The sequence below is a fragment of the Buttiauxella gaviniae genome (assembly GCF_040786275.1).
Classification (GTDB): domain Bacteria; phylum Pseudomonadota; class Gammaproteobacteria; order Enterobacterales; family Enterobacteriaceae; genus Buttiauxella; species Buttiauxella gaviniae_A.
Genome location: NZ_JBFMVT010000002.1, coordinates 3,800,176 through 3,857,846 on the forward strand (window position 1 = coordinate 3,800,176; position 57,671 = coordinate 3,857,846).

49 protein-coding genes and 1 pseudogene (2 of these 50 only partly in view) are annotated in these 57,671 nt (G+C 50.0%); 38 read left to right on the plus strand and 12 right to left on the minus strand.

Annotated features, from left to right (window positions below):
• Positions 1 to 387: the start of an MFS transporter gene (locus AB1E22_RS18140; RefSeq protein ID WP_367596624.1), read on the minus strand. The gene continues 1,032 nt to the left of window position 1, outside the view; the window shows 387 of its 1,419 coding nt (coding positions 1-387); its start codon is at positions 385 to 387; the stop codon falls past the left edge of the window.
• Between the two features lie 215 nt (positions 388 to 602).
• Here AB1E22_RS18140 and azuC point away from each other — a divergent pair, with 215 nt between their 5' ends.
• The 6 genes from azuC to AB1E22_RS18170 all read left to right on the plus strand — a co-directional run bounded on the left by azuC (position 603) and on the right by AB1E22_RS18170 (position 6,310).
• Positions 603 to 686: a stress response protein AzuC gene (azuC, locus tag AB1E22_RS18145; protein ID WP_004136622.1), complete on the plus strand. Its 84-nt coding sequence runs from the start codon at positions 603 to 605 to the stop codon at positions 684 to 686.
• 190 nt (positions 687 to 876) lie between these two features.
• Positions 877 to 2,469, plus strand: coding sequence for an ABC transporter substrate-binding protein (locus AB1E22_RS18150; RefSeq protein WP_367596625.1), 1,593 nt, complete (start codon positions 877 to 879; stop codon positions 2,467 to 2,469).
• A 97-nt stretch (positions 2,470 to 2,566) separates the two neighbouring features.
• On the plus strand, positions 2,567 to 3,520 hold the full coding sequence (locus AB1E22_RS18155; protein ID WP_367596626.1) for an ABC transporter permease: 954 nt from the start codon (positions 2,567 to 2,569) through the stop codon (positions 3,518 to 3,520).
• 4 nt (positions 3,521 to 3,524) lie between these two features.
• Positions 3,525 to 4,370, plus strand: coding sequence for an ABC transporter permease (locus tag AB1E22_RS18160; RefSeq protein ID WP_367596627.1), 846 nt, complete (start codon positions 3,525 to 3,527; stop codon positions 4,368 to 4,370).
• Complete coding sequence (locus tag AB1E22_RS18165; RefSeq protein WP_367596628.1) at positions 4,363 to 5,346, plus strand: ABC transporter ATP-binding protein; 984 nt, start codon at positions 4,363 to 4,365, stop codon at positions 5,344 to 5,346. Before AB1E22_RS18160 ends, AB1E22_RS18165 begins: the two co-directional genes overlap by 8 nt.
• Positions 5,333 to 6,310 (plus strand): ABC transporter ATP-binding protein, encoded by a 978-nt coding sequence (locus tag AB1E22_RS18170; protein ID WP_367596629.1) that lies wholly within the window; start codon positions 5,333 to 5,335, stop codon positions 6,308 to 6,310. Before AB1E22_RS18165 ends, AB1E22_RS18170 begins: the two co-directional genes overlap by 14 nt.
• 43 nt (positions 6,311 to 6,353) lie before the next feature.
• Here the strand turns inward: AB1E22_RS18170 and nadS are convergent, their stop codons facing one another.
• Both nadS and AB1E22_RS18180 read right to left on the minus strand, forming a co-directional pair.
• Positions 6,354 to 6,647, minus strand: coding sequence for a NadS family protein (gene nadS / locus AB1E22_RS18175; RefSeq protein ID WP_367596630.1), 294 nt, complete (start codon positions 6,645 to 6,647; stop codon positions 6,354 to 6,356).
• 2 nt (positions 6,648 to 6,649) lie between these two features.
• Positions 6,650 to 6,829, minus strand: a pseudogene (locus AB1E22_RS18180) (type II toxin-antitoxin system RelE/ParE family toxin); the annotation flags it as partial.
• A gap of 208 nt (positions 6,830 to 7,037) precedes the next feature.
• Between AB1E22_RS18180 and AB1E22_RS18185 the strand changes: the two are divergent.
• Positions 7,038 to 7,289: a DUF2766 family protein gene (locus tag AB1E22_RS18185; protein ID WP_367596631.1), complete on the plus strand. Its 252-nt coding sequence runs from the start codon at positions 7,038 to 7,040 to the stop codon at positions 7,287 to 7,289.
• 90 nt (positions 7,290 to 7,379) lie between these two features.
• Here AB1E22_RS18185 and AB1E22_RS18190 read toward each other — a convergent pair whose 3' ends face one another.
• Entirely contained in the window at positions 7,380 to 8,723 is a 1,344-nt protein-coding gene (locus AB1E22_RS18190) for an anaerobic C4-dicarboxylate transporter (protein ID WP_367596632.1), read from the minus strand.
• A 279-nt stretch (positions 8,724 to 9,002) separates the two neighbouring features.
• Positions 9,003 to 9,869 carry an AraC family transcriptional regulator gene (locus tag AB1E22_RS18195; RefSeq protein ID WP_367596633.1) on the minus strand — a complete coding sequence of 289 codons (867 nt, stop codon included), beginning with the start codon at positions 9,867 to 9,869 and terminating at the stop codon, positions 9,003 to 9,005.
• Between the two features lie 228 nt (positions 9,870 to 10,097).
• Here AB1E22_RS18195 and AB1E22_RS18200 point away from each other — a divergent pair, with 228 nt between their 5' ends.
• The 6 genes from AB1E22_RS18200 (at position 10,098) to AB1E22_RS18225 (ending at position 16,567) form a co-directional block, all read left to right on the plus strand.
• Positions 10,098 to 11,930 (plus strand): DUF2264 domain-containing protein, encoded by a 1,833-nt coding sequence (locus AB1E22_RS18200; RefSeq protein WP_367596634.1) that lies wholly within the window; start codon positions 10,098 to 10,100, stop codon positions 11,928 to 11,930.
• A complete protein-coding gene (locus AB1E22_RS18205; RefSeq protein WP_367596635.1) occupies positions 11,927 to 13,207 on the plus strand; it encodes an oligosaccharide MFS transporter in 1,281 nt (426 codons plus the stop codon). Before AB1E22_RS18200 ends, AB1E22_RS18205 begins: the two co-directional genes overlap by 4 nt.
• A gap of 14 nt (positions 13,208 to 13,221) precedes the next feature.
• On the plus strand, positions 13,222 to 14,427 hold the full coding sequence (locus AB1E22_RS18210; protein WP_367596636.1) for a glycoside hydrolase family 88 protein: 1,206 nt from the start codon (positions 13,222 to 13,224) through the stop codon (positions 14,425 to 14,427).
• Positions 14,428 to 14,472: 45 nt separating this feature from the next.
• Positions 14,473 to 15,030: a DJ-1/PfpI family protein gene (locus AB1E22_RS18215; protein WP_367596637.1), complete on the plus strand. Its 558-nt coding sequence runs from the start codon at positions 14,473 to 14,475 to the stop codon at positions 15,028 to 15,030.
• A gap of 221 nt (positions 15,031 to 15,251) precedes the next feature.
• Complete coding sequence (locus AB1E22_RS18220; protein WP_367596638.1) at positions 15,252 to 15,731, plus strand: Hcp family type VI secretion system effector; 480 nt, start codon at positions 15,252 to 15,254, stop codon at positions 15,729 to 15,731.
• On the plus strand, positions 15,731 to 16,567 hold the full coding sequence (locus tag AB1E22_RS18225) for a DUF4225 domain-containing protein (RefSeq protein WP_367596639.1): 837 nt from the start codon (positions 15,731 to 15,733) through the stop codon (positions 16,565 to 16,567). The genes AB1E22_RS18220 and AB1E22_RS18225 overlap by 1 nt, the downstream gene beginning before the upstream one ends.
• Before the next feature lie 36 nt (positions 16,568 to 16,603).
• Here the strand turns inward: AB1E22_RS18225 and AB1E22_RS18230 are convergent, their stop codons facing one another.
• A complete protein-coding gene (locus AB1E22_RS18230; RefSeq protein WP_367596640.1) occupies positions 16,604 to 17,014 on the minus strand; it encodes a hypothetical protein in 411 nt (136 codons plus the stop codon).
• A 42-nt stretch (positions 17,015 to 17,056) separates the two neighbouring features.
• Positions 17,057 to 17,446, minus strand: coding sequence for a hypothetical protein (locus AB1E22_RS18235; protein ID WP_367596641.1), 390 nt, complete (start codon positions 17,444 to 17,446; stop codon positions 17,057 to 17,059).
• A gap of 524 nt (positions 17,447 to 17,970) precedes the next feature.
• Here AB1E22_RS18235 and araF point away from each other — a divergent pair.
• The 5 genes from araF to otsA all read left to right on the plus strand — a co-directional run bounded on the left by araF (position 17,971) and on the right by otsA (position 24,082).
• A complete protein-coding gene (gene araF, locus AB1E22_RS18240; protein WP_367596642.1) occupies positions 17,971 to 18,960 on the plus strand; it encodes an arabinose ABC transporter substrate-binding protein AraF in 990 nt (329 codons plus the stop codon).
• 158 nt (positions 18,961 to 19,118) lie between these two features.
• Positions 19,119 to 20,633 carry an L-arabinose ABC transporter ATP-binding protein AraG gene (gene araG, locus AB1E22_RS18245; protein ID WP_367596643.1) on the plus strand — a complete coding sequence of 505 codons (1,515 nt, stop codon included), beginning with the start codon at positions 19,119 to 19,121 and terminating at the stop codon, positions 20,631 to 20,633.
• 14 nt (positions 20,634 to 20,647) lie between these two features.
• Positions 20,648 to 21,652 carry an L-arabinose ABC transporter permease AraH gene (gene araH / locus AB1E22_RS18250; protein WP_367596644.1) on the plus strand — a complete coding sequence of 335 codons (1,005 nt, stop codon included), beginning with the start codon at positions 20,648 to 20,650 and terminating at the stop codon, positions 21,650 to 21,652.
• A 227-nt stretch (positions 21,653 to 21,879) separates the two neighbouring features.
• Entirely contained in the window at positions 21,880 to 22,683 is an 804-nt protein-coding gene (otsB, locus tag AB1E22_RS18255) for a trehalose-phosphatase (RefSeq protein WP_367596645.1), read from the plus strand.
• On the plus strand, positions 22,658 to 24,082 hold the full coding sequence (gene otsA, locus AB1E22_RS18260) for an alpha,alpha-trehalose-phosphate synthase (protein ID WP_367596646.1): 1,425 nt from the start codon (positions 22,658 to 22,660) through the stop codon (positions 24,080 to 24,082). The genes otsB and otsA overlap by 26 nt, the downstream gene beginning before the upstream one ends.
• Positions 24,083 to 24,168: 86 nt before the next feature.
• Here the strand turns inward: otsA and uspC are convergent, their stop codons facing one another.
• Positions 24,169 to 24,591: a universal stress protein UspC gene (gene uspC, locus AB1E22_RS18265; protein WP_367596647.1), complete on the minus strand. Its 423-nt coding sequence runs from the start codon at positions 24,589 to 24,591 to the stop codon at positions 24,169 to 24,171.
• Positions 24,592 to 25,416: 825 nt separating this feature from the next.
• Here uspC and flhD point away from each other — a divergent pair.
• The 6 genes from flhD to cheW all read left to right on the plus strand — a co-directional run bounded on the left by flhD (position 25,417) and on the right by cheW (position 30,837).
• Positions 25,417 to 25,767 carry a flagellar transcriptional regulator FlhD gene (gene flhD, locus AB1E22_RS18270; RefSeq protein WP_367596648.1) on the plus strand — a complete coding sequence of 117 codons (351 nt, stop codon included), beginning with the start codon at positions 25,417 to 25,419 and terminating at the stop codon, positions 25,765 to 25,767.
• A gap of 4 nt (positions 25,768 to 25,771) precedes the next feature.
• Positions 25,772 to 26,350, plus strand: coding sequence for a flagellar transcriptional regulator FlhC (gene flhC, locus AB1E22_RS18275; RefSeq protein WP_367596649.1), 579 nt, complete (start codon positions 25,772 to 25,774; stop codon positions 26,348 to 26,350).
• A 126-nt stretch (positions 26,351 to 26,476) separates the two neighbouring features.
• Positions 26,477 to 27,370: a flagellar motor stator protein MotA gene (gene motA, locus AB1E22_RS18280; protein WP_367596650.1), complete on the plus strand. Its 894-nt coding sequence runs from the start codon at positions 26,477 to 26,479 to the stop codon at positions 27,368 to 27,370.
• Positions 27,367 to 28,296 (plus strand): flagellar motor protein MotB, encoded by a 930-nt coding sequence (gene motB, locus AB1E22_RS18285; RefSeq protein ID WP_367596651.1) that lies wholly within the window; start codon positions 27,367 to 27,369, stop codon positions 28,294 to 28,296. The genes motA and motB overlap by 4 nt, the downstream gene beginning before the upstream one ends.
• 10 nt (positions 28,297 to 28,306) lie before the next feature.
• A complete protein-coding gene (gene cheA, locus AB1E22_RS18290; protein WP_367597403.1) occupies positions 28,307 to 30,307 on the plus strand; it encodes a chemotaxis protein CheA in 2,001 nt (666 codons plus the stop codon).
• 29 nt (positions 30,308 to 30,336) lie between these two features.
• Positions 30,337 to 30,837: a chemotaxis protein CheW gene (cheW, locus tag AB1E22_RS18295; protein WP_367596652.1), complete on the plus strand. Its 501-nt coding sequence runs from the start codon at positions 30,337 to 30,339 to the stop codon at positions 30,835 to 30,837.
• A 118-nt stretch (positions 30,838 to 30,955) separates the two neighbouring features.
• Here the strand turns inward: cheW and AB1E22_RS18300 are convergent, their stop codons facing one another.
• Positions 30,956 to 32,218, minus strand: a complete 1,263-nt coding sequence (locus AB1E22_RS18300) for a dicarboxylate/amino acid:cation symporter (RefSeq protein ID WP_367596653.1) — start codon at positions 32,216 to 32,218, stop codon at positions 30,956 to 30,958.
• A gap of 406 nt (positions 32,219 to 32,624) precedes the next feature.
• Here AB1E22_RS18300 and AB1E22_RS18305 point away from each other — a divergent pair, with 406 nt between their 5' ends.
• The 11 genes from AB1E22_RS18305 (at position 32,625) to cheZ (ending at position 44,759) form a co-directional block, all read left to right on the plus strand.
• On the plus strand, positions 32,625 to 33,194 hold the full coding sequence (locus AB1E22_RS18305; protein ID WP_367596654.1) for a Csu type fimbrial protein: 570 nt from the start codon (positions 32,625 to 32,627) through the stop codon (positions 33,192 to 33,194).
• 68 nt (positions 33,195 to 33,262) lie between these two features.
• Positions 33,263 to 33,766, plus strand: a complete 504-nt coding sequence (locus AB1E22_RS18310; protein WP_367596655.1) for a Csu type fimbrial protein — start codon at positions 33,263 to 33,265, stop codon at positions 33,764 to 33,766.
• A gap of 15 nt (positions 33,767 to 33,781) precedes the next feature.
• The gene (locus AB1E22_RS18315; RefSeq protein WP_367596656.1) at positions 33,782 to 34,534 is read left to right on the plus strand and encodes a fimbrial biogenesis chaperone; all 753 of its coding nucleotides are present in this window, start codon (positions 33,782 to 33,784) and stop codon (positions 34,532 to 34,534) included.
• On the plus strand, positions 34,510 to 36,906 hold the full coding sequence (locus tag AB1E22_RS18320; RefSeq protein ID WP_437178393.1) for a fimbria/pilus outer membrane usher protein: 2,397 nt from the start codon (positions 34,510 to 34,512) through the stop codon (positions 36,904 to 36,906). Before AB1E22_RS18315 ends, AB1E22_RS18320 begins: the two co-directional genes overlap by 25 nt.
• A complete protein-coding gene (locus AB1E22_RS18325) occupies positions 36,903 to 37,862 on the plus strand; it encodes a Csu type fimbrial protein (RefSeq protein ID WP_367596658.1) in 960 nt (319 codons plus the stop codon). The genes AB1E22_RS18320 and AB1E22_RS18325 overlap by 4 nt, the downstream gene beginning before the upstream one ends.
• Positions 37,863 to 38,439: 577 nt before the next feature.
• On the plus strand, positions 38,440 to 40,101 hold the full coding sequence (gene tar, locus AB1E22_RS18330) for a methyl-accepting chemotaxis protein II (RefSeq protein ID WP_367596659.1): 1,662 nt from the start codon (positions 38,440 to 38,442) through the stop codon (positions 40,099 to 40,101).
• A gap of 47 nt (positions 40,102 to 40,148) precedes the next feature.
• Positions 40,149 to 41,753: a methyl-accepting chemotaxis protein gene (locus AB1E22_RS18335; RefSeq protein WP_367596660.1), complete on the plus strand. Its 1,605-nt coding sequence runs from the start codon at positions 40,149 to 40,151 to the stop codon at positions 41,751 to 41,753.
• Between the two features lie 31 nt (positions 41,754 to 41,784).
• Positions 41,785 to 42,651 (plus strand): protein-glutamate O-methyltransferase CheR, encoded by an 867-nt coding sequence (gene cheR / locus AB1E22_RS18340; RefSeq protein ID WP_367596661.1) that lies wholly within the window; start codon positions 41,785 to 41,787, stop codon positions 42,649 to 42,651.
• Positions 42,648 to 43,697, plus strand: a complete 1,050-nt coding sequence (locus AB1E22_RS18345; RefSeq protein ID WP_367596662.1) for a protein-glutamate methylesterase/protein-glutamine glutaminase — start codon at positions 42,648 to 42,650, stop codon at positions 43,695 to 43,697. Before cheR ends, AB1E22_RS18345 begins: the two co-directional genes overlap by 4 nt.
• A gap of 17 nt (positions 43,698 to 43,714) precedes the next feature.
• Positions 43,715 to 44,104, plus strand: coding sequence for a chemotaxis response regulator CheY (gene cheY / locus AB1E22_RS18350; protein WP_367596663.1), 390 nt, complete (start codon positions 43,715 to 43,717; stop codon positions 44,102 to 44,104).
• Positions 44,105 to 44,114: 10 nt separating this feature from the next.
• Positions 44,115 to 44,759 (plus strand): protein phosphatase CheZ, encoded by a 645-nt coding sequence (gene cheZ, locus AB1E22_RS18355; RefSeq protein WP_367596664.1) that lies wholly within the window; start codon positions 44,115 to 44,117, stop codon positions 44,757 to 44,759.
• 44 nt (positions 44,760 to 44,803) lie between these two features.
• On the opposite strand, the gene AB1E22_RS18360 is transcribed toward cheZ, so the two are convergent.
• On the minus strand, positions 44,804 to 45,709 hold the full coding sequence (locus AB1E22_RS18360) for a LysR family transcriptional regulator (protein WP_367596665.1): 906 nt from the start codon (positions 45,707 to 45,709) through the stop codon (positions 44,804 to 44,806).
• A gap of 616 nt (positions 45,710 to 46,325) precedes the next feature.
• Here AB1E22_RS18360 and AB1E22_RS18365 point away from each other — a divergent pair.
• The 3 genes from AB1E22_RS18365 (at position 46,326) to AB1E22_RS18375 (ending at position 54,647) form a co-directional block, all read left to right on the plus strand.
• A complete protein-coding gene (locus AB1E22_RS18365) occupies positions 46,326 to 46,715 on the plus strand; it encodes a hypothetical protein (RefSeq protein ID WP_367596666.1) in 390 nt (129 codons plus the stop codon).
• A 217-nt stretch (positions 46,716 to 46,932) separates the two neighbouring features.
• A complete protein-coding gene (locus tag AB1E22_RS18370) occupies positions 46,933 to 54,027 on the plus strand; it encodes an autotransporter outer membrane beta-barrel domain-containing protein (RefSeq protein ID WP_367596667.1) in 7,095 nt (2,364 codons plus the stop codon).
• Between the two features lie 50 nt (positions 54,028 to 54,077).
• On the plus strand, positions 54,078 to 54,647 hold the full coding sequence (locus AB1E22_RS18375) for a helix-turn-helix transcriptional regulator (protein WP_367596668.1): 570 nt from the start codon (positions 54,078 to 54,080) through the stop codon (positions 54,645 to 54,647).
• A 173-nt stretch (positions 54,648 to 54,820) separates the two neighbouring features.
• On the opposite strand, the gene AB1E22_RS18380 is transcribed toward AB1E22_RS18375, so the two are convergent.
• Both AB1E22_RS18380 and AB1E22_RS18385 read right to left on the minus strand, forming a co-directional pair.
• Positions 54,821 to 55,996, minus strand: coding sequence for a fimbrial protein (locus tag AB1E22_RS18380; RefSeq protein ID WP_367596669.1), 1,176 nt, complete (start codon positions 55,994 to 55,996; stop codon positions 54,821 to 54,823).
• Positions 55,986 to 57,671, minus strand: the 3' portion of a protein-coding gene (locus AB1E22_RS18385) for a fimbria/pilus outer membrane usher protein (protein WP_367596670.1). 870 nt of this gene lie beyond the right edge of the window; the window shows 1,686 of its 2,556 coding nt (coding positions 871-2,556); its start codon lies off the right edge, out of view — the gene reads right to left on this strand; its stop codon occupies positions 55,986 to 55,988. The genes AB1E22_RS18380 and AB1E22_RS18385 overlap by 11 nt, the downstream gene beginning before the upstream one ends.

Below are 57,671 nucleotides of genomic sequence, written 5' to 3' on the forward strand. Positions count from 1 at the left end.
TAACACCGCAAGGCGACCAACGGGCACCATCAGTGCGCCGCCAATCCCTTGTAAAACGCGCATCGCAACAAACTGTTCCAGCGTGTTAGCCATGCCGCACAATACCGAAGCGAAAGTGAATATCCCGAGTGCCAGGGTAAAAACTTTGCGAGCGCCAAATCGGTCAGCAATCCAACCGCTTGCGGGAATTAACACGGCAAGTGTGAGCAAATAGGCGCTCATGCCGATGTTCAAATCAACGGCTTCAATACCGAAGGTGCGTGCCATTTCAGGCAGGGCGGTAGCGATAACCGTACCGTCGAGAAACTCCATGAAAAATGCGCCAGCAACCAGTAATGCCATTCCGGAGATGCCACGTTTTGCTGCCGGAGAAGGGGTGTCATTCATGAGCGAAACTCAAAATTAAAATTATGTTTTAAAAAAAAGTTGAGTCAATTAACCAGTTAAGTCGTGGATATGCAAGCCATTTTGTGTGACGAACATGTAAAATCCACACTCAAAATGTGTGATGCACATCACAAAACTATTGATTTGTGTGACGGATGTCATATTATTAGCCACATAACGAGCAACACCTGAAAAAATAAAAACTGGAGCACACAATGAAACTGCGCAAAATCCTGAAAAGCATGTTTGAAAACTACTGCAAAACCTTTAAAGATGTACCTCCTGGCGGCATGTTCTAATCTGCCAGCCGATAAAAAACCTGCTGCGGCAGGTTTTTTTATGCCCCAAATTTGCCGTCTAACCCCCAATATACCTCTATTTTTTTCATTAGCACTTTTTCGCATAAGGTTATGCACTTTACACTCATTTACAATGTGGGTATGGCTGGTGCACTATGCGGGCTCTAATTGAGACGGAGTCCGTGAATAAATGCGTAAACCCCTGTTATTTTCTGCGCTGTTTGCCTCTTTGGCCCTGGCACTTTCTGGCTGTGATAATGCGAAAAGTGATACTGCAGCAACGCCTGCCCCGGCAAAACAAGCCTCTCAGGATGGCGGTAATTTGATTATCGGTGTCACCACCGGCGATCCGTTGGCGATGAACCCATTGTATGCCAGCGACCGTACCACGCTCACCATCATGCAAGCGCTTTACGCCCCGCTTTACAGCTTCAACGGCGACAAAATCGAATGGGGCCTGGCAGAAAGCCTGACGCCTTCAGAAGATAACCTCTCATACATTTTAAAACTCAAACCGAATCTGAAATGGCAAGATGGGCAGGCTATTACCGCAGACGACGTGGTGTTTACCTTCAACAAATTGCTCGATGAAAAGCAGCACAGCTTCTTCCGCAGCATGTTCGTTTATGGCGGCAAACCGATTCAGGTCAGCAAAGTCGATGAGCAAACCGTGAAATTCACCCTTCCACAGGTGAGCGCAGCCTTCGTCGGTTCGCTGGTGCAGATTTACCCGATTCCGCAGCACGTGTTTGCCAGCGAAAGCGGCGATATGGAAAAGAGCACCAAAAACGATGCGCCAGTGGGTTCAGGGCCGTTTAAATTCAAAGAGTATCGCGCCGGTCAGTATTATGCGCTGACCCGTTTTGATGATTACTGGAACGGTAAACCTAAGCTCGATGCGGTGACTTACCGTTTCGCTAAAGACAGCAACTCAGCAAACCTTGCGCTGCAAAACGGCGAGATCAACATGAAGATGATTGATCCGCAGGATGTCACCCGCCTGAAATCCAGCGGTAAATTCGACTTCGTGATTTACCCGGAAGGGCGTCTGGCATACATGACGTTTAACCAGAACATCGACAGCATGAAGAACAAGGCGCTTCGTCAGGCCATCGCTTATGCCATCAATAAAGACGAACTGGTTCAGGCTGCGTTCTCCTCCCTGGATTATGCTCAGCCAGCCGCCTCTATTCTGACGCCAGATACGCTTTACCAGACTAGCGACGTTGAACCTTATAAATACGACGTTGAAAAAGCAAAAGCGCTGCTGAAAGAATCGGCTGCACCGGCGAATTTGAAACTGCGTCTTGCTTATATTAACACCAATAAAACCCAGGAAAGCATGGGGCTGTATATCCAGCAGCAGTTGAAAAACATCGGTATTACGGTCGAACTGATGCCAATGGATGCCAACGCGATGTCTCAGCGCAGCCTGGATATGAAAAATACTGATTATGAATTAAGCCTGGGCGGCTACATCATGGGCATGGAACCTGATGGCTATAAGTCTTTGTACATGAGTAACGAAGCTTATAACTATGCCCATTATAAGAACCCGGCGTTTGATGCGCTGTGGGAACAGGGTGCCACTGAGACAGACAAAACCAAACGCGCTGAGATTTACAAGCAAATCCAGCAAACGGTAGCCAACGATATGGCGTGGTATCCGATTGCCTACACCAATGCGGTTGTTGCCGTGGATAAGCGCTTTGCTGGAACCAAAGAGGCAGAACCTAAGCCTGTTTATATGTTCCAGGACTTGTCGAAAATCTATCAAAAATAATTAACTTTATCTTTAAGGGTCTCGTTTAAGAGGCCCTTATTGTAGGTCGGATAAGCGTAGCGTCATCCGACATTGATTGAGTCAATTTTGAGGCAGTATGAACAATCTGTTAGTACGACGCCTGGCACAGTTAGTGCCGATGTTGTTCTTTATCTCGCTGGTGTCGTTTTTGCTGGTCAAACTGGCGCCGGGCGACCCGGTGCAGGCGTACATTACGCCACGTATGAACCCTGAAGATATTGAACGTATCCGTCACAGTCTCGGGCTTGATAAACCGATGTTTATGCAATACCTGTTGTGGCTAAAAAACGTGCTGCAAGGGGATTTGGGCTATTCGCTCATTTACCACCGCCCGGTGTTAACCATGATTGCCGAGCGTATTCCGGCCACCCTGGGTTTGATGGGCGCCTCACTGATTCTGGCGATGGTGCTGGCTATTCCATTGGGGCTGCTGGCGGGCGCGTATAAACACCGCTGGCTCGATCACTTCCTGAATATGTTTGCCTACATCGGCATTTCCATCCCTATTTTCTGGTTTGGTATCTTACTGATTACTGTGTTTTCGGTGCAGCTAAACTGGCTGCCGAGCATGGGCATGCGCACCATCGGCGTAGAAGATTCGTGGCTGGATGTGGTTCGCCACGGCATTTTGCCGTGCATTGCGCTGAGCTTTTATAACTTGTCCAACTACGTGCGCTACATCCGCTCCAACACCATCACACAGCTTTCGGCGGATTACGTGCAAACGCAGCTCGCGTATGGCGCGACGCGCCGTTCAATCTTATTCCGTCATGTTCTCAAAAACGTGCTGCTGCCGGTGATCACCCTGTTTGGGATCTCTTTTGGCGAGCTGGTGGTCGGGGCGTATGTCACTGAAAGCGTGTTCTCCTGGCCGGGAATGGGGCTGCTCGGGATTCAGTCGATAACCTCTCTGGATTACCCGCTGATCATGGCGATGATCATGCTTTCTTCATTGATGCTTATCGTCGGCAATTTACTGGCAGATTTGTTATATCGCGTGGCTGACCCGCGCATTAAGGCGTTGAGGTAAGACGATGAGTAGACGTTGGCAACAAGTTAAACATGGCCTGAAACGTAATCGTCCCGCTCAATTCGCGTTACTGGTATTGGTTATTTTCAGCATTGCGGCGTTACTGGCGGCACTCAGCCCCTGGGATCCGAATCAGATGTCGCTGACGGCCCGATTGCAACCACCCGATGCCACGCACTGGTTTGGCACGGATGACTATGGGCGCGACTATTTCACTCGTGCCTTGTACGGCGGCCAAATTTCCCTGATGGTCGGTTTCCTGGCGATGCTCTTTTCAACGCTAATTGGCACGCTGGTGGGTACCGTTAGCGGCTATTTTGGTGGGCGAATTGATAACATCATGATGCGCATCGTCGATATTTTGATGTCAATTCCGGCGTTCTTTTTGCTGCTGGTTTTGAACGCGTATCTGAAACCCGGTATCGCCAATATTATCCTGATAATCAGCGCCCTGACCTGGATGAGTATGTCACGACTGATACGCGCGGAAACTTTATCGGTGAAAGAGCGTGAATATGTGATTTACGCTCGGGCCTGCGGTGAGCACCCGTTAATTATTATTGCGCGCCATATTATTCCTAATATTTTGCCGACCATTATGGTGGCGGCGACGCTGAATATTGCCTCTGCGATACTGATGGAATCGACGCTCAGTTTCTTAGGCCTGGGCGTGCAACAGCCCAATGCGTCATGGGGAAGTATGCTGAATAATGCGCAATCCTTTATTGGCGAAGCCACGTGGCTTGCGATGTTCCCTGGCGTGCTTATTTTACTGACGGTACTGAGTTTTAACGTGTTGGGCGATGTGTTGCGTACCGCCTTTGAGCCGGGAGCAAACCGCGATGAATAACTTACTCGAACTCGACAACCTGCAAACCTCATTCTTCACCCGCGAAGGGGAAGTGAAAGCGGTGCGCGGCGTAAGTTTTGCGGTAAAACGCGGCGAAGTGGTGGGGATCGTGGGTGAATCCGGCTGTGGCAAAAGTGTCACCTGTAAATCAGTGCTGAAATTGCTCGGCAGCAACGGCAAAGTAGTGGGCGGTCACGTCCATTTTATGGGGGAAGATCTCGCCCGTAAAACGCCGGAGCAGATGCGCCATATTCGCGGGAATAACATTGCGATGATTTTCCAGGACCCGATGACCGCGCTGAATCCGGTGCTGACCATTGGCAAGCAGATGAGCGAAATTCTGATCCGTAATCAAAATCTCAGCAAAAAAGCGGCCAAAGAAAAAGCCATTGCCATGCTGCAACAGGTGGGAATTGGCAACGCCGAGAACCGTTACAGCCAGTATCCGCACGAGTTTAGCGGCGGTATGCGCCAGCGCGTGATGATTGCCATCGCTCTGTCTTGCCATCCGAAATTATTGATTGCCGACGAGCCCACCACCGCGCTGGACGTCACGATTCAGGCACAAATTTTACGCCTGCTAAAACAACTCCAGCAGCAAACTGACACCGCTATTATGCTGATCACCCACGATCTCGGCGTCGTCGCTCAGGTTTGTTCGCGCGTTGTGGTGATGTATGGCGGGCTGGTGATGGAGCAGGGGAGCGTAGAAGATATTTTCTATCGCCCCGCGCATCCCTACACCCGTGGTCTGCTGGCGTCGCTGCCACGGCCTGGCGAAGTGAGTGAACGTTTGTCTCCCATTGAAGGTTCCCCTCCAGGTTTACTTAATCCACCGCCGGGTTGCCCGTTTGCCGAGCGTTGCCCGCAGCGCATGGCGCGTTGCAGCACGCTGCCGCCGGTGTACCAAACGGGGGAAGGGCACGAGGCCATGTGCTGGTTATGGGATTCGGAGGTGAACAATGCAGGACGTTAAGCCACTCATTCGTGTGAACGGGTTACGTAAATATTTCCACAGCCAGCAAGGCTGGTTTAGCAAAACCGCGCCGGTAAAAGCCGTTGATGGTGTGAGCTTCGAAATCTATCCCGGTGAAACCTACGGGCTGGTGGGGGAGTCTGGCTGCGGGAAGTCAACCTTAGGGCGTAGTGTGTTAAGGCTGTTTGAGATCACCGACGGTGAAATTGAATTTGCAGGCCAGGACATCGCCAAAATGAGCGATAAGCAACTGAAACCGTTGCGCCGCCGCATGCAGGCAATTTTCCAGGACCCGTACTCATCGCTTAATCCGGGTATGACGGTCGCGCAGTTAATTGCCGAACCGATGAAAATCCACGGTTATGGCAAACAACAGCGTGAATCTCGCACGCTTGAACTGTTGGAAAAAGTGGGGTTGAAAGCGGAGCATTTAAATCGCTTCCCGTATGAATTCAGCGGCGGCCAGCGCCAGCGTATCAGCATCGCCAGGGCGTTGTCGGTCAATCCTGAATTTGTATTATGCGATGAGCCGTTATCCGCGCTGGATGTTTCCGTGCAGGCGCAGGTCGTGAATATTTTGCAGGATTTACAGCAGGCGTTGGGGCTTACATACCTGTTTATCGCGCATGATTTATCGATGGTTCGCCATATTTCAGACCGCATTGGTGTGATGTATCTGGGCGCACTGGTTGAAGAGGGCCCCGCCGAAACGTTATATACCGAACCGGCGCACCCTTATACCCGCGCGCTGCTGGCCTCCATTCCGGTTGCCGATCCGCATGTCCAAATGCTGGACCAGGGCGGCATCAAAGGTGAGTTAGCGGGTGCGATGAGCGATTGGACGGGCTGTAAATTTTGCACACGCTGCCCAAGAGCGATGGAGAAATGCAAGACGCAATCGCCAGCCATGCAGGAAATTTCGTCGGGGCATCGGGTCGCATGTTGGTTGTTTGACGGTCAGTAACCTCATTTCTGCATCTCAAACCGAGGTGCAGAAATCAACATGTTCAGCGTGGCGCCAGAGCGAGAATGACATGCTCGGGATCGTTCTCAATCGCCCGTAACAGCGCTTTAGCTGGGCCTGTCGGTTCGCGTCGGCCTTGTTCCCAGTTTTTTAGGGTATCTACACTGACGGAAATGAGCCGGGCAAACCCGGCCTGCGAAAGTCCGGTTGCCTGGCGAATGTTTTTGACCTGAGTCGCCGTCACTTCCGTTACGCGAGACGGCTCGCGTTTGCCTTCTACAATCTCGCTCATCTGCGCCATGCTTTCTGACAGACGCGCGAACAGTTGCTTATCCATTTACCACCTCTCTTTCCTTTGTTTTTCGCCAGCCAGCGCACTTTGCGCAGACCACCGGTATGAGGAATGACATCGCCGCTTTCCGGTGACATTGCGAGAAATAACTGAAACAGCCGGTATTCCTCGTCCGTAAGCAGTGCGTTGACATCCTCTGTGAAAATGGGCGTTTCAATAAAGAGCATAATATCCGCCATTGGCTTATAGCCACAATCAGGTTAACAGGAAATTAAGGTAAGTCAATGGCGTACTTAAATAACATACAACGTTATGTCGGATAAACGAATTTGCAAAGTTGTCAGGCGTTTTACGAGATGTATTCCAGATTGGCTTATTGCCTGATGCGCCGTGGCGCGAGTACTATGACGCCCATTGCAAAACAGGAGAAGAATGATGTCTGAACAATTATCTGCCGACCAGGAACTGGTGTCTGATGTGGTGGCATGCCAGCTGGTGATTAAGCAAATTCTGGATGTGATTGATGTGATTGCGCCGGTTGAAGTGCGTGAAAAAATGGCTAATCAATTAAAGACCATTGATTTCGCCACACATCCGGCAGCGGCAGATCCTGTAACTCGCCGTGCGATTCAGAAAGCGATTACGTTGATTGAGCTGAAGTTCACGCCCCAGGGCGAAGCGCATTAAGAAAAAATACCCCTCCCTTGTCAGGGGAAGGAGCAGTGAGCTCCTCCACCTGGCAAGGGGGAGGTCGGGAGGGGGTTCTGAAACTAACAGTTAAAAGAACGTCATCACCAGCAAATAACTCGCCGCACAAGCACAGCTCACGCCAATCAACCCCGGCAAAATGAAACTGTGGTTAATAATGAATTTGCCAATTTTGGTGGTCCCGGAACGGTCAAAGCCGATACAGGCCAAATCGCTCGGATAAGTCGGCAGAACAAAATAACCGTAGGACGCAGGGAAAAAGGCAATCAGCATTTTCGGCTCAACGCCTAGCATCAAGCCCATCGGTGCCACCGCCGTTAACGCCGCGGCCTGGCTGTTCACCAGTTTAGAAACCAAAAACAGCACAATGGCATAGGTCCACGGATGGCTTTTAACCACGCCCTCGAGTGCCATTTTTAGCTCTTCAAGATGCGCCTGAAAGAAAGTGTCACTCATCCATGCCACACCGAATACCGAGAATATCGCCACCATCCCGGCTTTAAATACCGCGCCATTAGAAATGGCTGAAGCGTTAACTTTGCAGACAATCAGCATCACGGCACCGGCAATCAACATCATCATCTGGATAACCAGATTCATCGACAGCGGTTTTAGTGCGCCCTTAATCTCAAAAGAAGGGCGCAGCGCCGGAATGGCCCCCAATAACACCACCACCAGAATCCCGGTGAAAAAAATCCAGGTCGACCAGTAAGCCTGTTTCGGAAACACCTGGTTCATCAGCGTTTCGCTACTGCCGTAAATAAATTCACGCTGTTTAGGATCTTTAAGCCTGGCCTGAAACTCCGGGTCGTCCTGCAACTCTTTGCCACGGCGCAAACTCCAGAGTGCTGCAATCAACACGCCAAACAACGAGGCAGGAACCGAAATACAGAGAATATCCAGTATGCCCCACGCCCGGCCAATGCCATGGTTTGCCGCCAGAATAGAGATGAGCGACACCACGGCAACGGAGACAGGCGAGGCGGTGATCGCCATCTGTGAAGCAATCGATGCCACCGCCATCGGGCGCTCTGGGCGAATCCCTTTTTTCAGCGCGATGTCGGCGATAATCGGAAACATGGTGTACACCACATGGCCGGTGCCGCACAAGAAAGTCAGCATCCAGGTGGTGAAAGGGGCGAGCAGAGTAATATGCTGAGGATGTTTACGCAGCAGGCGCTCGGCGAACTGCATCATCACGTTCAGGCCACCCGCGGTTTGCAACGTGGCGGCACAACCAATTACCGCCAGAATGGTAAGCATGACATCAACCGGTGGTTTTCCCGGTTCAAGGCCGAATATAAAAGTGAGAATAAATAGCCCAATTCCGCTTATCAGGCCGAGCCCCATTCCACCGAAACGCGTTCCCACCAGCAGGCACAAAATAATGACAATGAACTCTATGGTTATCATGGCAATCCCTTAATGTGACATTTCGCAATAGCATTACAGAATGTAGGGGCTGCCTTTGAGACAGAGATCTTAATTGTTAAAATTCAAATAAAACAGAAGGTTAATAACATTTCATTAACACGACGAAAATGAACTAATTATTACCTCAGACCTTTAATTTCATCGTTTCAAATATAATGATCAAAGTTATGATTTATCACCGGGAGCTTACTCCAGTAAGTGACTGGGGTGAGCGAGGAAAGCCAACGCACATGCAACTTGAAGTATGACGGGTATAGATCATATTGTTTGCCCGTCAGCCAGATGCGCACGCGCTTGCTTGCGGTACTGCAACGGTGTCTGGCTCATCATTTTCTTAAAACAGGTAATAAAGTAAGTCACCTCAATAAAACCGACTTCCTGAGCGATGGCATCGATGCTTAACGGCGATGTGCGTAATAGATCGCAACCTTTCTTGATTCGCCTCGTAAGCAAATATTCATGAATGCTGCCGCCGGTCTGCTGGCGAAAAATGCGCGAGGTATAACTGCGTGACAATCCGATCGCCTGGGCCAGTTCATCCAGAGAAAACTTCTCGCTGTAGTTGTTTTCAACCCACTGCATGATGCGTGCGGAAACGGTTTGCTGCTGGGGCATAAAAGCCTGCGGCTGCTCAGGGAGGAAAGCCATAATTTGCATCACCATAAGCGCCACATCGCTGGCCGTGGAATGACCGCTCGGGTCCAGTTTGTCGAACTTCTCAAGGATGACTTCCATAAATCCTGCCTGGTCACTCAAATCGTAAACCTGCGCCGGGGCGTGGCTCGCGGCGAGCGCGGAAAACTGCGCCTGCTGGCGCGGGAAGGCATGCAGGGTACCGATCACCGATGAATGTTCGATATGCATGGTGGTGCGGTGGTACTGATTTTTGTCGCAGGCGTCAACGTGAACTTTATGCAGACGAAACGGCGGGAAGATAAAAAGCCGCCCTGGCCGCGCGGTGTAATGCTGATTATCCACGACGACGATGCCGTAGCCTTTTGAAATATAGAGAAACTCAACGCACTGGTGCCAGTGATAATACTTGGCACTTGAGGCCCACAGGCGATGAAATGAGATAACCTGGCTGTCGAGCGTAATCCGCTCCATCAATTGTGGTTCACTCATTTCCCCTCCAGGACAATAAATTTAAAATTTTACGCCATCATTTGTAATTTATTGCCCCGCAAAATAGAAAAATCCAGTGAAACTGAAATAACGGTTTATTTTTGTGATGGGGTTCACTCTGAGCCTGGAATAAAAGCGACTACTCTTGGCGTTAACGCGCAGAATGAGCGTGCACAAAATATGAATAACAACGACTTATATTATTCTCGTGTCTGACGGGAGGACATTGTGCAACCTGAAAACATTACCCTAAATAACCCTCTTAAAAGCAGGGCCGACCTTCAAAAACTGGTTAATGAATTATTGAATGCCGTTTCGCCATTCTTTAAAAAAGACGCCAGCCGAATTGACCTGGCTAATTTCACCGCTCATTACGGGCAACAGATCGCCAATATGGAAACCTTCTCGCGGTTACTGTGGGGCGTTACACCCCTGCTGGCAGGCGGGCAAGAGCCTGAACAATTCTCTTTTTATATTCAGGCCATAAAAAACGGCACTCATCCCGCGCATGCAGATTATTGGGGGGAAGTCGCCCCTTACGATCAGCGTATCGTAGAAATGGCGGCCTACGGATTATTACTGGCTGTCGCGCACCAGCCGCTGTTGGCGCATTTTAATGAACAAGAAAAAGACCATCTCTGGCAATGGCTAAAACAGAGTGAAACCCAGGATATCCCTGACAATAACTGGCATTTCTTCCCGATTCTGGTGCAGGTAGGGTTTCATCATGCCGGGATGGTAAAAAATGCCGGGGCGCTGGAAAAGCATTTCACGGTGATGGAACAGTATTACCTGGGCGACGGCTGGTATTCAGACGGCCCTGGTCGCCCGCGTGATTACTATATTTCGATGGGATTTCATTTCTACGGTCTGATTTACGCCAAATTAATGCAGGACGTCGATCCGCAACGCTGCGAAAAAATGCGTGAACGCGCGACGCTTTTTGCGGCTGATTTTATCCATTTCTTTGCCGATGATGGAGCGGCGATTCCCTTTGGCCGCAGCCTGACCTATCGCTTCGCGCAGGCCGCGTTCTGGAGTGCGGTGGCGTTTGCCGGGTTGGACGTTTATGAGCCAGGCGTGGTTAAAGGGATTGTTCTGCGCCATTTGCGCTGGTGGCTCAAACAGCCAATGCTCGATCGTGATGGCATTCTGAGCGTCGGGTATAGCTACCCCAACCTTATTATGGCGGAAGATTACAACGGGCCCGGTTCGCCGTACTGGGGGCTGAAAACCATGCTGGTGCTCTCGCTGGGTGAACAAGATGCCTTCTGGCAGGCACAAGAGCTGCCGCTACCTGGACGCGAAACGCATCACAGCATTCCTCATGCTTCGCAAATTTTGGTTCATCAGGCTAACCATTTATGGATGCTGACGTCCGGTCAGCTAGAGCTTAATAACTTCGTCAATACCGAAGCTAAATACTGCAAATTTGCCTACTCCACCCGCTTTGGGTTCAACATTGAACGCGGGCGTTTTGGGCTTAATCATGCTGCGCCAGATTCTATGCTGTTGCTGTGTGAGAAAGATGATTACTGGCGCGGGCGTCGTGATTGCCAGGATGTCACCACTGCTGATGGCATGATTTTCAGCCGCTGGCAGCCCTGGCACGATGTGACGATCAACACCTGGCTGTTGCCGCTGGGCGACTGGCAAATACGGGTGCATTTCCTTAAAACCGCGCGTGAACTGGATTGTGCTGAAGGTGGTTTCAGCCTGCCCAATCGCCCGCAGCTACAACTTCAGCAGGCATCCGCAAAATCCCAGCTCAGCACCGCGAGCGATACCAGCGTTATTCATTGTTTAAGCCCGCAGCCGCGAAGGGGCGAGCTGGTGTTAACCCCGCCAAACAGTAACTTGCTGTTTGCTGAACGTGCGGCGGTTCCGCTCCTGCGTGGCGAGCTGAATGCAGGAACACATCTGTTAATCAGCGCCGTTTGGGCGGGGGAGACAGGCGCGTTTGATGAACTGACTTGCCCTAAAGCCATTGTCAGCGAGGACGCGGTACGCCTGGTGATAGGCCACCACGAAAAACAAGTCATTCTGGAGAATCTCCAATGAATATGTCGACACCTACGCGCACCGCGCAGATAAAAATGAGCAGTTTTATCTTTCTCTACTTTTTCACCTGGTCATCAAGTTTTGGATTATATGCCCTGTGGTTGAGCCAAAAAGTCGGTCTAGACAGCGTCACCATCGGCAGCGTTTTTGCCATTAACGGCGTTTTCGCCGTGGTGATGAAACCGGTTTACGGCTACATCATGGACAAAATAGGGATGAGCAAATGGCTGCTCTATTTTGTGTGCGCTATTTCGGCGTTGATGGCCCCGTTTTTCGTCACCGTTTATCAGCCACTTTTGCTTACGCACACCACGGTGGGGATTATTATCGGTGCGTTTTATCTGAGCCTCGGCTGGTATGCAGGCGTTGCGGCGTCTGAATCCTATGCCGACCGCTTTAGCCGCTTGTATGGCCTGGAATTTGGGCGCATTCGTATGTGGGGCTCGCTTGGCTGGGCGATGGCAGCGTCGGTTTCTGGCCTGCTATTTAATTATACGCCGCTGGCAAACTTCCTCGTCAGCAGCACGACCTCCGTCTTAATGCTGCTGGTGCTCATTAGTCTCAAAATCGGCGATGAGCAACTGCGCAATAACAATGTGATTTCAGCGAATAAAATTGTCTTTGCCGACGTCATTATGCTGCTGAAAAACCGTAAATTCTGGATGTTCAGCCTCTATGTGGCGGGCGTTGCGTGGATGATGTTTGTCGCCGAGCAGCAATTCCCCCGCTACTTCGTCTCGTTCTTTGATACCAAAGAGCAGGGCAATGCGTGGTACGGCTACCTGAGCACCGTGCAGTCCGGCATGGAATTTGTGATGATGATGTTTATCCCGCTGCTGGTGAATCATTACGGGGCGAAAAAAGGCCTGCTGTTCTGCGGCTGCGTGGTAGGCCTGCGTCTGATTGCTTCGGGCCTGACAACCGACCCGCTGATTATCTCGATTATCAAACCGTTTTACGGGGTGGAAATCGCGCTGCTGCTGATCTCCGTCTTTAAATATATTGCCGAGCATTTCCACAAAAAAATCAACGCCACCATGTACCTGTTGGGCTATCAGGCGATGATTTATGTCGGTTCGGTCGTTGTGGCACCGCCTGCGGGTTACCTGTACGACAAAATTGGCTTCGAACATACCTACTTAATGATGGGCTGTTGCGCGCTGGTCTTCACACTTATTTCAGCGTTCACCCTCTCCCGTTGCCAGGCGAAACGTGATGAATCCCGCACTTTCTCACCCGCTTTAGAAACCTCACCGGTTGAGCCGGTAAAACATTAATTAAAGGAAACGTTATGACCCGTAATCTAGTCACTGAAAATGTGGTGACCGAGCCACTGCGCCCTATTGAATTGCATCAGGTGGACCGTCTGGCACTGAAACGCAAGCTGGATGCGGCCTTGCAAAGCGTAACCAAAAAGCTCGATAAAACCATTGCCATCGTCGGGGATAAATTCCCTAACGAGGCCTGCGAAAACGGCAAGTGGATCCCCGCCGATAATGTGGAATGGACAACCAGTTTTTGGCCGGGCCAGCTTTGGCTCGCCTGGGAGATGACCGGCGAAGATAAATATCGTCAGGCGGCGGAGCATTATCTGCCCTCATTTGCCGAACGGTTAGATAAACGCATTGAAACCGCCACGCACGATCTTGGCTTCTTATATACCCTTTCTTGCGTTAATGCCTGGCGTTTAACCGGCAATGAAACGGCCCGCCAGACCGCACTAAAAGCGGCAGATATTTTGATGGAGCGTTTTAATCCGGTGGCGAAAATCATCCAGGCCTGGGGGGATTTGAATGATCCAGAACAACAGGGGCGGATGATTATTGATTGTAATATGAACCTTCCGCTGCTTTATTGGGCAAGTCAGCAAACGGGCGATGCCCGCTACGCGCAGGCAGCGACAGCTCACGCAGAGCAGGCCGCGAAATATATCGTTCGCCCGGATGCCTCTACTTTCCATACCTTCTATATGGATGTGGAAACCGGCGAGCCGAGATTTGGTAATACGCACCAGGGTTATAGTGACACATCATGCTGGTCGCGCGGGCAGGCGTGGGGCATTTATGGTTTCTTGCTCACGTATCTGTATACCGGCGACAAAAGCATGGTGGATCTCACCCGTAGCCTGGCGCATTACTTTATCAACCGCCTGCCGGAAGATGACGTTTGCCATTGGGATCTGGCGCTATTGGGAACGGATGCAGTGCGCGACAGTTCGGCGGCGGCGATTACCGCCTGCGGTTTGTTAGAACTGGTGAAAGCGTTGCCGGTGCTGGATGAACATCGTGCGCACTATGAAGAGATGGCGCTGCGCATTATTCAGTCGCTTACCGATAACTATCTGGCGCGTGATGACGAAGCCTGTGAAGGCTTGCTCAAACATTCCGTCTACCACATGGCGAGCGGGAAAGGTGTGGATGAATGCTGTAGTTGGGGAGACTATTTCTACCTTGAAGCACTTACGCGCGTGCGTCAGGTATGGAGTCTCTACTGGTAAGTCTTTCGCCCCCGCAACGCCGTGGGGGCTATATGGAGAGTCGAGATGAAAACCGTTGCAGTTCTACTGGCCCCAGGTTTTGAAGAAGGGGAAGCCATTGTTACCATTGATATTTTACGCCGCCTGAAAATTAACGTGCGCACGCTTTCCTGCGTGAATACCCGTGCGGTTTTGAGCTATCACGAGATTCCTATGGTTGCGGATGCCACGTTAAGCGAATGTTTTGACGAAACTTTTGACGCCGTGGTATTACCCGGCGGCCCGGAAGGCAGCGTGTTTCTGGCGGGCAACGCTAACGTGATCGCGTTTGTACGCCGCCATGATGAGCAGGGCAAATTCATTTGCCCGATTTGCTCCGCAGCAGCGCGTGTGCTGGGTGGCAACGGTTTACTGAAAGGCCGTCGCTATGTTTGTTCCGGTGATTTATGGCAGCAGGTGACAGACGGGGTGTATGTCGATGCTGATGTTGTTGAGGACGGAAACCTGATAAGCGGCAAAGGGCTGGGGAAAGTATTTGATTTTGCACTTACCCTGGCGGCTCGTCTGGAAGGGGATGAAGCTCCGGCCCGTGACCACGCGGATCATATTTATTATCCGTGGTGATGGCGAATACTCAGGGGGAATATTCTCTCCTGAGTATTCTTGTTAACGGAGAATATAAAAATTTCACTAATCTAAACATTCAATTCTACACTATAAATCTCTTCATTATTTTCTACCGACGATGGAAAGTTTGATTTCAGCCATTATTAATTTCTATGTTGTCATTCATTTTATTCGGCAGTTTAATTCTCTGTAATATTAATCATTATGGAGAGATTGAAATGGCAAATGTTATTTACATGACGATTAAAGGGGAAAAGCAAGGCATGATTTCCCAGGGGTGTGGCACAGCTGACTCTATTGGCAATAAATACCAGTTCGGGCATAAGGACCAGATTTTAATCTATGAGTTGTCGAACGTCATATCGCGAGAGCAAAATGCCATTCACCACCCACTCGAAATAAGAAAACCAATCGATAAATCAACACCGCTATTAGGTGTGGCTATTTCTAATAATGAAAAAGTCGAGTGTGAATTTTTCATGTATAGAACGTCTATCGCGGGCGGTATGGAGCTTTTTTTCAAAGTTAAACTTACCGGTGCGACCTTGAGTCAAATGCGGTTTTTCTATCCTAACTCTCTGACCCATAATGACGTGCAACCCCAAGAAAGTATTTCCATTCGCTATGAAACGATAACCTGGGAACATGTTGCATCAGGAACAAGCGGTTGGAGTTTATGGAATGATCGGGTGCTCTGATGGGAACTTCAGCCATTTCTCATTTGAAATACGATCTGGACAATTATGCTATTGCATTAAAAAGAGTCGCCAACCTTGCTGCCAGCTTCTTCCTGGAAGATGCCATAATCAGGATGAAATATATCAAAGAAATCGATGATTATATAAATGAAATGAATTATCGGTTTCAACAGACGTTTGATCCTAATGAAAGGATGCGAATAGTCAATGACGTGAAAGCCGAAGCTGATATGGCAGAACGGGAATATCAACTATTAAGGCAGGGCGACTATACAAAATACTTTTCGACTGAGATATTTGAGGACCAAGGTGTATTGAAATATGCAAAAATCGGTGGCGGGGTGGTTGCGGGTGGGGCACAGATTTACTCAGGTAGCGTATTAGTTAATGTGGGGAGACGTCTAAATAGTAAGTCATTTAAATCCATTGGAGTGATGTTAATTGCCCATGGTGCGAATAATATGTATGAATCAATATCTCCAATACTATTTGAACATTCAAAAGCAGGTTATTTGAGAAGGTTTTACAGAAAAAGTGCTAACGTTTTGGGTTACGATAATAATACTGGTGATTGGATTTATAGTGCAGCGGATCTTGCTGTGACAATAATAGCAGCCGTTGATACTCCGGTTTTGGTGCAAAACCGCAATCGACTGATCCCAAAGGGGTGGTTTGAAAAGCCAGGAACTGGCCGTTTATTCAATAGCATAAACCAAGATTATATCCCTAAATTGCAGAAAATGAATAAAGCAATGAAATTTTTCCAGATCGGTAATTCAGGGTATAAAGTTACAACTGAGCTCATATTGGGAGGGTATAAATATCAGGATGAGTAAATTGTATACTTCATTCTAAAATTTATGGCTATGTTATTATTTTAATGAAAACTTGCTGATGCAGGTTTTCATTTTTATTTTATAGTGAAGTGCAATTAATTTAACGATTGTAACCATTTTTAAACCGGTACTGTTTTTTTGAGAATAAATTATAATGAAAAACATTATTAAATAAATAACTAATGCTACAGCAAGGCTTTTGATATCATGATGTTCTAATCTAAGATAGATGGCTTGAATTAAAGAAATAATAGATATGATCAAAGTACAGCATGATGCACTTTCAGCAGTAGTCACAATATATTTTTGAAAACTTTCAGGCTCAGTCGCCGGGACTGGTTTTTTTTCCAGACGGTACCATTTTCTCATTGCGTGAAAATTATTTTTCATTGTAAGGAGTTCTTGATAGGAAAAACCGCTATTTAATATTATTTCTTTAGTATTCATTTGCTCTGACATCCTGTTTGATATAATTAGTATTTTCAATAACTACGCTAAACCTGCCATCCTGGCCCGTACCCGCAATATCATCAATTTAATTATAGTTAGATACCTAACATTGAATATTCTTGCATTATCTTGAATGCCTAAAATAAAGCCATAGGCGGTAGTTATAAAAATCGGCACGATAATGGATATATTGTCAGTTAACATTACTGCAGAATAAGTTAATAAAGGGCATAGGATCAGAAAGTTAAAAGGAGACCAGAAACATAACTGTGCCATTATAAGAATAACCTCTTTGAGATTTTCATCTTCCGTCATGGGTTCGTGAGGTTTATAATAATGTCTACGAATGTACTGGAAATAGCCTTTTATCATAAGCAGTTCTTTATAAGTAAAACCACTGCTCAATATTAAATCCTTTTTATTTACCATTCATTTTATATCCATATCAATCAGTGGGTTTTGCATGATGGCGCTATAATACAAGTTAATTTCGAGGGTGCATAGAGAATGTATCATTTTACTTTGAACGCATATATTTTCTGAATTTAATACATGCAAAATATAATCAAATTTAATTAAAGACGGAGCTTTGTTTAACCAGTGCATGTTCATAATACGTAGTATGAATGAGCCCCAACCCGGTTATGGCAAACGCAGCGACAAGCCACCCTTCAACTCAACAAACGAACCTCAGGGATGCGCTGAGTGAACTTATGGACAAATCAGCTAGTGCAGGTTTTATTGGTCCTACATATACATCCGTTTTTATGTGTTTAATTGCTGAATATATGCACAGTTTTACTGTAATTCTGCCGTGTGACTTTGCTCTCCTATGGATTATCAATTACCCGCTACAACTACCTCCAGCGTTGAAAGCGAAAAGCTAATGCTGCTAATGGCTTGTTTTAAATAAACCTTACCCTACAGATAATAAAATCGAGCTGGAGTTAACCATGCACAAATTTACTAAAGCGCTGGCGGCCATTGGTATCGCCGCGGTTATGTCACAATCCGCTATCGCTGAAACTATGAAACTGGGTTTTTTGGTCAAGCAGCCAGAAGAGCCCTGGTTCCAGACGGAATGGAAATTTGCCGATAAAGCCGGGAAAGATCTCGGGTTTGAAGTGATTAAAATCGCCGTACCTGATGGCGAGAAAACGCTCAATGCCATTGACAGCCTCGCGGCCAGCGGTGCGAAAGGCTTCGTTATTTGTACGCCGGACCCAAAACTCGGCTCGGCTATTGTCGCCAAAGCGAAAAGCTACGACATGAAGGTAATTGCCGTTGACGACCAGTTCGTTACCGCAAAAGGTAAACCGATGGAAACCGTGCCGTTGGTGATGATGGCGGCAACAAAAATCGGCGAGCGGCAGGGGCAAGAGCTTTATAAAGAGATGCAAAAACGCGGTTGGGATGTGAAGGAATCAGCGGTGATGGCGATTACCGCTGATGAGCTTGATACCGCTCGCCGCCGCACCACGGGCTCAATGGACGCGTTGAAAGCCGCCGGTTTCCCGGAAAAACAAATCTACAAAGTACCGACCAAATCTAACGATATTCCAGGGGCGTTTGACGCCGCAAACTCCATGCTGGTTCAGCATCCCGAAGTGAAACACTGGCTGGTGGTGGGCATGAACGATAACACCGTGCTGGGTGGCGTGCGTGCAACCGAAGGCCAGGGCTTCAAAGCGCCGGATGTGATTGGGGTGGGTATCAATGGGGTGGATGCGGTGAGCGAACTGTCTAAAGCGCAGGCGACAGGCTTCTATGGCTCACTGCTCCCAAGCCCGGACGTACACGGTTATAAGAGCAGCGAAATGCTCTACAACTGGGTCACCAAAGGCGCTGAACCGCCGAAATTCACCGAAGTGACCGACGTGGTGCTGATCACGCGCGACAACTTTAAAGAAGAACTCGCCAAGAAAGGGTTGGGCGGTAAATAGACATTACGGTGGATGGCGCGGGCGCTTATCCACCCTACAAACTCGGTTTTTGTAGGTTGGGTCAGGCGAAAGCCACCACCCAACATTAATGTACATCATCCGGAACGTAGGTCGGGTCAGGTGCGAGCCGCCACCCGACATTGGGTAAAGGGTAAATCATGCAACAGCACACACCGTATCTCTCTTTTCGCGGTATCGGTAAAACCTTCCCCGGCGTTAAAGCATTGCAGGACATCAGTTTTGACTGTTATGCCGGGCAAGTTCACGCCCTTATGGGAGAGAATGGCGCCGGCAAATCCACGCTGCTGAAAATTCTGAGCGGAAATTACGCCCCGAGTCAGGGCAGCATTGTTTTGCGTGGCGAAGACGTCACTTTTGCCGATACGCCTGCAGCCCTTAATGCAGGCGTGGCGATTATCTATCAGGAACTCCACCTGGTGCCGGAAATGTCGGTGGCAGAGAACATTTACCTCGGCCAACTCCCGCACAAAGCGGGCTTTGTGAACCGCTCTTTACTGAATTACGAAGCGAAACTGCAGCTCGAACACCTCGGTCTGGATATCGACCCCAGTACGCCGCTCAAATATCTCTCCATCGGCCAGTGGCAAATGGTTGAAATTGCCAAAGCGCTGGCACGCAACGCAAAAGTTATCGCCTTTGACGAGCCCACCAGTTCGCTGTCGCGCCGTGAGATAGACAACCTGTTTCGTGTTATCCGCGAATTACGCGCCGAAGGCCGCGTGATCCTCTACGTTTCGCACCGTATGGAAGAAATTTTTGCCCTCAGCGACGCCATCACCGTATTTAAAGATGGGCGCTACGTATGCACGTTCGATGACATGCAGCAGGTCAATCACGATTCACTGGTGCAGGCGATGGTGGGGCGCGATCTCGGAGACATTTACGGCTGGAAACCGCGTGACCACGGCCCAGAGCGTTTGCTCCTGGATGCGGTAAAAGCCCCTGGCGTGCGCACGCCGATTTCCCTTTCGGTACGCAGCGGCGAAATCGTTGGGTTGTTTGGCCTGGTGGGAGCCGGGCGCAGTGAACTGATGAAAGGCATGTTTGGCGGCACGCGCATTACCGATGGCAAGGTGTCGATTGATGGGGAGATTATCAACATCAATAAGCCAGCCGATGCGATTCGGGCGGGCATGATGCTGTGCCCTGAAGATCGCAAAGCGGACGGCATTATTCCGGTGCACTCGGTGCGCGATAACATCAATATCAGCGCGCGGCGTAAACATATTAGCGCAGGCTGCCTGATCAACAACCGCTGGGAAGCCGACAACGCCGCCTCGCATATTCGTTCCCTGAATATCAAAACGCCGTCAGCCGATCAGTTGATTATGAATCTTTCCGGCGGTAACCAGCAAAAAGCGATTCTGGGGCGCTGGCTATCCGAAGAGATGAAGGTGATCTTGCTCGATGAGCCGACGCGCGGCATCGATGTGGGCGCAAAACATGAAATCTACAACGTGATTTATGCCCTGGCGGCACAAGGCGTGGCGGTGCTGTTTGCCTCAAGCGATTTGCCGGAAGTCCTGGGGCTTGCCGACCGCATTATCGTGATGCGCGAAGGGGAAATTGCCGGAGAGTTGCTGCATGGCGAAGCCAATGAGCAACAAGCGTTAAGCCTGGCGATGCCGAAAACTAGCGCGTCTGCCGCATGAGTAAGGAGAGAAAAATGTCTGCATTAACGCCATCATCAACCAATACATCATCGGGCGGCAGTAAGAAAAAGTCGTCTTTGAGTCTCGGGCGTATCTGGGATAACTACGGCATGCTGGTGGTGTTCGCGGTGCTGTTTATCGCCTGCGCTATTTTCGTGCCGAATTTCTCCTCTTTTGTGAATATGAAGGGGTTAGGGCTCGCCATTTCGATGTCCGGTATGGTGGCCTGCGGGATGTTGTTCTGCCTGGCTTCCGGTGATTTCGATTTGTCGGTAGCGTCAGTCATTGCCTGCGCCGGGGTAACCACGGCGGTGGTGATTAACATGACCGAAAGCCTGTGGATTGGCGTGGCGGCAGGGCTATTACTGGGAATGTTAAGCGGCCTGGTGAACGGTTTTGTTATCGCAAAACTGAAAATCAACGCGCTGATAACCACCCTTGCCACCATGCAAATCGTGCGCGGCCTGGCGTACATTATTTCTGATGGTAAAGCGGTGGGTATCGAAGATGAGCGCTTCTTTACCCTGGGTTATGCCAACTGGCTGGGGCTGCCTGCGCCCATCTGGTTGACGGTCGGCTGCCTGATTATCTTTGGTTTTCTGCTCAACAAAACCACCTTCGGGCGCAACACGCTGGCGATTGGTGGGAATGAAGAAGCGGCGCGTCTGGCCGGTGTCCCGGTGGTGCGCACCAAAATTATCATCTTTGTTCTTTCCGGTTTGGTTTCGGCGGCGGCGGGGATCATTCTTGCCTCGCGTATGACCAGCGGCCAGCCGATGACCTCCATCGGTTATGAATTGATCGTCATTTCAGCCTGTGTGCTGGGCGGGGTTTCGCTAAAAGGCGGCATCGGGAAAATTTCCTATGTGATCGCCGGTATTTTGATTTTGGGCACCGTGGAAAATGCGATGAACTTGCTGAATATTTCGCCTTTCTCGCAATATGTTGTGCGCGGTTTGATTCTGTTGGCCGCGGTGATTTTCGACCGCTACAAACAGAAAGCGAAGCGTACGGTATAAATACAAGGGTGGATGTCGCTTGCGCGCCTCCACCCTTTAAAACCAGCCATTCCGTGAATAATTGAATCACTAGGGGCTCAATTATCGCAATGACTCTGTCGTGCCCGCCCTGGCGATTAATCTTAGAAAATTGCGACACCCGTCACCCTGTCTATACTTACATGGCTAATCATAAATTGTCGTTACCGTCACGGTGGCGAAATTAACTATGCAAGGAGGAGCCGCTGGTGGCTGAAGTATCATCTGTACCGCCTCTACTTTCAGGGAATCTGGCCTTTTTCTTCGACCTCGATGGCACACTGGCAGAAATCAAACCGCACCCGGATCAAGTCTATATTCCGGCAGCCGTGCGTACGTTGCTGCAAAAAATGTCGGTGATGAGTGAGGGCGCATTAGCGTTGATTTCCGGGCGTTCAATGTCTGAGCTGGATAAGCTCTCCAATCCCTTTCATTTCCCGCTTGCCGGTGTACACGGGGCAGAGCGCCGCGATATCAATGATAAAACCCACGTCGTGACACTCCCGCCACCCGTAGTCAGCGCGCTGCATCAGCAATTAAGTGAGGCGCTGCTGCTCCTTCCGGGTACCGAGCTTGAACCCAAAGGGATGGCTTTTGCTCTGCATTACCGTCAGGCACCTGAGGCCGCAGACGCTATTTTGCTTCTGGCGCAGCAAATGACGCAGCGTTACCCCGAATTAGCCTTGCAGCCGGGGAAATGCGTTGTGGAGCTGAAACCGCTGGGAATCGACAAAGGTGCGGCGATTCGCGCATTTATGCAGGAAGCACCCTTTATAGGGCGCACGCCGATTTTTATCGGTGACGATTTAACGGATGAAGCAGGATTCAAACAGGTTAATGCCCTTGGCGGGCTAACCATTAAAGTAGGTATGGGCGAGACGCTTGCTAATTATCGACTGGCAAATGTACGCATGGTTTACCACTGGCTAGGCAAATTAACGCAACACATAGAACAACAAAAGTCAGATATTTTAAGGGGAGAAGGTTATGAGTCGCTTAGTCGTAGTCTCTAATCGTATTGCGCCACCGGATGATAAAAAGAGTAGTGCGGGTGGTTTGGCTGTAGGTATTTTGGGTGCGCTAAAAGCGGCGGGCGGACTGTGGTTTGGCTGGAGCGGAGAAGTGGGTGACCCTGACGCTGCATTAAAAAAGACCCGGCGGGGCAATATCACCTGGGCGTCTTTTAATCTTAGCGAGCAAGATTACGAAAACTATTATCTGCAATTTTCCAACGCGGTACTTTGGCCGGCGTTTCACTATCGTCTGGATTTAGTCGATTACCAGCGCGAAGCCTGGGAAGGCTACAGCCGGGTCAATACGCTGCTTGCCAGCAAGCTAGAACCGCTGCTGGAAAAAGACGATATTATTTGGGTGCATGATTACCATTTACTGCCGTTTGCCGCAGAGTGCCGCAAACAAGGACTGAATCAGCGCATCGGTTTTTTCCTGCATATTCCTTTCCCGACGCCGGAAGTTTTTAACGCCTTACCGCCGCATGAAGAGCTGCTCGAAGCGCTGTGTGAATATGATTTATTGGGCTTCCAGACGGAGAACGACCGTCTGGCTTTCCTCGATTGCGTCGCCAGCATTACGCGCCTCGACAGCCACGGCAAAAACGAGCATCAGGCCTTCGGCAATACCTTCCGCACAGAGGTCTACCCGATAGGCATTGAGCCTGAAGAGATCAAAAAGAGTGCCCAGGGCCCGCTCCCGCCAAAACTGGCGCAGCTAAAAGCTGAGTTGGGCAGCATCAAAAATATCTTCTCCGTGGAGCGACTCGATTATTCCAAAGGGCTGCCGGAACGTTTCCTTGCGTTTGAGGCGCTTTTGGAAAATTACCCCCAGCATCACGGCAAAATTCGTTATACCCAAATCGCGCCAACGTCCCGGGGTGATGTGCAAGCCTATCAGGATATTCGTCATCAACTGGAAACCGAAGCGGGGCGCATCAACGGTAAATATGGTCAGTTAGGCTGGACGCCGCTCTACTATTTAAATCAGCATTTTGACCGCAAACTGGTGATGAAAGTCTTCCGTCACGCGGATGTTGGCCTGGTAACGCCGCTGCGAGACGGTATGAATCTGGTGGCAAAAGAGTATGTTGCCGCCCAAGATCCAGCGAATCCTGGCGTGCTGGTGTTGTCGAAATTTGCCGGTGCCGCTAATGAATTGTCATCTGCACTCATCGTCAACCCTTATGACCGGGATGACGTTGCGGCGGCGCTTGACCGGGCACTCACCATGCCGCTGGCCGAGCGTATTTCGCGCCATAGCGAAATGATGGAAGTGATTGAAAAAAATGATATTCATCACTGGCAGCAGAGGTTTATCGACGATCTAAAGCAGGCCGCGCCACGCAGTGAAGCGTTCCACATGGGAAAGAAAGTGGCGACGTTTCCTAAGCTCGCGTGATGAATGATAGCTGACCGTATTCAATAAGAAATATCCCCGTCGTACCACCTGAAGTATGACGGGGATCAATTTAACTAAAATTCTGCTTAACTCAACGGGACTAACAAAACATCAACCTGGCTTGACGCTACCACCGTTTTTGCAGAACACATTATCTTGCTGAAAAAGGTCTGATTGTGATTACCGCAAATCACTAAATCCACCGCACTTTTACTGCATATTGCCAGAATATGTTCACTTAACTCGCCGGTGGCAATAATGGTTTTGGCAATCGGGTAGTTCGCCTTCGCAATTAACTCGTCGATAAAAAGCTGAGTCTCTTCAAGCATTAACTCACGTAAATTCTCCATCATCGGTGCAGCGAACTGATTGTAAAGCTCCGGGTCGGAAGCGAGCGTAATCAGGGTTATTTTCCCGTTTACGGGGCTGGCGATTGAAACGGCTTTTTCCACCAGCCGTTGGCTTTCCGGACTGACGGCGACAGCAACCAAAATGTGTTGGTAACTCATTACAACCTCCTGTTGCCTGATAACCAGACGGTTAACATTTTTCCTACAACAATCTTCATTTTGAGGCAAGGATAGTCACCCCTGGAAATGTGAGTCTGCTCATGAAAAATGATAAGAAATTCTAATGTAAATGACCTGTGTAAATCTCGTAATGCATGAATCGCTTAAATTTCCATCAAACTTTCTTATTATTTTACCTCCGCATAAATATGGCCGGCTTTGACGAAGAGCTTGTTCTTTTTCTAAAGCTAAATTTAATTGTTAAAAGTTAAATGTGCTGATAAAAGGCAATAAAATAGTTCATTAGTTTGAGTTTATAAAAAATCTATATAAATCACATGGCTAAGTAGAGTGGGGTTGCGCTTATTGATGGTTAGTCATGAGATTGTTAGCCAGAAGAAAAGGTTTATCCAGATTAACGTAACGGATAATTCGAATTTGGCTACTAAGTGCTCAATTGAAAAGTCTGGCTGATGTTTGAAGGGGATATATAAAGTAAATATATGTGATCGCCGTCACATAAACTTCAAAATCCACGGGCGATCGCATTGTATGTCTAAATGGCTACGAGTAGAGTTTGCCGGGAATTAGGAAAAATCTTAATTATTTGTAAGATTTGTAAGATTTGTAAGAAATATACACTCGGATAAAAACGCACTAACAAGGAAACCTCCACGGCATCCTATGTCGATGGGATAGTGTGCGTGTTATCAGTCAATTGAATTTGGCTTTTTTGGTTGTTTTAATTTTAACCGGGATTTCCCGGCGACTCACGGGGTGCGGCATCGCCGCATGGTTAAAAGTTAGTTTTTCAGGATGAACACAATGCATACATCCGAGTTGTTAAAACATATCTACGATATCAATCTGTCGTATTTGCTTCTTGCACAGCGCCTTATTAGCAGTGATAAAGCCTCAGCAATGTTTCGTTTGGGCGTGACCGAAGATATGGCCAATTCCCTGAGCGAATTAACCTTGCCACAAATGGTAAAACTGGCGGAAACCAATCAACTGATTTGCCAGTTCCGCTTTAGCGACAACCAAACCATTACCCGATTAACACAAGACTCTCGTGTGGATGATCTACAGCAAATTCATACTGGCATTTTGTTATCCACCCGCTTATTAAATGAGGTGTCCGCGATAGACGAGGCATCTCGCAAAAAAAGGGCGTAACAAAATGAGCGAAAAAAGTATTGTTCAGGAAGCCCGCGATATACAACTGGCGATGGAATTAATTACGCTTGGGGCAAGATTGCAGATGCTGGAAAGCGAAACGCAATTAAGCCGTGGCAGACTGATCAAACTGTATAAAGAGCTCCGTGGTAGCCCCCCGCCCAAAGGTATGCTGCCATTTTCTACCGACTGGTTTATGACGTGGGAGCAAAATATCCACGCTTCCATGTTTTGCAACGCCTGGCAGTTCTTACTGCGTAGCGGACTGTGTTCCGGTGTCGATGCCGTCATTAAGGCTTATCGCTTGTATCTGGAACAGTGCCCAGCCCAGGAGGGCGGCCCGCTGCTGGCGCTGACACGCGCCTGGACGCTGGTGCGTTTTGTTGAAAGTAACATGCTGGAATTGAGCCGTTGCAACTGCTGCGGTGGCAACTTTATTACCCACGCGCACCAGCCCGCAGGCAGCTTTGCCTGTAGTTTGTGCCAGCCGCCGTCGAGAGCGGTAAAAAGACGTAAACTTTCTACGAATACTGCCGATATTATTCCACAACTGCTGGATGAACAGGTCAAACAGGCCGTTTAACAGTTCGGTGTGGATAAACACTCCAGCAGCGATAAGCGATTATCGCTGCTTTTTTTGCTCCGCATCCGCTGTTATCACCTCTGATTTGTGATTCCTCGTCACATTTAACAGCAGAAGGATGTACTCGTGCTGATTGTAATAGGTTATCTGGTCGTAATTGCGACAGTATTCGGCGGCTATATGATGACCGGCGGTCATCTTGGCGCACTCTATCAACCAGCTGAATTTATCATCATTGGTGGAGCGGGCGTGGGGGCCTTTATCGTTGGGAATAACGGCAAGGCGATTAAAGCAACGGTAAAAGCGTTGCCATTACTTTTTCGCCGCTCGAAATACACCAAAAGCCTGTATATGGATCTCATGGCGCTGCTTTATCGCCTGATGGCGAAATCTCGTCAGCAGGGGATGTTTTCCCTTGAGCGTGATATTGAAAACCCAAAAGAGAGCGAAATATTCGCCAGCTACCCGCGTATTTTAGCCGACACCCTGATGCTCGATTTTATTATTGATTATCTGCGCTTGATCATCAGCGGAAATATGAACTCGTTCGAAATTGAAGCGCTCATGGACGAAGAGATTGAAACCCACGAAAGTGAGGCGGAAATACCGGCAAATAGCCTCGCCATTATGGGGGATTCTCTTCCGGCCTTCGGGATAGTCGCCGCGGTAATGGGCGTGGTGCACGCACTTGCCTCAGCCGACAGGCCCGCGGGTGAGCTGGGTGCATTAATTGCGCACGCCATGGTGGGTACCTTCCTGGGTATTTTGCTGGCCTACGGTTTTATCTCGCCGCTGGCGACGGTGCTGCGTCAAAAAAGTGCCGAAACCACCAAAATGATGCAGTGCGTCAAAGTCACCTTGCTCTCCAGCCTGAATGGTTATGCCCCGCCAATCGCCGTTGAGTTTGGTCGTAAAACGCTTTATTCCAGCGAACGTCCTTCGTTTGTCGAACTTGAAGAACATGTGCGTGCCGTTCGTTCCCCGAATGCGCCGCAGCGTGCGACGGAAGAAGAAGTATGAAACACAATGCGCGCCCCATTGTTGTCGTAAAACGACGCAAACACAAAGGCCACGGCGGCGGCGCGCACGGTTCATGGAAAATTGCCTACGCCGACTTCATGACGGCCATGATGGCTTTTTTTCTGGTTATGTGGCTGATTTCCATCTCCAGCCCTAAAGAACTGGCGCAAATTGCCGACTATTTCCGTACGCCACTTTCCGCCGCGATTACCGGTGGGCAGCGCATCGCCGACAGCCAAAGCCCGATACCTGGCGGCGGCGACGATGTGACCCAACAGCAAGGCGAAGTGAAAAAACAGCCGAATATTGAAGAACTCAGGAAACGCATGGAAACCAGTCGCCTGAAACGCCTGGGCGATAAACTCGATCAGTTGATTGAGGCGGATCCGAAATTGCGCGCGTTACGCCCGCATTTGCAGATAGACCTGGTTCAGGAAGGGCTGCGGATCCAAATTATCGACAGCCAGAACCGCCCGATGTTTAAAAATGGCAGCGCTGAAGTGGAGCCCTATATGCGCGATATTTTGCGCAGCATAGCGCCGCTACTGAATGAATTTCCTAACAAAATTAGCTTATCCGGCCACACTGATGATCTGCCTTATGCGATGGGCGAGCGCGGTTACAGCAACTGGGAACTTTCCGCTGACCGGGCAAACGCCTCGCGGCGCGAACTGATGTACGGCGGGCTTATCGACGGCAAAGTTTTGCGCGTGGTGGGGATGTCGTCAACCATGCGCCTGACCAATCGCGGCCCAGGGGATGCCATTAACCGGCGCATTAGTTTGCTGGTACTCAATAAACAAGCTGAAGAGGCCATCGTGCACGAAAACGCAGAAAGTGAAAATCGGCCCCTAAGCATTCTCCAACAACCTGCTGCCGTGGAACCGGCGCAGAACACATTACCGCCACAATCCGGTACGAGGTGATAGCGTGAGTATGGATATCAGCGATTTTTACCAGACTTTTTTTGACGAAGCCGATGAGCTGCTGGCCGATATGGAACAGCATCTGCTCAATCTGCTGCCAGAAGCCCCCGATTCAGAACTGCTCAACGCCATATTTCGCGCCGCGCACTCGATAAAAGGGGGCGCGGGAACATTCGGCTTCTCGATTTTGCAGGAAACCACGCACCTCATGGAAAACCTGCTCGACGAGGCGCGGCGCGGTGAGATGCACCTCAGCACCGATATCATCAACCTGTTTTTGGAAACCAAAGATATTATGCAGGAACAGCTGGACGCTTATAAAAACTCACAGGAACCTGACGCCGAGAGTTTCGAATATATCTGCAAAGCGTTGCGCCAACTGGCTCTGGAAGCCAAAGGCGAAACCGCTGCGCCGCCTGCAAAATTAACGGTTGTTGAAAAAGAGCCCGTTGCGGTTACGCCATCCGGCGACGGTTTTTTACGCATCGTCATCACCGGGCTGAAAGCGACCGAACGCGATCTGCTGCTTGAAGAGCTGGGCAATCTCGGCACATTAAGCGCGATTGAAAAGGGCGAAGGTTCCGTCACCGCGACCATTGAAACGAGCGTCAGCGCCGATGACATTAGCGCGGTACTCTGCTTTGTTATCGAACCCGAACAAATCGAATTCCTGCCGTTACCTGCCAGCGCACAGGTGGAAGAAGTTGTAGAAATCGCAGCGCCGTTAGCGGTTAACGCCCCGCAGCCTGTACTCGCTGAAGTTGCCCCGGCGGCACCGGTTTCACCCCGCGTTGAGCGAGAAAACAAGCCGACGCGCGTCAGCGAATCGAGCAGTATTCGCGTCGCGGTAGAAAAGGTTGATCAGCTAATCAATCTGGTGGGTGAACTGGTAATCACCCAGTCGATGCTGGCGCAGCGATCTAATGAGCTTGACCCGGTTGAGCACGGAGAACTGATTACCAGCATGGGTCAGTTACAACGTAACGCCCGCGATCTGCAAGAATCAGTGATGTCTATCCGCATGATGCCAATGGAATATGTCTTCAGCCGCTTCCCGCGCCTGGTGCGTGACCTGGCGGGCAAACTGGATAAACAGGTGGAGCTTACGCTCCAGGGCAGCTCCACTGAACTGGATAAAAGCTTAATCGAACGCATTATCGACCCGCTTACCCACCTGGTGCGTAACAGCCTGGATCACGGTATCGAATCCCCGGAAAAACGGCTCGCGGCGGGAAAATCCGCGGTCGGTAATTTGATTTTGTCTGCCGAACACCAGGGCGGGAACATCTGCATTGAGGTTTCTGACGATGGTGCGGGCTTGAACCGGGAACGTATTCTGGCGAAAGCGCTGTCGCAGGGCATGGCGGTGCATGAAAACATGTCTGACGAAGAAGTGGGCATGCTGATTTTCGCCCCTGGCTTCTCTACCGCCGAGCAGGTGACGGATGTTTCCGGGCGCGGCGTGGGGATGGACGTGGTGAAACGTAACATTCAGGAAATGGGTGGCCACGTCGAAATCAAATCCCAGGCCAATGTCGGCACCACTATCCGCATTATGCTCCCGCTGACGCTTGCGATCCTTGACGGGATGTCGGTCAAAGTGGCGGATGAAGTATTCATTCTGCCGCTCAACGCGGTGATGGAATCGCTGCAGCCGAAAGAAGATGACCTGCATCCGTTGGCAGGGGGCGAACGCGTGCTTGAAGTGCGCGGTGAGTATCTGCCGCTGGTTGAGTTGTGGAAAGTGTTTGATGTTGCCGGGGCTAAAACGGAAGCGACGCAGGGCATAGTCGTTATCCTGCAAAGCGCCGGACGCCGTTATGCGCTGCTGGTCGATCAGCTTATTGGTCAGCATCAGGTGGTGGTGAAAAACCTCGAAAGTAACTATCGCAAAGTACCGGGTATTTCTGCTGCAACCATCCTCGGCGATGGCAGCGTGGCGCTGATCGTTGATGTTTCAGCGCTGCAAGGTTTGAATCGTGAACAACGTCTGGCAGGCCAGGCCGCCTGATCCTCGGGTTTTGAGAATAGGATAAGTAAATGACTGGATTAACCAATGTGACAAAGCTGACCGGGGAAACGGTAGGGCAAGAGTTCCTCGTCTTCACCCTCGGTGATGAAGAGTACGGCATCGATATTCTTAAAGTGCAGGAGATCCGCGGCTACGACCAGGTGACGCGTATCGCCAACACGCCTGCATTTATCAAGGGCGTGACCAACCTGCGCGGTGTGATTGTGCCGATCCTCGATCTGCGCATTAAGTTTGCGCAAGATGACGTGGAATATAACGATAACACGGTAGTTATCGTGCTGAACTTCGGCCAACGTGTGGTGGGCATTGTGGTGGACGGCGTGTCTGATGTGCTGTCGTTAACCGCAGAACAAATCCGCCCGGCACCGGAGTTTGCCGTGACGCTTTCAACGGAATACCTGACCGGCCTCGGCGCACTGGGCGATCGGATGCTGATTCTGGTGAACATTGAGAAGCTGCTCAATAGCGAAGAGATGGAACTGGTGGATAACGCTGCGCGGGTGGCGTAAAAGTTTAGGGTTAATGTCGGATGGCGCGGCGCTAATCCGACCTACCCAATATACGAAAGAATGTGCGTTTTTGTAGGGCGGATTAGCGTAAGCGCCATCCGCCGCTACTTCAGGCAAATTACGCTTCTACACGCTCGCCTGTTTCAACTTGCTCTTCCATCTCACCTTCGTTCTTCGACAGCATCGCCGTCGCCACACCGTTACCCAGCACGTTAATGGCTGAACGGCCCATATCCAGGAAGTGGTCGATACCCATCAGCAGCAAAATACCTGCCACCGGAATATTGAAGCTTGGAATGGTTGCTGCCAACACCACCAGGGCAGAACGCGGCACGCCTGCAATCCCTTTGGACGCCAGCATCAGCGTCAACATCAACACCACAATCTCAGAAAAAGTCAGGTGAATGTTATAGGCCTGAGCGATAAACATTGATGCAAAAGAGCAGTACACCATTGAACCGACCAGGTTGAACGAATACCCGATTGGCAGAACGAATGACGCGATGTTACGTGAACAGCCAAACTTAGTGAGCTGATCGAGCGTTTTAGGATAAGCCGCTTCGGAGCTGCTGGTGGTAAATGCCACCAGAACCGGGTCTTTCAGCATGGTCAGCAGGCGGAAAACATCACGCTTGAGCACCATGTAACCCACGCCAACCAGCACCATGCAGGTCAATACGATAGCCAGGTAGTAGCCGCCAATGAACGAAGCGTAGTTCAGCAAAATGCCCAGACCTTCGGTCGCCACCACAGAAGAGATGGCGGCAAAAATTGCCAGCGGTGCCACGTACATCACATAGCCCGTCACTTTCAGCATAATGTGGGAAACCACATCCAGGGCTGCCACCAATGGCGTATTAAATTTCTCGCCAAGGGATGCACCCGCGATACCGAAGAACAGAGAGAACACCACAATTTGCAGGATTTCGTTGTTCGACATCGCACCCGCGATGCTGGTTGGAATGGTATGCGAGATAAACGCTTTCAGGTTCATACCGCTAACCGCAAGGCCGGTTTGCACATCACCGGCTGGCACCTGAAGATTCATCCCGGAACCCGGATGCTGCAGGGTCACGATGAACAGACCGACCAGGATAGAGAGGACGGAAGAGGAGACAAACCAGATCATCGCTTTGCCGCCAACGCGGCCGATGGTCGAGGTTTCGCCCATCTTCATGATGCCCACCGTCAGGGTGCTAAACACCAACGGCGCAATCACCATCTTGATCAGGCGTAAAAAGATATCGGTAAACAGCGTGATGTTTTCTGCGTAACTTTTGATGTTGTCCGGTGCAGCATATTCATGAATAGCCGCGCCCGAGAGAATCCCGGCAAACATGAAAAGCAGTATGAAGAGCGTGAGTTTGTTTGAACTAGACAATTACGTTATAACCCCGTCGATTAGTAACATTTATTTAACTTATTGAGCTATATATAATAATTATGATTGCCCAATATATATTCGGCCCATAAATTGAACCAAAGTGAGTCGGGATTCAACTATTTTTTACTATTTGTCATAATTGTTAATTTAGAAACCCTTACGTAACAATGTGATTGTAATCACGAAAATAATATTATTATTTCTCTTAACGCTCAGCGTTATTCCTGCCGCTTACCTATTAATTGATTGATTCAAAAGTAAAATATTTTGCAATCACCCGAGAGGGTGATTCGTTGTTTAGTTTCTGGTCATTTCTGAATACCTAAACTAAATTTCAATTAGTTAGCGTGGTTAGCACCCTGACCGTCGAAGGGTATCGGATATGCAAAATGAGGAGTAAACAATGAAAGTGCACACACTTTTGATGCTTTGTGGCAGTGGTTTACTTTGTGGCATACCCGGAGCGCAGGCTGTCACCAGCAGCGGCACCATTGATGCAACGCTTACCCTGACGAACGGCTGTTTAATAAACGGCTCGCCCGCTCAGAACGGCATTAACTTCGGTACTCTGGATTTCGGGGAGCATCCCGCCACGTTCTCGACATTGACGACGGAACTCACCGGTGCCTCCGGTGGCAACAGCTTTGGCATTCAGTGCACCACCGGTGCGACTTACACTGTACAAGTCACGGGCAGCACCAACGGCGCGCCGGGCACTACCGTCGGTACACCGGGCACGCCCGCTCGTTACCTGGTTAATACCACCGATGCAACACAAGGTGTGGCCTACAGCATCTACAGCGACAGCGCCTTCAATAATGTGATCGCCAATAATACGGCAATTCCTAAAGCTTCCACGACCGATGGGGTAGACAACTACATTGTTTATGGTCGCATACAGGGTGGGGGCGACAGTGTCACCGTCAAGCCGGGGACTTACACTGACATCATTAACGTCAGCGTAACGTACTAACTTCCCACGCGGCGTTAGCCATTCCAGGAATTTAACAGCAGGCAGATGCCACTGCTGAGGGCCGCGCTTTGCATAAAATTCACGTCTGGTTATGGGGAGTGCTGGTGGCGCTCCCGGCAGGGGCCGTCACTCAGCAATCTTTTCAGGTCGGCGCGACGATAACCCCAGGGTGTTCGGTGGCCAGCGGCAGCGGTGGTAATTTCGGCAGCTTAAATTTTGGCAGCCATAGCGGCGTGGAAAACACCGTTGTCAGTAATGCATTTATCCCAAACACCTCCCTTGCGCTGGCCTGCACGCCAGGGGTGGCATTGAACATGACGGTCGATGGCGGCAAACATTACGCCTCGGGGCGCAAAATGGTGCGAAACGGCGGGAGTGACGCAGTGCCGTACCGGCTTTACACCAGCGGCGCGCTCACCGCCAACACGGAAATTATGGTCAATCAGGCGGTGGCGATCACTTATAGCAACAGCAACAACATTACGTTGCCGATTTATGGGGCGGCACAGTTAACCGGGTTTAGCCCCGCAGGCACCTATACCGACCAACTGACCGTGACGCTGTCATGGTAATAAAGGGAGAAAATAATGGCGCAATGGCTCTCGCGTAAATGGCTGATAGCGGCAGGTTTTCTCGCCTGCAATCAGGCCCTGGCGGCTGGAAATATCTTAATTTGGCCCATCGACCCCTATCTTGATGCCGATGCAAAAGCCGCAGAATTGTGGATCCAGAATCAAAGCAATACGGCCACCACTATGCAGGTGCGAGTGGTTGGCTGGCAACAGCAGCAAGGGCATGAAAAATATCAGACACAACAGGACGTCGTCGCCAGCCCGCCGATTGTGCGCATCGAAGGGGGCAGCAAACAACTGATTCGACTGATTAAACAGAACGTCGTGCCGCCGGGTCAGGAACAGGCCTACCGCATTGTGGTGGATGAGATCCCGCAGCCTGCGGATGAACGTAAACCGCAAATGGGGCTGAAATTACAGATGCGCTACTCCATCCCGCTGTTTTCCTATGGCGCGGGAATGAATATCGAAAAAGCGGCGGCTCACCACGCCAATGCTGAACCGGCAAAACTGTCGTGGCGAATTAACAACGAAAATGGCCAGCCCATGCTGCAAGTCACTAACCGCGGCAATATTCATGCCCGGCTAAGTAACGTCACGTTGCGCCAGGGGAGCCAAAAGCGGGTGTTAACCGACGGATTGATGGGCTATGTGCTGCCGAATAGCCAGCGTGAATGGCCGCTGCCTGCCTCATTTACCCGGCCTGATCAGCTATCTGCCACGATCAATGCCCGGGCTGAACAATGGCAATCCGCCCCGGTCAATTGAGTCGATTCCGGATGGCGATGCTGCTTTTTTCTTTGCCGCTGTATAGTTTTGGCGCGCAGGAAGATGACGCCTTGCCTCCGCCACCGGACGCTCAGGCGCTAAATCAACAGGCGCAGTTTCGCTTATCACTGGTTTTTAACCAGTGGGATAGCGGATTGGTGGTACCCGTCACGCAGCGCAACGGGCAATTTTTTGTTAGCCGCGCCGATTTGCAACGCGCGGGGCTGCCTGGGGATAAATTCACGGCGGACGAGGTGAATGTCTCCGCACAAAAAGATGTGCAAACCCAGTACGACAGCGCCGGGCAACGGCTGTTGATGACCGTTCCCAACGAGTGGCTACCGAGTCAGGCGATTATGCTGGGTAAAAATGAGGCGAGTTTTAAACCCCTGAGCGGCACCGGCGCGCTATTCAATTACGATCTCTACGCAAGCCATGCGCAAAACAGCGGCAGCCAGGCGTCGGTCTGGCACGAATTACGGGTTTTTAGCGGCAACCTCAGTCTTTCTTCCACCGGCACATTTCGCCAGGATCTCTCCGGCTACAGTACCTCAAGCGGGGAAGGATACCGCCGCTACGACACAACCCTAACCGGCACCGACGAAGAGGACATTCTCAGTTGGTCAGCGGGGGATGTGGTGAGTGACGCGCTAAGCTGGAGCAACAGCGTGCGCATGGGGGGCATTTCCATTGGCCGCGATTTCTCCCTGCGCCCGGATTTAATCACCTATCCGCTGCCCGCGTTTTCCGGTGAGGCGGCGGTTCCCTCAACCGTGGATGTGTTTATCAATGGCTATCGCAGCGGCAGTACGCAGTTGCAGCCTGGCCCGTTTACGCTCACCAATCTTCCCTATATTAACGGCTCCGGCGATGCGGTTCTGGTCACCACCGATGCGCTGGGCCGCCAGGTTTCCACCACGCTCCCGTTCTATGTCGCCAGCGACTTACTGAAACCCGGTTTGAGCGATGGCGCATTCACCCTCGGCAACCTGCGCCGCGACTACGGCATCGATAATTTTTCCTACGGCCCGGCGGCGGCCAGCGGTTCGTATCGCTATGGCGTCAATGATTTCTGGACGCTGGAAAGCCATGCCGAAGGGGCGCAATCCCTGGCGCTTGTCGGCGTTGGAACCCTGGTAAAACTCGGGCGATTTGGCGTGGTAAACGGAGCCTGGTCGCACAGTGAAATGCGCGGTCAGAGTGGGCAGCAAGTGAACTGGGGTTATCAGTACAACACCAATGTCTTTAATATCGGAACGCAGCACAGCCGACGCGACCGGGGATTTGGTAACCTCGCGCTCTACGACTCCCCGGATAGTTATGACGATAATAATCAGCCCATCGCAAGCCTCAGCCGTAGCACCGATCAATACTCGCTCTCTGTGAATTTGGGGCGTTTCGGTAACCTGGGCGCGGCGTGGATTGACCTGCGTAGTTTTGATGATGACAAAACGCAGTTGCTCAATCTTTCCTGGAGCAAAAATCTATGGGGAAACAGCAGTTTTTATCTGGCGGCAAGCCACGACCCGGCGCAAAACGGCTGGAGCCTGGCGCTATCGCTACAGGTTCCGTTAGGGGCTTCCGACAATGCGGCCTTGAGTGTTGAAAGCACGCCGGATGCGGGCAGCTCGCAGCGGGTGAATTACAACCATGCGATGCCAAGCAACGGCGGTTTTAGCTGGAACATGGCCTATGCCCACCAAAGCAAGGATGATGATTATCAGCAGGCCACGCTCGGCTGGCGCAACAATAAAGTGGAATTGCAGGGCGGGGCGTACGGGCAGCGCGATAACTACACCCAATGGGGGGAAATGGCCGGGTCGCTGGTGTTGATGGATAACACGTTGCTTGCGGCAAACCGCATTAACGATGCGTTTATGGTGGTCAGCACCGATGGCTACCGTGATGTGACGGTTAATTTTGAAAACCAGCCGATAGGCACTACCGACGACGACGGCTACCTGCTGATTAGCGGCGTCTCCTCTTATTACCCCGCTAATTACAGCATCAATACCCTTAATCTCCCGGCTGATACGCGTATAAAAGATACCGAACGCCGTGTGGCATTGCGCCGTCATTCCGGGTATTTACTGGATTTCCCGATGGAGCAGCAGCGCGTCGCCAGCGTGATTTTACACGACAGCCAGGGCCACGCGTTGCCTGTTTCAAGCCAGGTTTATCGTTCCCTTCAACCGCCTGTGCCGGTGGGGTATGACGGCATTGTGTACCTCGAAAATCTCAGTAACGTGAATCCGCTTACCGTCACAATGCCGGATGGCAAACGCTGTAGCGCAACCTTAACCCTCGACGATAACCTCGATCGCAAACTGAAAACGTACGGTCCTTTGCTGTGCCGCGAGGGGGCAAGATGAGGGGTATTTTGCTGGCGCTGCTGCTGTTTATCGCGCAACCGGTGAGCGCCGCCTGTACCCAGGGTGGGCAAAGCGGGGCGTTTGGCACCCAGAGTTCGTTCGTGATTAACTCCACCGTTCAGAACACCAGCACAACCCTGACGCTGGATTGCGACACCGTGCTTAATCTGTTGACCTCTGATTCCATAAAAATGACCTACCTCGGTGCCACGCCTGTGGTGAGCGGAACGCGCGGATTATTGCGTCGCACCGATGTGCCCACCAATCCTGATAATGTGCCGGTAGTGGTTTGCACCCAGGCGGCGTGCGCGGGGAGCAGCGAAGTGCAGGTCGGAGGGACATATACGTGGAGCGGCAACACGCTGCTGAATTTACTCGCCAGCAAACGCTACTCGTTACCGATTTATTTGCGCACCGTGGCCGGGCAGAACGTCAGCGCCGGGCCTTATCGCGTGGTGCTTAATTTGCGCCTCGACTGGAATATTTGCAGCCTCGGGGTGGCGGCGTGTCTGGCTTTTCAGACCGGCAACGGCAGCGTGGATATTGCCATCACCCTGACGATAACCAACGATTGCAGCACGATCTCGGCGCCGGCGGTAAATTTCGACAGCGCCCCGCTGGTGCAAAATTTCAAAAGTATTTCGCAAAGTATTGCCATCACGTGTACCAAAGGCAGCAGCTATACCGTGGGCGTCAGCAATGGCGCGAATGCCTCGGGGAATGTGCGGCGCATGAAAAGCGGCAATAACTATATGAGCTATGAAATCTACAAATCCAACGGGACTGACCGCTGGGGGAGTCTGGGTGCTGAGCGCTGGGCAAGTGCGGCCTCTTCTGGCCTGAGCAGCGATGGGTTATTGCGTAATTACAATTACGTGGCGAAGGTGCTGACCACGCAAACCACACCCCCCGCAGGGAGTTATATTGATACGCTGGTGGTGGATGTGGCGTTTTGAGACAGGAAATGGGGTTTTACCTCTAAAGGTGAGATCTTTAAGCTGCTGAGGTTTTCCGTTCACCCAAGCGTTCGGCTTTTCCATGTAATTATTGCTAACGGTGAACGTGCCAGGGGAATGACGCCATTCCCCTGGCGACCCCGACGCCCGGCAAGTAAATCGCCGCTAAAGCGGTAAACCCCCGTTTTCCCCCAACATTCAGGGTCGTTCGCGACTCGTTCCCGACGGTCGCTCTCTCACGTGGTTCCCGACCACGTGACCCTGACTGAAGGGGAAAAACCGGGGCGATTTAAGCCGGGAACAAGGGCGTTGCTGCAAATTTCAGGAATATTGTCGCGTTGGCTTTGCTGCTAAATCTAAAGCGATGCCGTGCAAAAGTAATAACGCGCAGTGGAAACGAGGGTTTTGAGCCCGGCAAGTAAATCACCGTGCTTCCGGTGAACGGAAAACCTCTGCACTTTACAGATCTCGCCCTAAAAGATTGCCAGAAGGAGAGAGGATCGCCCCCCTAATTTCACGTAAAGTTTCCCAACCCCATGCCGATAACACCCATAAGAAATCATTACAAGGGTGTTATATGTTGAACCGTATTCGCGTTGTCACCATGCTAATGATGGTGCTGGTGGTGTTTGCACTCCTCCAACTCATCTCAGGCGGAATGTTTTTTAACTCTCTCAAGCAAAATAACGACAGCTTTAAAGTCGCAAGAGATCTGCGCATTCAGCAATCTGAACTGGCAAACACCTGGGAACTGATGCTGCAAACGCGCATCAACCTCAGCCGCTCGGCTGCCCGTATGATGATGGATGCCAGCAACGGCCAAAGCTCGGCAAAAACGGAGCTGCTGAGCAACGCGAAGAAAACCCTTTCTGAGGCGCAAAAACATTACGCGCTGTTTAAACAAATTCCCGCCATTAACCCTGAAATTGAAACCGCTGTGCAGGGCATTGATGACGACTACCAGAACTACAATCAGGCGCTGAATGAGCTGGTGGGGTATCTGGAAAGCGGCAATATGGACGCCTATTTTGCGCAGTCCACCCAGAGCCTGCAAAACGCGCTGGAAAAAGAGTTTGCTGGTTACATCGCGCTCAATGACCGCATCTACGAACACTCTTTCACGGCCAGTAACGACGATTACAACTTTGCGAAATGGCAGATTGCTTGCCTTGCGTTGGCGCTGTTCTCCGTGATTTTGCTGGTGTGGTTCGGCATGCGCCGCATTCTGCTCCAGCCGCTGGCGGTGGTTATCGGCCATATCCGTGAAATTGCTAACGGAAATCTGACCGAAAATATCGTCTCCAGCGGTCGCAATGAAATCAGCGAACTGACCTCCAGCGTACGCCACATGCAGCAAGAGCTGATTATTACCGTCGGCAGCGTGCGCGATGGGTCTGATGCCATTTACAGCGGTGCGTCTGAAATTGCCGCCGGAAATAACGACCTTTCTTCCCGTACCGAACAGCAAGCCGCATCGCTTGAAGAGACCGCCGCCAGCATGGAACAACTCACCGCGACGGTGAAACAGAACGCCGAAAATGCCCGTCAGGCTTCGCAACTGGCATTAAGCGCCTCCGAAACGGCCCAGCGCGGCGGCAAAGTGGTGGATGGCGTGGTGAAAACCATGCACGACATCGCCGGTTCCTCGAAAAAAATCGCCGATATTACCGGTGTAATTGACGGCATTGCTTTCCAGACCAACATTCTGGCGCTCAACGCCGCGGTAGAAGCCGCGCGTGCGGGTGAGCAGGGGCGTGGATTCGCGGTGGTTGCGGGAGAAGTGCGAAACCTTGCGCAGCGCAGTGCGCAGGCCGCCAAAGAGATCAAATCCCTGATTGAAGATTCTGTTTCTCGCGTCGATACCGGCTCGGTGCTGGTAGAAAGCGCGGGGGAAACCATGAGCGACATCGTGAATGCGGTCACCCGCGTCACCGACATTATGGGCGAAATCGCCTCTGCCTCCGACGAGCAAAGCCGGGGCATCGACCAGGTGGCGCTGGCGGTGTCAGAGATGGACCGCGTCACCCAGCAGAACGCTTCGCTTGTGGAAGAGTCTGCCTCTGCCGCGGCGGCGCTGGAAGAACAAGCCAGCATGCTGAACCAACTGGTTGCCGCCTTCCGTTTAACCACAGAACCTGCGCTAACGCCTGCCGTAACGGCAAAGACTTCATCTGCTCCGGCGCTCAAACCGAGTAAACCAGCCGCGAGCGGGCATGACGATAACTGGGAAACTTTCTAAGAATCATTAATGAATGGCCGGCAGACGTGTCGGCTCGAGGGGCTGTGATGTTCAACCGTATCCGAATTTCGACCACTCTGTTGTTAATCTTAATCGTCTGCGGCTTATTGCAGATTGGGAGTAATGGACTCTCCTTTTGGGCATTCAGGGATGACTTTCAGAATCTAAAAATGGTTGAAGTCGGGAACCAACAGCGCGACACCTTGACCCAAAGCCGCGCGGCGCTTCTACAGGCCAGCACCGCGTTAAGTCGTGCCGGTACGCTGACGGCGCTCAGTTATCCACCCGAAGATATTAAACGCCTGATGGCCAGCGCGCGCGGCAGCCTGAAACAGGCTGATATGCTGTTTAACCAGTTTCTGGAAATCCCACTGCTGACCAAAGACAGCGAAGAGATGATGGCGTCGACCAAAAAGAGCTACGCCACTTATCGCGATGATTTGCAGCACCAGGCGACCTGGCTTGAAAGCAATCAGCTTTCTGATTTCCTCAGCGCGCCGATTCAAAAGTCGCAGGATATTTTTGATGCGAATTTCAACGCCTGGCAGCAGAGCATTAACGACACGGTGGCGGCTTCCAGCGAAGACAGCAAACTCAATTACCAGATCTCGGCGATTATTTTTGCCAGCGTCACGGTGATTGCCATTCTGATGCTGATTGGTTCGATTATCTGGTCGCGCAGAATGCTGGTGCAGCCGCTGGAAATCGTCCGCAATCACTTCGAACACATCGCTACTGGCGACCTGGCGCACCCGATTCACGTCTACGGCCGCAATGAAATTTCAGAGATTTTCCGCAGCCTGAAAAACATGCAGCAGGCGTTGAAAGAGACGGTGCACCAAGTCCGCCAGGGTAGCAGCGCGATGCATACGGGTATCGCCGAAATTGCCGCAGGCAATAACGATCTCTCGTCGCGCACCGAACAGCAGGCCGCATCGCTGGCTGAAACGGCCGCCAGTATGGAGCAGCTCACCGCCACGGTTAGCCAGAATGCCGATAACGCCCGCCAGGCGGCACAGCTTTCACGCACTGCGGCAGACACCGCGCAGCAAGGCGGTCAGCAGGCGGCAAATGTGGCGCGCACCATGCATGACATCGCCGGAAGTTCGAAGAAGATCGGCGATATCACCAGCGTCATCGACGGCATTGCTTTCCAGACCAACATTCTGGCGCTCAACGCTGCGGTAGAAGCCGCGCGTGCCGGTGAGCAAGGGCGCGGATTTGCGGTGGTGGCAGGCGAGGTGCGCAATCTGGCGCAACGCAGTGCGCAGGCGGCAAAAGAGATCAAAGTGCTGATTGAAGAGTCGGTGAACCGCGTGCAGCAAGGCTCGCAACTGGTGGATACCGCCGCAACCACCATGGCGGAAATTGTCCGTTCGGTCACTCAGGTCAACGACATCATGGGGGAAATTGCTTCCGCATCTGATGAACAACGCCGGGGGATCGAGCAGGTGGCGCAAGCCGTCAGCCAGATGGATCAGGTGACACAACAAAACGCCGCGCTGGTGGAAGAAGCGGCGGCAGCAACCGATGCCCTGGCAAACCAGGCCGAACACCTTAGCGGTGTGGTAGCGGTATTTAATCTGGAAAATGTCGCTGATGAAGAGGCAAGCCAAGATTTAGTAACCAACGGGGTGCTCGTCACCTCCTGATTGTGATTATGAATGTGATTGAGAAGGCGCTATGACATCACCCCTGTCCAACGGACAAACGTCATTAATGTTACAGATGACACAGCGTCTACCGCTATCCGATACCCATTTTCGTCGGATATGCCAGTTGATTTACCAGCGCGCAGGTATTGTGCTGGCCGATCACAAGCGCGACATGGTTTACAACCGTCTGGTGCGCCGTCTGCGCACCCTGGGACTGGAGGATTTTGGGCATTACTTGAACATGCTGGAAGCCAACGGCAGCAATGCCGAATGGCAGGCGTTTATTAATTCCCTGACCACCAATCTGACGGCGTTTTTTCGCGAAGGTCACCACTTTCCCATTCTTGCTGAGCATGCACGAAAACGCAGTGGGGAATACAAAGTCTGGAGCGCTGCGGCGTCCACGGGAGAGGAGCCGTACTCCATCGCTATTACGCTTGCCGATGTTTTGGGTATGGCGCCTGGCCGCTGGAAAGTGTTCGCCAGCGATATTGACACCCAGGTGCTGGAGAAAGCCCAGAGCGCTATTTATCGTCAGGATGAGCTGAAAACGCTGGCTCCGCTCCAGATGCAGCGCTATTTCATGCGCGGCACCGGGCCGCACGAAGGGCTGGTGCGGGTGCGTAGTGATTTGGTCAGCCATATGGAATTTGCGCCGATTAACCTGCTGGATAAGCAAGCACCCATTCCGGGGCCGTTTGATGCCATTTTCTGTCGCAATGTGATGATTTATTTCGACAAAGCAACGCAGCAGCAAATCTTGCAGCGCTTTGTGCCGCTGCTAAAACCGGGCGGATTGCTGTTTGCCGGGCATTCGGAGAATTTTAGCAACCTCAGCCGCGAGTTTTTACTGCGTGGGCAGACCGTGTATGGGCTGAGTAAGGAAAGGTCATGACAAAAATAACCGTCCTGTGTGTCGATGATTCCGCCCTGATGCGCCAGATCATGACAGAAATCGTCAATAGTCACGATGACATGGAAATGGTGGCGACAGCCCCGGACCCGCTGGTGGCGCGTGATTTAATTAAGAAATTCAACCCGGACGTGCTGACCCTGGATGTGGAAATGCCGCGTATGGACGGGCTGGATTTTCTCGAAAAACTGATGCGCCTGCGCCCCATGCCGGTGGTGATGGTTTCCTCCCTGACCGGAAAAGGCTCGGAAGTGACGTTGCGTGCCCTGGAGCTGGGCGCGATTGATTTTGTCACTAAACCGCAACTGGGTATTCGCGAAGGGATGCTCGCCTACAGCGAAACCATCGCGGAAAAAGTGCGCACTGCGGCGAAGGCCAAACTGGCTGCCCGTGCGCCAAGTGCGGCCCCCATGCTGCTGAAAGCCGGGCCGCTTCTGAGTTCGGAAAAGCTGATTGCGATTGGGGCGTCCACCGGCGGCACCGAGGCGATTCGCCATGTGCTCCAGCCGCTGCCGCTTTCAAGCCCGGCGGTGCTAATCACGCAGCATATGCCGCCAGGGTTTACGCGCTCGTTTGCTGACCGGCTCAATAAACTTTGCCAGATAACGGTGAAAGAGGCCGAGGATGGCGAGCGTGTACTCCCGGGGCACGCCTATATCGCCCCTGGCGATAAACATATGGAGCTTGCCCGCAGCGGGGCGAACTACCAAATCAAGATTCATGACGGCCCGCCCGTAAACCGGCATCGTCCGGCAGTGGATGTGCTGTTCCATTCGGTTGCGAAGTTCGCCGGGCGAAATGCCGTGGGCGTGATTCTGACGGGAATGGGGAGTGACGGCGCGGCGGGGATGCTGGCGATGCATAAAGCCGGGGCATGGACCATCGCCCAAAACGAAGCAAGTTGTGTGGTGTTCGGCATGCCGCGTGAGGCCATTAACAGCGGTGGCGTCAGCGAAGTGGTCGATTTAAGTCAAATCAGCCAGCAGATGCTGGCGAAAATTAGTGCCGGACAGGCAATACGTATTTAACAGAGGAGCCGTAGTAAATGGCAGATAAAGAGATGAAGTTCCTGGTGGTTGATGATTTTTCCACCATGCGTCGCATTGTGCGTAACCTTTTGAAAGAGCTGGGTTTCAACAACGTTGAAGAAGCGGAAGATGGCGTGGATGCGCTAAACAAACTGAACGCGGGCGGCTTTGGTTTCGTTATCTCTGACTGGAACATGCCGAACATGGATGGCCTGGAGTTGCTTAAAACCATTCGTGCCAGTGGCACCATGGCGGCGATGCCCGTTCTGATGGTGACCGCTGAGGCGAAGAAAGAGAACATTATTGCCGCAGCGCAAGCGGGAGCGAGCGGCTATGTGGTGAAACCGTTTACCGCCGCAACGCTTGAAGAGAAGCTGAACAAAATCTTCGAAAAGCTCGGCATGTAAGGAGAGGCTCATGCACTCATCTACTAATCCCGCGTCAGAGTTACATTCAACCGGCGATATTATCGTTCGGATAGGCAGCCTGACCCGTATGCTGCGCGACAGCTTACGCGAGCTGGGCCTTGATCAAGCGATTGCCGAAGCGGCGGAAGCAATTCCCGATGCCCGTGACCGTCTGGACTATGTGGTGCAGATGACCGCGCAGGCGGCGGAACGTGCGCTGAACTGTGTGGAGTTATCGCAGCCGCATCAGAACAAACTGGAATCCGACGCCAAAGCCTTAACCGGCCGCTGGGATGCCTGGTTTGAAAATCCTATCGAGCTTGGGGACGCCCGTGAGCTGGTCACCGATACGCGCAGCTATCTTTCCGGCGTGCCGTCTCACACCAGTTTTACTAACGCCCAGCTTCTGGAAATTATGATGGCGCAAGATTTCCAGGATCTCACCGGCCAGGTGATCAAACGTATGATGGACGTTATCCAGGAAATTGAACGCCAGTTGTTAATGGTGTTGATGGAAAACATGCCGGAGCTGGATGCGCGTGCGAAGCGTCCTGCCGATAGCCTGCTCAATGGCCCACAAATGAACGCCAGTGCGGCGGGCGTGGTGGCAAGCCAGGATCAGGTTGATGATTTGCTGGATAGTTTAGGGTTTTAATTATTGCTACTGTGCCCCATGCGGGGCACAGTGTGATGAGTATTTTAAATATCACTTTTTAATACACTCATTATTTTATTAATTAGCTCATTGTTTTTGTTTTTCTTATTAATATGAGCCTTAACAGGGATTCTTTCATTCGGCATAATATCGCATTTCACTTCTCTTATATTGATGGTTTCTTTTAATAGTTGAAAGTAGATTTGAGGTATAAATATCACAAAGTCATGATTAAGAAGACTCAATATCATCGAGGTTGCAGACTCGCTTCTGAAGGCGGGTTCTGCCGTTCTGAGAGAGACAAACTCATTGTAGTTATTAAGTGAAATTGCCCCAGAAAACCGCGTGCTGTATGCGAAGTAGGGCTCGCTAATGAATTGTTTTTCCGTCATTTTATCGCCTAATGTTGAGTGATTATGACGACATATTAATATATATATCCAATCAAAAAGTGTATGTGAAACAATATTTATATCCCCTGTCAAAAACAAACCTACATCTATATCAATTTCCTGAGTACGTAGCTTATGAATACGCTCTTCAGTATCAGCGACTGCGTACTTGAATTCAACATTACACTCATCAGGAACAATTCTACTTTTCAGTAATCGGTCCATAATCCAAAACTGAGTGAGCGCATCCGCCCGCATATAAATTGTTTGTGTTGTATTAACGGTTAAAGATTCGATGTTCAGGGCAGCGTTAATATCATCGTGTATGAGTTTGAACCGATCATAAAGATTGAGTGCAAGAGTGGTGGGTTTTACGCCGTGGAGGCTGCGCACAAAGAGCGGATCTTTATAGTGCTCACGAAGTTTCTTCACCGCATAGCTCACAGCAGACGGCGCGACATTAAGCATCTCAGCGGCATTGACCATGCTTCGGGTATCGACAATCACAACCAGATAGCGAATCAAATTAAAATCAAACTTTTCAGAAGAAAGGGCCATCAGGTAAATCCAGAAAAATGCAGGTAGGTTTAGTGTAGTTCAGTGAATTTTTACGTGAATATGTTTCTATTCATTCATTTCTCTTGTGAATGTATCCGTGTTTGAATACTCCCCAGTTGAGCAAGACTTGCAGATACCTCTTTTACCTTGATCAAGGTGATTTACACCAGATGTGATGGAGGTAGCAATAAAGCCAGTTTCCAATGCTGTTTGTAACAATAAGTTAACTTATGTTTACTACTGGAGGAGTGTGACAAATAAAACATCATTAAAAGTGATGTTTTTCCGATAGACCATAATGCTGGAAAGTTTAATTGATTGGACGATAAATCATTTGGTTAGGTGGTTGAGTAGTGTTTTCTTCTTTTCTATGCTCAAAAACAAAATTATCCGTTAAGTCGAAATGTCGCTTATAGCGTAGCGTTAAATGCTGTTCTTTATAATATTTATAGACACATGCACTAAAAGTTGTGGTGAATTAACATTTTTTGATCTGTGCTTAACATGATTTTAACGTTTCTCATCAGTACTTTCTATTGGATTACTGATTTTTTGACTTTATATAGAATGCCTCCAGGTTAAATGGATGCAAGAAGCGATGGTAAGGACATTCAATATGTTTAGGACTACTTTTGGTTTCTTAATAAACGACAATATTCAGGTTGATATCCATCACCGCAGAATTATCAAACTGTATATGGATGAAGCGCGTAAATCGTATGCACTTAATGTGAGTGTTATTGCGGTGAAAGACCTGCATATGATGCTTTTAGCCTATTTACTGGCAAATGGTCGTGAACGTCCGGTTAAACGTGATGATATTTTGAAGAATGTCTGGGATGACAGAAATCTTAAATCATCGAGCCAGATACTTTGGGCAACTCTAAAAGAGTTGAAAACCGAACTGTCTCTGGTTGGACTGGGTATGGATTTTATCACTACGGAAAAAGGCGCACATTACAGTATTAATGCGCAAAAAGTGCAGGCGCTCTACGTCAGTACTTAAAAACCAGGGAATGACTCATATGGTAATGGATTACTGGATAACGAACTACTTTTTAGCACAGCAATAAAAATCAGCTTTTAGAGATTTACTGCATTACCCACATTTCTGTGGTGGCTTGGCTATGCATTAAATTAACTGATTTTGTCTTAGGGCGTTATTTAAATTTTCATTGTATTCAACATACAACACTCTCATTTAAGCATGGTCAGGTATTTATATGAATAAGTTCTATAATGTTATATGGAATGCAACACTTGGACGTTTTGTCGTTGCGTCTGAGTTAGCCCAGGGAAAGAAAAAAAGTAAATCGTCTTCAGTAGGTTCAACCTTCAGTGATGTGCTTTTTTCTAAGAAAGTTTTATTGACCTGTATACTGTCAGCCCTTGCGGCGGAAAAAAGTTCTGCGGCAGACAGTGAAATTGGTTTCTTTACACCACAGGATTCATCCTATTCTATTCTTTCTGGTCAGGTAAATCTTATTACCGGAGGGAGTAATGGTTTTGCTAATATTTCAACGGGCGCAGCCGGTTTCACCAATACAACGCTGCAACAAGCGCTGGATGCGGGCGTGGTCGTCACAGGGGCTGATTATATTTCCGGGGATATATTCCGGATAGGTAATAAAGGGTCAACAATTACTTATGAAGATCCTATTACTCATAATCAGACATCGGTCTCTGTGTATGATAATGCACAAATGAGCGTCGCCCCTGCTAGAGATTTTATCTTCCCTATGTCATATGCTGTTGGGGAACATGGTCAGTATGTTGATACGTCAATTTATTCCATTCAGCCGGGAGCCGTTGTTGATGTTAATGTTGGGGTGACCGATGCTAACTGGATGAATACCGCGTCGAATCAACTATCTGTGATCATGAAAGGCAGCCAGGCGGACGTGACGACTTCTGCGGTATTTAACGTCGCAGATACCGGTACGCTGAATTATAACTCCAAAACCGTTGCTGAATTGGGGTACATTAGTAATAACAACTCTGACTCTAAATACGCGGCTTCCTTTAGTGGTGGATTCAAAGGCCAGGTAACAAGTAAAATTGGTGACTTTATTGTTGACGATCTCGCGAGCTTCCAAAGTTATAATACGGCTTTGCAGCAGGCTATTAGTGGCGGGCGTTTGCTGAGTACAGATTATGATGCGCAACTAGAATTAGCCTACGATAAAACATTAAAACAAGTGTATGTGAATACGGCTATTCCAGACAACGATGCAACAAATATGAATGCAGACCGTGGACGAATTGCATTTATCAAAGCTGACGGGGCAGGGGCGAATGTCAATATTAGCCAGGAGGCTAATATTCAAATGTTCAGGTCTGACGCATCGTTAGTGCGTTTGCTTAACGGGGCAACATTAACCAACCTCGGAACACTGGGTACGGTCTATAACACACTGCGTGGTGCATACGTTATCTTTGCAAAAGACAGTACCATCAATAACGAAGGTGTTATTGATGCGGGCACTTACTCGGATATGACGGATTTTAATAAGTATACCAAAACTGGATTTAATACCGGGAGGGGAGATCAGGTTGCCATTAATGCTTCGGGTACTAGTACCATTTTAAACAATGGTGTGATTAATGTTGCACCTCGCCAGGATAATGCTGGGTCGAATGGTATTGTGACTAACGATACGACTCAGTTGACCAACAATGGTTCTATTAACCTGGCAGCCTTAGCGCAACCCGCATCTGTAAATGGAAACTATAAAGCGACGGGCGTTATTTTACAGAAGAAATCTGTCTTCGAAAATAATGGTGAACTCTATATTGGACGACTGGCACAGCGTAACATAAATGATGTGACGAGCGATGTGGCTGTGACCTCTTTGGGAACGTTGGGGGTTAGCCTGTTAAATGGCGGGACATTAAATAACAACGTGGGTGGGACGATGACTATTGGCTCCCAGACCCAGGGCGCTACCGCTATTTCAGCCACCGGGAGTGCCTCTGTCGTTAATCAAAAAGGTACCGTAAACGTTAATGGCCGCCTGGGAACCGCATCCAATGCCAGCAGCAAAAATATCGGTATCAGTTCTTCATCAGGTGCCAAACAGATTACTAACAGCGGAACCATCAACCTTAATGGGATCAACTCCGTAGGTCTGCAAGTTCTCGCCGGTAGCGCCGCAACAAATAGTGGCAATATCGTGGTCAACCAGGGGGTGGATCCCGCGACGAAAACGGCTAACTACGGTATCTGGTCTGAAGGTGTAGGGGCTAACGTGACACATTCTGGCACCGTGGAACTTAAAGGCGATCGTGCGATTGGTATCCATGCCCGTAGCCAGGGCATCGTCACACTCGGCGGTACGGGAAAGGTTGCATTTGAATCGGGTGAAAATCAAATAGGTTATTACGTCTATGGCCCTGGTTCGTCTATCAAAGACAACAGTACCGGCGAGCAGAATGTTTCGACCAAAGGTTCGACGCTTTACCGCATTGATGGCGGCTCTTCATTTACCGGGAGTGCGGATAACACCTCAACGATGAAAGCCAGTGGTGTAAACAGCACTATTTTGCTGGTCACCGGGAAAAGTGACGACGGGAAAACCATCAGTAAGTTAAATACCGGGAAAGTGGTGCTGAATGTTGATGCTGCTGGCGCGACGGCTGTCAAAGTTGAAGGCGGGGCACAGGGCGTTCTGGATCAAGGTGTATTGCTGGCGTTAACGGCTAAAAATGCGACTGCAGGTATTGTTGACGGTAATTCAACGACTATCACTGGCGCCGCAGGAGCGACTGGAGCTTCACAATTAACCTCCTATGCGACGCTTGATAACTCCAACGCAGCCAGCGATGCCATGGGCTATATCGCACGCAATAAAGGTACGCTTATCCATAAAGGCTCCCTGAACTTTACTTCGGATAATAGCACCGGTGTATTAGTCGACGGCGGAAACCTGGAAAATAGTAGCGATATCGCTGTCAACGGGATTGCCGTTGATATTGTTGGCGGAGACTCTAAGGTCGCCAACACCGGTACCGTTAAAGCGACAGGTGGAACAGCCGCTTACCGTCTGAAAGATGGCGCCTCTCTGGCTCTTAGCGGGCAGGGTACCACTATCGCCCAGAACGGTGCGCATGGCGTGTTGATCGAAGCACCAGCAAAATCAACGCTGCTCAAAGCGACCGCAACGTCTCAGTTGACCGTAACAGATGCCACGATCAGCGTGACAGGTACGGGAAATGCGATTGAGAACGGGGCGGAAGTTGCTGGCATCCGTCTTAACAATGCCAAACTGAATGTTGATCAGGGCGCGGGAATTCGTACCGGTGCTGAACTGGGAACGTCCAACAGTGGCGTGATCACAGTCAGTGGGTCTGGGGCAGGTATTGCGCTCAAACATGCTGATGGTTCGTCCACCACGGCGGATCTGAATCTGCTGGATTCGGATGGTCTGACGATTAATGTCACGGGTGCAAGCGGTTCGGGCATTGTCACCAATACCAGTGGTGAGGTGCAAAACGGTACCGTCATTAACGTAACGGCAACGGACGGCGGATCGGCTCTGGTGGTCGGTGGCACAACGGCTAACGTGATTCAGTCCGGGGCGCTCACGTCAAAATCACTGACCAAAGAAGTGGTCAATCTGGATAACGGTAAGGTCAGCACCTTCACTAATAATGGCTCTATCAAAGCGAACAGTGCCAATCAGGTCGCGGTGGCAAGTCAGTCCGGCGCAGGGATGACTTTCACGAACAATGCGGGCTCCAGTATCGTCGGTAAAGTTAACCTCCTGACAGGCAATAACAGCGTAAATCTTCTCAGTGGCAGTACGGGTACAGATTTCTTTACCGGCACAGGGAATGATGAATTCAATCTTAAGAATGTTAAGTCTGATGAAACCTCTCTCTTCACCTCATTAAATGGTGGCGCGGGTGCGGATACACTGAATCTGGATAACTCAGCGTATGTGCTGAAAAACGTCAATGTGCTGACCGGCTTTGAAACCGTGAACCTTAAAAATGGTTCTACCTTTACTGAAGAGAACACGTTGCTGGCGTTGGGTGATGACACTAATGACGCCACCGGCACCGTATTTAACATTGATAACAATAGCACCCTGGCTCTGACAAATACCGCTGATGTGGCTTTCAAAAGCCATCTGAAAGGGACGGGAACGGTCAAAGCAGACCTTTCCAATAAAGCGTTCAGCTTTACGGACAATAACAAAGGTGATGCTTTTGCCGGCACGCTTGAACTGTTAAACAGCACCTTTGAACTGGGCGGTATAAACACTCGGGCACTCAATTCCGCAAATCTGAAACTGAGCAGCGGCAGTGAGGCAACGGTTGGACAAGGCCAGCAGAACGTGGGTGGCCTGAGTTTCAATGGGGGTACGGCAGATTTTGGCGAGCTTAATCCTGGTATCAAACAAGCCAGCAATACAGTACACACAGCCAATACGCTGGATATCAGCGGGCAGGGCGTGGTTAAAGTTGCGCTGAATGGTGTCATTAATGACAACCCATTACCGGCAGAAAATCTGAGCCTGATGGAGCAAGACGATGCCCAGACGTTGGTGAAACTGGCCGATAGTTCAGGCGCAGTGGCCGGCAGCGGTGGCAACCTGAGGCTTAAAGATCAGAACGGCGAAACAATCACTGATGCGGTAGTAGAAAATATTACTCAGTCTGGTGAGACTGTTGCAAAAGGAACCTGGGACTACCGTTTGACGGGCGGTGATAACGCCGATGGTCTGTATATCAACTATGGCCTCAAGCAGGTTGAGCTTCTGGCGCAGGGAGACAACGCCTTAATACTTAATGGCAATAACGCCACAGGGGTTGCCAGCGATCTTAGTGCAAAAGTTACCGGTGCGGGTGATTTACATATCGATACCGGAACCAGCAGCGTTTCGCTCTCAAATCTGGATAACGATTATCTCGGCGAGACAATTGTGGCAAGCGGGACGCTGGCGCTGGCGAATGACAATGTACTCGGCAAAACGAGCAATTTACAGGTAGACGCCCAGAGCAAAGTCGATATGCAAGGCCACAGCCAACAGGTTGGGGCGTTGAATACTGCGATGGGTAGCCAGATTCTGCTGGCAGAAGGGAGTGAGCTGACCATTAGCGATTCCCAGAGAAGCGCAGGCATTCTTGATGGCGGGACAATTAATGCCGATACATTAGCGGGTAGCGGTAAGTTAATTATTGATCCAAGTGTGGTGACAGTGACCGGTGCGAATAGCGCTTATACCGGTGATACTCTCATTGAAGGTGGTTCACAGGCACTGCTGAATAATGTTTCAGGTCTGGGTGATTCAGGTACGGTGACACTTGCAGGTAAAGAAGATCGCCTGATATTTGCCAAACAATTAGCCTCTGATGCTGCAACTGTCGGTAACCTTGGTAAGCAGTTGGCGGGTACCGGTAGCATTGCGTTTAAGGACAACGCAGACATCACCTTAACCGCTGATAACCGGGCATTTGCAGGTGAATTCTCTGTAGAAGATGCGAGCCATTTACGTGCTTCAAGCGCCGAAAATCTTGGAAGCGCTGCAATAACAAATAGCGGCGATTTACATCTGACTGCCGATCAACGCTGGGAGCTGACAAATATTGTTACGGGTAGCGGTAATCTGGAGAAACTGGGCACCCAAACGCTAATTGTTAACCGTGACCTCGCTTACACAGGTGAGACCCATATTAACGCCGGGCAACTGATCCTGGGCGATAATGCCTCTGCCAGCGGGATGCTTTCCGGTAATGGCGCGGTGAATATTGCCTCAGGCGCAACCCTGGGTGGTAACGGTGTCGTGACGGGAACGGTAAACAACCTGGGAACTTTGGCGGCATTGAACGCCTTACCTGGCTACGCAAGTGATCGTGCCAGTACTCTGAACGTTGGCAGTTTGGTCAATCAGGGTGAAATTAAGTTGGCAGGCACGAGCGCAGGTAACACGTTGGTAGTGAATGGTAATTATGCTGGTGATAACGGTTTGCTTTCCCTTAATACTGTGCTGGGGGATGACAATTCTCTAACCGATAAACTGGTCGTAAAAGGTGATACCTCGGGTTCCACTCGCGTGCAAGTGAATAATCTGGGGGGGAATGGTGACCTGACGAACAAAGGGATTGAAGTTGTACAAGTCGCAGGCCAGTCTGACGGTAGCTTTACGTTACAAGGGCGCGCGGTTGCGGGAGCATATGACTACTTCCTGAATAAAGGGCAAGCGACTGACGGAAACTGGTATCTGCAATCCCAGTTGCCGACTCCGTTAGACCCGGTTAACCCAGTTGACCCTGCTAATAATGTGGATCCCGTAGACCCGGTTAATCCAGATAAACCTTCCGACCCGATTATTCGTCCGGAAGCCGGTGCCTACACTGCTAACATCGCTGCGGCCAACACCATGTTTGTGACTACCCTGCACGATCGTTTGGGTGAAACAAACTATGTTGATGCCCTTACCGGTGAAGAGAAAGTCACCAGTATGTGGATGCGAAATCTCGGTGGTCATACAAGGTTCCGTGATGACAGCGGTCAGTTGAAGACACAAAGCAATCGTTATGTCCTGCAAATGGGGGGAGACATTGCGCAGTGGGGTGCTGAAGATAGCAACCGTACCCACCTTGGTGTGATGGCGGGTTACGGTAATAACCAGAGTAACACTCGATCTTCAGTCACTCATTATGGTGCGGATGGTTCAGTGAACGGTTACAGCGTCGGTGTTTACGGTACGTGGTTTGCTAATGAAGCAGAACATACCGGGGCATATGTCGATACCTGGGCCCAGTACAGTTGGTTTAACAACAGTGTGAAAGGTGAAGACCTGGCCTCTGAATCGTATAAGTCTGACGGTTTTACCGGGTCAATTGAGACCGGGTATACCTTTAAAACCGGTGAGTTCAAAGGCAGTAAAGGCACGACAAACGCTGTTTATGTGCAACCTCAAGCTCAGGCTGTCTGGATGGGCGTTAAGGCTGATTCTCATACCGAAGCAAATGGAACGCATGTGGAATCTCAGGGGGATGGCAATCTGATGACTCGCTTGGGTGCGAGAGCTTATCTGAAAGGCCATAGCCAAATTGACGAGGGTAAACAACGTGAATTTGAACCGTTTATTGAAGCAAACTGGATCCATAATACCAATAACTTTGGTACTTCAATGAATGGTGTGACTTCATCTATGGCCGGAGCAAAAAATATAGCTGAAGTGAAAGTGGGTGTTGAGGGGCAAATTAACAACAACCTCAACATTTGGGGAAATATTGGTAACCAGGTCGGCGATAAGGGGTACAGTGATGCCTCTGCAATGATTGGCATTAAATATAACTTCAAATAACACCAGCAATGAAAAGGGGAGTTTCTCCCCTTTTTTCAAAGAGTAATGAAATGGACAATATCTCTGTGTTTTGTGATGACTGCTATGTCAGGGAAGCAATAAGTTCAATTCTTAAAGGTATTAAACGTAACGCATTAAATAGTAGTGAGTTATCTGTTTTTTTGTTCGAGAAAACATGGCTGAATGAAACAGAACTCTCTATGATATTAAATTGTCAATCAGAAAGGATTATTATATTTGCCAGAGAGTCTCTGCTAGGTTTTTTCTCTTCTCTCATGCTTCCTGAACATATATCCTTCGGGCGATATGATATGCCTATAAACAACCTGCGCAAGATGATGGATGACTTTATAAATCCACCTGTAAAAGAATTTTCAGTGCTCCGACGAAAGGTTATCCCGGAGAAACAATTGAGTCCAAGTGAGCGAAAAATAACATCGCTATATGTACAGGGGCTATCCGTTGTACATATCGCTGAATCAATGAATAAAAGTTTTAAAACCGTCAGTAGTCACAAGCGTAGCGCGATGAAAAAAATGGGTATCTCAAGTAATATAGAGTTAATGCAAAAGGGGCGCGTATTTTTAATGATGAATAGAGAGTACTTGCTGGCATCGTAATATTCGGAAAGGGTACCTGTATTGTGATCGCTGTTGGCTGTCTGCCAACAGCGATCTTTATGTCTTAGTAGTATGAAGCCTGTATCGAAACGAATTCTGTAAATACTCTCCGCTATCAACACCCCGCGGCCTATCGAGAACTATTTTACCGTAAACTGCACTGATTGGCGCAATCAGCGCAGTTCCATTTTTACCGTAACATTACCTTCAAATTTTCCTGGCTGTGGTCTCTGTGATTTCGTACTTACCGGTGCCGCTTTCATGACTATTTTGCCATTACCTTGCTCATCTAGCGTAACGGGCATATCGAGTGAGCCATCCAGTACGACGTTATTGTCATTGTCATCAAACATACGCACCCCGATGTCATCACGATCAAGCATTTTAGCAATCATACTATTGCTACCGGGAACTACGCCCTGGTCGGCGTTTAGGCTGAATTTGATTTTCCCCGAATTGCCTGCCGCGGGATCATCACAGTGATAAGAGATATCGACATCTTTTAACGTGTAATTTGCTGGTGGCTCGCCTTGCGTGACAAACTGCGATGTCACAATATTCCCCAGCTCCACTTCAATGGTACTTCCCTCGTTTATTGTGCAAGTGAGTGGGGCGGTGATTTTGCCCATTAGTTGGATATTGGAGACCAACTTTGTGTCGGCGACAGAACAACTGCCACCGAAAGAGAGGCAGGCATAATTTTGGGCGATAATTGTTGGGGGGATAATCTCTTCGCCCAAAATAGCTTTCTTAATGTAGTATTTTAAGACGACGACATTCCATTTAAATTCCCTCTTTGTATTACTTCCGTCGGTGGGTCGTGTCGCATCATTACAAACGTCACTGGTTGATTCTTTGATCGTCCTTTTTGTTTCACGAATACTCGCCATGCTTGAAAACGGTGTCGGGTAGGTATTTATATATATAGCTTGCAGACCCGAACCATCGGGTGAGTTTATTGCATCGGCGTAGGCTGTGACATTGATATCTAAATGATCAGTCAGGTAGCCGTAACCACTGACACCTGCTGGCAATGGACTCCCGGCGGCGGATACTTCATACACATCGGTGTTTGAATAGAAATTACCCTTCGGACAAGCACAGTCAGCGACAATGGATGAACCTTCAGCAACGAAATGTTCAGCGAGGCTTCCGGAGTTCCCGTCTTTATTTTGATTGGATGGCAATTCGACATTGGTATTAATGGTGTAATTACCGGGTGCCGGGAAGCAATCTTGTAAAACGGTTGTTGCCGCCCGCGTAATGAATGGCGAAACAATGAGTACCAGCAGCAGCGAGAGTTTCAATAGCTTATTATTTATGAAATTTTTGTGTTGTTTATTTTGCATGTTTTGTCTCCGGTTTACAGATCGCGTCGACCTGACGAATTCCCCCTGGTAAGGTTTCAGGGGAAGGGGATAGCACGATATCGGCATGGCATTGCTGTTGTGCAGAATCCCCCCACTTAACCGTCAAAGGAATATTTTCGCTAACTCCCGCGAGATACAGCACGCCGTGATCGTCGACAATTCCATTGAGAGACAAGCCATCCACATTCGCGACCGCGCCAAATGGGATGATGCGACCATCCGGGCGAGTTAGTGAGATGAGTGCGCGATAACCAACATGCGCCCTAAATTGCGTGCTGACTGCGGCGCTGCGGCTTGGGACAAGGGTCATCGAGGTTTCATCGGTATCCACATCATCTGGAAGGCTGGTGGTATCGATGCGAATGATATTTTCCTGATAAGGTGTGAGAGAAGGGATAATGGCGTTGCCAAAGATATCCGTCTGAACACCGCGCTGATTGGCAAAACGAACACCTGATGCACCGTTAGCGCTGACGATGGCAAACTGGTCGCCTAATGGTTGTGAAAGTGTCACACCTGCGGGATGAGCTACCACAGCGCCGCTCAGACCATAAGTCAATTGCCGCGAGTTATCAGAGGCATAATAGTAACCTGTACTAAGATTGGCATACTGCGATCGATAGCTGCCATAAACGCTACTGTTATCCTCACCATCGTGGTTAGTGCGGCTTTGCCGTAATGAATAGCTAAGTCGGTTATCATCCAGAAGTGTACCGTTAAGACCAACGCTATGGTTGGTATCGCCATGTTTACTGGTGCTGAGGTTGTAACTGGCCCAGCTTTTGGGCAGCCATTGCGATAAGGGGATGCTAAAACCTAACGACACCATCTGATCGCTTGGTTCATCGCTGATTTTGCTGTAGGTATAGGCAACGCTGACGCTGATCCCACCGATCGTCCTATTAATGCCCGATGTAATGCTTCGCTCTTTATGGTCGGTTTGCCAATAATCTTGTTGGTAGCCGGAGAGATATAAATTGCTGTCCAGTATGGTTTGGCTGAGGTTTAGCTGAATTCTGCTGCGCTTGTTGTAGCGATATGACCAGTCGCTATCATTGGCATCATAGTTTTCGTTAGCATCGGCAAAATTGTAATAACCACTTGTCGAATATCGATAGCTTGCCAGCGTAAAGTTTGTGTCTGTTGTTTCTATATTCTTAGTGTACATCAGCCGCCATGACTGCCCATCATGCTGCTCACCGCTATCCAGTTGCGCGCGGGCCCAGGTCAGATCTGTGGATATTGAGCCAAAATCGCCGAGCACAACGCCAGTACCGCTATTAAGAGCTTGATAATCTTGGGAGGCTGTTATGCCTCCAAAAACGGTAAGGTTGTTATTAAGGCCATAAATGGCAGTTCCTTGCGCGAAAAGCGGTTCATTGGCTGCGTGATTACCATTGGCCCGATAGCGTGCGAGGGTCATTTCGTAGCGAATATTTCCCGGACGCTGCATTACGGCAACACTGGAATAAGGTTGCGTATAATGATGTTCGCTTCCGTCCGCTTCTTTGATAGTGATGTCCAGATCCGCACTGTTGGTCGTGGAGTAAAGATCTGTTATTTCAAACGCTCCGGGGGCAACGTTTGCCTGATAAATGATATAGCCATTTTGGCGAACAGTGACTTCCGCATTGGAACTGGCTGTGCCGCGAAT

Coding starts and splice junctions, on each gene's coding strand:
- uspC (WP_367596647.1), bottom strand. CDS start 24,591: ATGAGTTACCAACACATTTTGGTTGCTGTCGCCGTCAGTCCGGAAAGC.
- AB1E22_RS18220 (WP_367596638.1), top strand. CDS start 15,252: ATGGCAAATGTTATTTACATGACGATTAAAGGGGAAAAGCAAGGCATG.
- AB1E22_RS18235 (WP_367596641.1), bottom strand. CDS start 17,446: ATGGTAAATAAAAAGGATTTAATATTGAGCAGTGGTTTTACTTATAAA.
- AB1E22_RS18215 (WP_367596637.1), top strand. CDS start 14,473: ATGAAAACCGTTGCAGTTCTACTGGCCCCAGGTTTTGAAGAAGGGGAA.
- cheZ (WP_367596664.1), top strand. CDS start 44,115: ATGCACTCATCTACTAATCCCGCGTCAGAGTTACATTCAACCGGCGAT.
- AB1E22_RS18365 (WP_367596666.1), top strand. CDS start 46,326: ATGTTTAGGACTACTTTTGGTTTCTTAATAAACGACAATATTCAGGTT.
- nadS (WP_367596630.1), bottom strand. CDS start 6,647: ATGGATAAGCAACTGTTCGCGCGTCTGTCAGAAAGCATGGCGCAGATG.
- AB1E22_RS18380 (WP_367596669.1), bottom strand. CDS start 55,996: ATGCAAAATAAACAACACAAAAATTTCATAAATAATAAGCTATTGAAA.
- araH (WP_367596644.1), top strand. CDS start 20,648: ATGTCTGCATTAACGCCATCATCAACCAATACATCATCGGGCGGCAGT.
- cheR (WP_367596661.1), top strand. CDS start 41,785: ATGACATCACCCCTGTCCAACGGACAAACGTCATTAATGTTACAGATG.
- AB1E22_RS18370 (WP_367596667.1), top strand. CDS start 46,933: ATGAATAAGTTCTATAATGTTATATGGAATGCAACACTTGGACGTTTT.
- AB1E22_RS18360 (WP_367596665.1), bottom strand. CDS start 45,709: ATGGCCCTTTCTTCTGAAAAGTTTGATTTTAATTTGATTCGCTATCTG.
- AB1E22_RS18315 (WP_367596656.1), top strand. CDS start 33,782: ATGGCGCAATGGCTCTCGCGTAAATGGCTGATAGCGGCAGGTTTTCTC.
- flhD (WP_367596648.1), top strand. CDS start 25,417: ATGCATACATCCGAGTTGTTAAAACATATCTACGATATCAATCTGTCG.
- araG (WP_367596643.1), top strand. CDS start 19,119: ATGCAACAGCACACACCGTATCTCTCTTTTCGCGGTATCGGTAAAACC.
- flhC (WP_367596649.1), top strand. CDS start 25,772: ATGAGCGAAAAAAGTATTGTTCAGGAAGCCCGCGATATACAACTGGCG.
- AB1E22_RS18225 (WP_367596639.1), top strand. CDS start 15,731: ATGGGAACTTCAGCCATTTCTCATTTGAAATACGATCTGGACAATTAT.
- AB1E22_RS18305 (WP_367596654.1), top strand. CDS start 32,625: ATGAAAGTGCACACACTTTTGATGCTTTGTGGCAGTGGTTTACTTTGT.
- cheY (WP_367596663.1), top strand. CDS start 43,715: ATGGCAGATAAAGAGATGAAGTTCCTGGTGGTTGATGATTTTTCCACC.
- AB1E22_RS18170 (WP_367596629.1), top strand. CDS start 5,333: ATGCAGGACGTTAAGCCACTCATTCGTGTGAACGGGTTACGTAAATAT.
- AB1E22_RS18195 (WP_367596633.1), bottom strand. CDS start 9,869: ATGAGTGAACCACAATTGATGGAGCGGATTACGCTCGACAGCCAGGTT.
- AB1E22_RS18155 (WP_367596626.1), top strand. CDS start 2,567: ATGAACAATCTGTTAGTACGACGCCTGGCACAGTTAGTGCCGATGTTG.
- AB1E22_RS18165 (WP_367596628.1), top strand. CDS start 4,363: ATGAATAACTTACTCGAACTCGACAACCTGCAAACCTCATTCTTCACC.
- AB1E22_RS18185 (WP_367596631.1), top strand. CDS start 7,038: ATGTCTGAACAATTATCTGCCGACCAGGAACTGGTGTCTGATGTGGTG.
- motB (WP_367596651.1), top strand. CDS start 27,367: ATGAAACACAATGCGCGCCCCATTGTTGTCGTAAAACGACGCAAACAC.
- AB1E22_RS18320 (WP_437178393.1), top strand. CDS start 34,510: ATGGCAATCCGCCCCGGTCAATTGAGTCGATTCCGGATGGCGATGCTG.
- AB1E22_RS18335 (WP_367596660.1), top strand. CDS start 40,149: ATGTTCAACCGTATCCGAATTTCGACCACTCTGTTGTTAATCTTAATC.
- cheA (WP_367597403.1), top strand. CDS start 28,307: ATGGATATCAGCGATTTTTACCAGACTTTTTTTGACGAAGCCGATGAG.
- AB1E22_RS18345 (WP_367596662.1), top strand. CDS start 42,648: ATGACAAAAATAACCGTCCTGTGTGTCGATGATTCCGCCCTGATGCGC.
- azuC (WP_004136622.1), top strand. CDS start 603: ATGAAACTGCGCAAAATCCTGAAAAGCATGTTTGAAAACTACTGCAAA.
- otsA (WP_367596646.1), top strand. CDS start 22,658: ATGAGTCGCTTAGTCGTAGTCTCTAATCGTATTGCGCCACCGGATGAT.
- AB1E22_RS18375 (WP_367596668.1), top strand. CDS start 54,078: ATGGACAATATCTCTGTGTTTTGTGATGACTGCTATGTCAGGGAAGCA.
- AB1E22_RS18210 (WP_367596636.1), top strand. CDS start 13,222: ATGACCCGTAATCTAGTCACTGAAAATGTGGTGACCGAGCCACTGCGC.
- AB1E22_RS18205 (WP_367596635.1), top strand. CDS start 11,927: ATGAATATGTCGACACCTACGCGCACCGCGCAGATAAAAATGAGCAGT.
- AB1E22_RS18190 (WP_367596632.1), bottom strand. CDS start 8,723: ATGATAACCATAGAGTTCATTGTCATTATTTTGTGCCTGCTGGTGGGA.
- araF (WP_367596642.1), top strand. CDS start 17,971: ATGCACAAATTTACTAAAGCGCTGGCGGCCATTGGTATCGCCGCGGTT.
- AB1E22_RS18230 (WP_367596640.1), bottom strand. CDS start 17,014: ATGAATACTAAAGAAATAATATTAAATAGCGGTTTTTCCTATCAAGAA.
- AB1E22_RS18325 (WP_367596658.1), top strand. CDS start 36,903: ATGAGGGGTATTTTGCTGGCGCTGCTGCTGTTTATCGCGCAACCGGTG.
- cheW (WP_367596652.1), top strand. CDS start 30,337: ATGACTGGATTAACCAATGTGACAAAGCTGACCGGGGAAACGGTAGGG.
- AB1E22_RS18150 (WP_367596625.1), top strand. CDS start 877: ATGCGTAAACCCCTGTTATTTTCTGCGCTGTTTGCCTCTTTGGCCCTG.
- tar (WP_367596659.1), top strand. CDS start 38,440: ATGTTGAACCGTATTCGCGTTGTCACCATGCTAATGATGGTGCTGGTG.
- AB1E22_RS18160 (WP_367596627.1), top strand. CDS start 3,525: ATGAGTAGACGTTGGCAACAAGTTAAACATGGCCTGAAACGTAATCGT.